Below are 57090 nucleotides of genomic sequence, written 5' to 3' on the forward strand. Positions count from 1 at the left end.
CGTCATCCCCGCAGCCATTGGATGGCCGCCGAAATGAGGAAGAATATCTCTGCATTCAGAAAGGCTCTCAAATAAATTAAATCCTCTGATGCTTCGGGCCGAACCTTTAGCGATTCCCTTTTCTTCATCAATACCAAGAACAATGGCCGGTCGGTAGAAACGGTCCACAAGCTTTGAAGCCACAATCCCGACGACTCCCGGGTTCCATCCGGCTTTGGCCACGACAATTGCAGTTTGATCGAGCCCTTGCTGTTCAACCATTTCAATCGCTTCATCCGTCATTTTGCTGACCATTTTTTGGCGCTCTTTGTTCAGCTGGTCAATTTCTGCGGCAAGCTCTTCCGCTTCAAACGAATCCTCTGACATAAGCAAATGAACAGCGGGATCCGCCTGTTCGATTCTTCCGACGGCATTCAGCCTTGGTGCGAGCTGAAATCCGACTGTTTCTTCGTTCGCTTCTCCGATGTCTCCGCCTGACAGCTTAATCAGCTCTTTTAAGCCGAGCCGATTTGTCCGTCGAAGCCTTTCAAGTCCTAGTGTTGCTATTAATCTGTTTTCGTCATGCAGCGGGACTAGATCGGCAATGGTGCCGATAGCCGCCAGGTCAAGCAGTTCATCAGGAAGTTCACCCAATAAAGCGTGGGCAAGCTTAAACGCGACTCCAACCCCGGCAAGCTCTTTAAACGGGTAAGTGCAGCCAGGCTGCTTCGGGTGGACGATCGCACGGACATCCGGAAGCTCCGGTCCCGGTTCATGATGATCGGTAATGATGACATCCAGTCCGAGTTCCTTTGCCACCTTCGCTTCATGCACAGCGGCAATTCCTGTATCAACCGTAATGATCAAAGAGAAGCCCCGTTCTTTAATCGAACGAAACGCCTGTTCATTAGGTCCATATCCTTCTTTAAAACGGTCAGGTATATAAAAATCAACTTGAGCCGACAGTTTTTGCAGCGTGTGAAGCATCACTGACGTACTTGTAACCCCATCGGCGTCATAATCGCCATATATCATAATCTTTTCTTGTTGTGAAATCGCCTGTTTTATTCGATCTGCCGCTTCTTTCATGCCTTTCATTTCAAAAGGATCATAAAAATCGGCATCCTTTGTATGTAAAAACAGCCTAGCGCTTTCTGCCGTATCAAAGCCTCTTTTTACAAGCAGGGACGCAACAAGAGGTGTTATATGCAATTGTTCTGTGAGTGATTTGACCTTATCCTGATCTGGTCGCTGGATTTCCCATCGCATTTTTGACGCTAACATAAATTCACCCCTCAACCACCCTATTATACTAGAGCAGGCTGAGGGGTTTCAAATAATATTCGAAAACTAGTCTTTTTTCTCAATCATGGCTGATGCATCCTGTGTGTCAGTCTGATCAGCAAGATGAGTATCCTCTTGTTTATGTATTGCTGTTCTATTTTCTTTCCGCAAGGTTTTTATTTCCCGCTTCAATTTCATTACCTGAAAAATGCCGACAGAAAATACGATCAGTGCTCCCATTAAAACTGAGCCCAAAATAACAAGAATGAGCGGCCATTCTGATCTTCCAAACAGGTAATCAACTTCTACGGATCGAACATTAATGACTGCGAAAATAGCGACAATTAAGGTGAAAATAAGTGCGAAAATAATGGTCCATTGTTTATTCATTCTCTTTTCCCCCAAACTTCTTATTGAGGTAACTTTCCCAATCAAGACTGGTTTTAAACATGGCTTAACACTAGGTTAAGCTCCCTTTGCTGTTAATTTTTCCCGGATCAGCCTCTTCAGTCCGGTTCCCTCACCGGAAATCACAAGTGTATCGCCTTCGTCAATGACTGTTTCAGAGCTCGGATTCAGTTGTTTATCCTGATTCTTTTTAACAATTGCAATGACCGTCACATGATATTCCTGACCCACATTCAAATCACCAATCGTCTGATGAATGGCAGGCGCTCCCGCCTCTGCTTTACACCACTCTATAATCAAATCATCAAGGGCTGACTCGACCTGTTCTAATGCTTTCGGTTTATATGCCATTCCGCCAAGAATTGCAGACATTTGCCTTGCTTCAGCGTCATCAAACTGCACGGAGGCAACACATTCCTCATGGTCGTTTTCGTCAAAATAGTAAAGCTCTCTCCGTCCGTCATGATGAATGATAATTGAAATTTTATCACGGTTTCTAGTAATCATTTCAACTTTTTGTCCTATGCCCGGCAGCTCTGATTCGCGAACCCTCATATATAAACCCTCCTACATATCTGAAAACCAGCCATAAACACTTTTAACACCATATATATGTTTAAATGTAAGCGTATGTCATTATAGCAAATGTCTATTTTAAGTTCAATGAAACTTCAAAAAACAGGCTGCCCTGCAGAGGACAGCCTGATATTTTTTATTGCGCCGAATCTTTTTTCAGTTCTCTTCCTTTCCATGCAAGCCAAATTTGTGCGGCAATGTATAGAGAAGAATAAACGCCTGTTAACAGCCCGACCAATAAAGCAATTGAGAAGTTAGTAATAGAAGATGCTCCAAAGATCAGCAATGTCACAACAACAATCACAACGGTTAATACAGTGTTAATTGAACGTGTAAAGGTTTGCTGCAGGCTCAGGTTTACAATATGGTTCAGATCGGCAAAGGTTTTCGGCTTACGCTTTTTCATATGCTCGCGGACCCTGTCAAATGTAACGATTGTATCGTTAATGGAATACCCGATTATCGTCAAGATGGCCGCGATGAATGTAACATCTACCTCAAGCCTTGTAATACTGAAGAACGTGACGATAAAGAATGCGTCATATAGCAATGAGGCGATGGCAGCAATCGCCATTTTGTATTCGAATCGGATTGAAACGTAAATAATGATGCCAATAGAAGCTATAGCAACTGCGTACAGCGCATTTCTTGCCAGCTCCTTACCGACTGTCGGTGAAACTGTGCTGACATTTGGCTCTGATCCGTATTTGTCTTTAAAATACGTTTTTACTTTTGCTATGGTTTCTTTATCTGGCACCCCGACAAAACGGGCAACACCGATATTGCTCTTTTCGCCTGACAGAACTACAGTATCAGGGTCCATACCCAGAGATTCAAAATCCTTCTCAACTTGCTCTGTCGTCAGCTTATGGTCGCTTTGTACTTCAATCCGTGCACCGCTTGCAAAGTCAATGCCAAGATTCAGCCTGAACACAAGCAGGATAATAATCCCGGCAACCGTGACCGCACTGGAGAAAATAAAGAAGTATTTGCGTTTGCTCGTGAAATCCCATTTTTGGAATGGCGTATGCGGCTCTGTATTTTCATCCGTATCCTGAATATCCATGATATGTTTCTTATTGACACCAAACCAGCCTTTTTTCCGATCAAGCCACCTGCTTTCCACAAGGAGAGCGAGGAGAAATCTCGATAAGAAAACGGCAGTGATAAAGCTTGTCAAAATCGATAGGATCAGCATTGTCGCAAACCCTTTAACAGAGCTTGTCCCAAAGATAAAGAGCACAACCGCTGCAATAATGGTTGTAATATTCGCGTCAAAAATCGTCGCAAATGACCGTCTGTTTCCTGAACGGAAGGCAGAGCGGACTGACTTTCCTAGCTTGAGCTCTTCTTTAATCCGCTCATAGGTAATAATGTTGGCGTCAACAGCCATCCCGACACCTAAAATGAGAGCGGCAATTCCCGGAAGCGTGAGTACGGCATTCATCCAGTCAAAGATCTGGAGTGTAATGTAGATATAAACAGACAGCGTAATCACCGCGATTAATCCCGGCAGACGGTAATAGAAAAGCATAAATAAGAAAATAATTGCGATACCGACAATACCGGCAAACACCGTATCATGGAGAGCCTGCTGGCCGAATTGTGCGCCTACTGATGTCGAATATTTTTCAGTCAGTTTCACAGGAAGTGCGCCTGCGTTTAAAATGCTGGCTAAATCTTTTGCTTCTTGAACCGTAAATTGCCCTTCAATTGTAACGTCAGTTGTGTTTAATTCCTGACTTACATTTGGGGCGGATACATATTTAGGGTGCTCTTTTTGAACCTCTTTTTTAAAGGAGTCCCCTTTTTCGTAATCCATCCAAATAACAAGCTGGTTGTTTGGCGCCATTTTCATGACCTTATTGGTCACTTCGCCGAATTTATCAGCATCTTTCAGTTTAATGCTGACAATCGGTTCATTTGTTTTGGCGTCATACGTTTGTTTAGCTCCGTTTTCGACGAGGTCAGAGCCATTCAGCAATTCTTTGTCATTCGTATCTCTGAAAGAAAGCTGCGCTTCAGTCGCCAAAATTTCACGCGCTCTGTTTTGGTTTGTCACGCCAGCGAGCTGAACGCGAATCCGGTTATTCCCTTCAATTTGGATGTTCGGTTCGCTGACACCGAGAACATTGGCCCGGCGGTTCAGTGCCTCTACTGTGCTGACCAGAACGTCTTTTGTGATTTTGTCACCTTTTTTTACAGGCTGTACATCATACAGCACCTCAAATCCGCCTTGCAAATCCAATCCTAACGTAATATTGTTAGCGGCAGGCTTCGTAAAGTAGCCCAAGCCCGTGCCAATCAATAGAACGAAAAGGAAAAACGCAATCAAGCGTCCTTTTTTCATTATGTATATCCTCCCTTAAACCTGTGCGAATCAACCTGCTATCTCAGCAGTTCTTCCAATGCTTCCTGGCCCTCTTCACTGCCCAGCCAATTAGACGTTTTAAATGACTCAACGGTTGCATAGTTCATAAATTCGCCAATTTTCACTGATAAAATATCACTCGCCAGTTCATAAATGCTCAGTTCCGTTTTCTTTTTCCACTTCTTATCTGTTAAGTATGACCACAAACTTTCGAGTTCAACATCATCATACCCGAGAATCTTAAACTCTTCCAGTTTGCTGTAAAGAAACGGCCTGACGTGGTCTTTATATAGATCGGCTGGATGCTTCTCCACGAATTCCACGCTCCTTTTTTATTGTTTTTCAAGAAGACTTGTCATGCTTGGACGACATATACGCATATCTTTATTGTATATGATTCCAGGTAGTTTGAGAAGGCAGGGGGTAAAAATGGCGAAACAGACGTTTTTAAAGGGCACTCTTATCCTTATCGCAGCAGGAATGGTTACAAGAATGCTCGGGTTTGTCAACCGGGTGGTTATCGCCCGTTTTATCGGTGAAGAAGGAGTCGGGCTTTACATGATGGCAGCGCCTACCTTCTTCTTGGCCACTACATTAACTCAATTCGGTCTGCCGGTCGCGATCAGCAAGCTAGTCGCTGAAGCCAGTGCGCGGGGAGATCATCAAAAAACGAAAAATATTTTAGTCATGTCTCTGACCATTACGGGAGTGCTCAGCCTCATCTTTACACCGCTGTTTCTGTTTTTCGCCCCGGTTATGGCTGAAACGATGCTGACAGATAAGCGAACACTGTATCCGCTCTTGGCCATTACGCCGGTTGTGCCGATTATTGCTATATCGAGTGTGCTGAGGGGATACTTTCAAGGAAAACAGAATATGAACCCGCTTGCTATGTCACAAGTCCTTGAACAGGTTGTCCGCATTTCACTCGTGGCTGTCTGCACGACGATTTTTCTCCCTTACGGAATTGAATATGCAGCAGCGGGGGCAATGCTATCCTCAGTGGCAGGGGAACTGGCATCACTTCTTTATTTATTCGTTTGCTTTAAGTATAAAAAGACAATTAAAATCAGAAAACATTTTTTCCAGTCAATTAAAAACGGAAAACAAACCTTTACCCAATTAATGAGCGTGTCCCTTCCAACAACCGGGAGCCGCTTTATCGGAAACCTCTCTTGGTTTTTCGAGCCAATCGTCGTCGCTCAAAGCCTTGCCATCGCCGGTGTGGCAACAGTTGCCGCAACAAAGCAATACGGGGAACTGACCGGCTTTGCCATGACGCTGCTGACTCTGCCCAGCTTTATTACATATTCTTTGTCGACCGCGCTCGTTCCTGCGATCAGTGAAGGAATGGAGCAGAAAAAATTGCAGGTGGTGGAATACCGCTTGGAACAGGCGATGCGTCTCTGTCTGCTCAGCGGAGGCATTTCAGTTGTTATTTTATTTGTATTTGCGGATGAGCTGATGAGAGTGATGTACGGTTCTTCAGGCGCAGCTGTATTTATAAAAGTGATGGCCCCGTTTTTTCTGCTTTATTATTTTCAAGGCCCGCTTCAAGCTGTTCTGCAGGCGCTTAATTTGGCAGGAGCTGCGATGATGAACAGCTTAATCGGAGCGCTAGTCAAAACAGGCCTTATTTTTGTCCTTGCCACAAGGCCTTCTCTTGGCATTATGGGCGCGGCATTAGCCATTGTGACAGGCATGGTGCTCGTCACGCTATTGCACGCAGCAACCGTAAGCAAAGTGCTGCCGATCAGCATCAAAATCAAGGAGTACGCGCTCAGCTTCGCTGTTATTGTAATTTGCGGATTCATCAGCTCCGCCATCAAACATTATATAAGCTTTGGAGCATCTGAGGCTGTCAATCTAGCCGGATGGATTGCGGTGAGCGCCGCTATTTATATAATCCTCCTACTCGTTTTCCGTTTAATTAAAAAAGATGAGCTTCGCCGCATTCCCATTATCGGACGTCTAATCGTCCGATAACGGTTACGGGCGGTACCCATCTTTTTCATCAATAAATAATTCTCCGTCTGTAAACGAGCAAAAAGAAATATCTGAAGGGTTTGTGTATCCGTGTTTTTGCAAACTTTCGAGCAGCCATTTTTTATCTTTACTGATTCTGGACAGGTTTTCTGTTTGAATGAAGCCGTCTATAATGAGCGGCATTTCGAGCTGCCGATGCTCTCCGCTATTTTCTTTCTTTACAATAGTCAGTTTGCCCGACGGCTCTAAAATGGCAAATGATACGTCAGCTACTCTGTCGACGCTATTTTCTCTGAGTTGAACCATTAAATCATCAAAATTATATCGCTGTGATTTCATGGCTTCTTCGTCAATTTTTCCATATTTGATAATTATAGTCGGCTTACCGTCAAGAAGCTGGCGGACTTTTCGGTTTTTTAAAGAAAAGTATGCCAAAGTCACTTGAATGATCATTAATACAAGCATTGGCAAAATGGTATGAAATAGATGATCGTCTACGTTTTCTATGGCTAAAACGGCAATTTCAGCCATCATGATAAAGACAACGAGATCTAAAATACTAAGCTCTCCGATCTCCCGTTTGCCCATGAAACGAAAAATGACCAATATCACAAAATACAATACGACTGTGCGAAACGCAATAGTGAGAAGCTCTTCCATCATGCACCTCCAACTCATTATAGGTTGCAACAAAATGATCAATTTATGTAAGAAAAACCGATTGCATTTCACAAAGCTTTTACGTCTAATTCAAGGGATAAGGGAATACATTTTTACAAAGACGAGCCATCAGCATGTCTGACGGCTTTGTGCAAAAAGAACAGAAGCCTTTTAATACAGGCAGAGAGGAGACAATCATGGAGGAAACGAAACAAGTTGGAAAAGGCATTCTTTACGGCTTAATCGCCATATTTTCAGCCATGCTCCTGACAAGTTTGGCGGTTTCACTTTTATTGACCGCAACCTCGCTGGAAGAATCATCATTTAACTGGCTGATCACAGCTATCTCATTTCTCTCTTTATTTATCGGCGGGTTCATTTCAGGCGGGAAAGGCAAGGAAAGAGGCTGGATGATTGGCGCATTGACCGCCTTAAGTTTTTCTCTGATTATCTTATTGTTTCAGTATTTAGGATTCGGAAAGACATTTACAGCAGAACAGCTGATCTTCCATCTGGGATTTTTAGGGGTGTGCATGCTGGGCGGGATTTTCGGCGTGAACATGAGGGGAAACAGGTCTTCCACATAAAAAAGAGCGGGCTCACTTGCCCGCTCTTTTTTGTTTGCTATGTATAGCTCCTGCTGTTATTCAGCAGCAGAAACTTCTCTGATCGCGCGGCGGTCGAACGTAAGACGTGTGTTATCACCAGTCTTAATTACGACTTTGCTTTCGTCGATAGAGTCAACAGTACCGTGCAATCCCCCGATTGTCACTACTGAATCGCCTTTTTTCAGTTCCTCTTGCATTTGGCGTACAGCCTTTTGCTGCTTTTGCTGAGGACGAATCAGCAAGAAGTAAAGGACCGCAAACATTAAAATAATAGGAACCAATGTACCTAAAGTGCCAGTCATCATTTTCACCCCTTTCTGTAAGCCTGTTATGTTTATTTAGAAGCTTTTCGCATTTGGCTTGTTATAGCCGTAACGCTCAAAGAACTCTTCTCTGAAATCACCCAGACGATCCTCGCGAATAGCCTGTCTTACCTGCTCCATTAAGTGTAACAGAAAATGAAGGTTATGGTAAGTTGTTAATCGAAGGCCGAATGTTTCATTACAGCGAATCAAGTGCCTAATGTACGCGCGAGTGTAGTTTTTACATGTATAGCAATCACACTCTTCATCAATCGGACGGAAGTCTCTTTCAAATTTCGCATTTTTCATATTGAGTCGTCCTTCAGCAGTAAACACTGTGCCGTTTCTTGCAATCCGTGTAGGCAGCACACAGTCAAACATATCGACCCCGCGGATCGCTCCGTCGATCAGTGCATCCGGAGAACCTACTCCCATCAGATATCTCGGTTTATCCTTCGGCAAGAGCGGTGTTGTAAATTCGAGTACACGGTTCATGACATCCTTCGGTTCACCTACAGATAATCCGCCTATAGCATATCCCGGAAAATCAAGCGAAATCAAGTCCTTCGCACTTTGTGTCCGCAGATCTTCATATTCTCCGCCTTGTACAATACCAAACAGCCCTTGTTCATCCTGACGATTGTGGGCATTCAGGCAGCGTTCCGCCCAGCGGCTTGTCCGCTCAACTGACCTCTTCATGTAGTCGTACTCCGCCGGGTATGGCGGGCATTCATCAAACGCCATCATAATATCAGAGCCGAGTGCGTTTTGGATCTCCATCGCTTTTTCCGGAGATAAAAACAGCTTGTCTCCATTTAGATGATTGCGGAAATGGACACCCTCTTCCTCTATATTACGAAACTTGCTTAAAGAAAAGACCTGAAAACCGCCTGAATCGGTTAAAATTGCGCGGTCCCAGTTCATAAATTTATGGAGCCCGCCCGCTTCTTTGACAATGTCTTGGCCCGGACGAAGCCATAGATGATAAGTGTTGCTCAAAATGATGCCTGCATCCATTGCTTTCAGCTCTTCAGGCGACATTGTTTTGACTGTCGCCAGTGTGCCGACCGGCATAAAAACCGGCGTTTCAAAGGAGCCGTGAGGCGTATGCACTTTGCCCAGCCGCGCTCCTGTTTGTTTGCATTCTTTTATAAATTCATAGCGTATTGGTTGTTCAGCCACTTTTGATGAGGCCTCCTGTTCTCAAATTATATAATCAGCATCGCGTCTCCGAAGCTGAAGAAACGGTATTCCTCTTCCACTGCATGGTTATAGGCACGCAGAATGTTTTCTCTTCCAGCAAGCGCGCTGACCAGCATAATCAATGACGATTTCGGCAAATGGAAGTTTGTAATCATTCCGTCAATGGCTTTAAATTCATAGCCCGGATAAATAAAAATAGATGTCCAGCCGCTTGATGCTTTAAATTGCCCGTCATGTTCCCCGGCAATCGTCTCAAGCGTGCGTGTCGAGGTCGTGCCGACAGAAATGATCCGACCGCCATTTTCTCTTACTTTGTTTAAGGCTGCAGCCGTTTCTTCTGACATTTGATAAAACTCTGCATGCATATTATGCTCTTCCACTTCATCGGCACTCACAGGGCGAAACGTTCCAAGGCCTACGTGTAGTGTGATGAACTCAATTTGCACGCCTTTGTCTTTCAGCTGCTGTAAGATTTCTTCCGTGAAGTGAAGGCCAGCTGTAGGCGCAGCAGCAGAGCCGATTTCTTTTGAATACACTGTCTGGTAGCGCTCTTTGTCATCAAGCTGTTCTTTGATATATGGAGGGAGCGGCATCTCTCCAAGGGATTCAAGCACCTCGTAGAAAATACCGTCATATTGAAATTCCATCTTTCTGCCGCCGTGCTCAAGCTCTTCCGTGCAGATTGCCTTCAATCTTCCGTCTCCAAATGTGACAACAGTTCCTTTTTTCACCCGTTTCGCCGGTTTGGCAAGTGTTTCCCATTTATCACCGGTTTCCTGTTTCAACAAAAGAAGTTCCACTTTCGCGCCGGTATCCTCTTTTGTGCCGAATAACCGCGCAGGCAGTACCCGGGTATTGTTCAGGACTAGACAATCGCCTTCGTTAAAGAAGCTGATAATGTGTTTAAACGAGCTGTCAGTAAGCTCTCCTGTATGTTTATCGAGCACCATCAGCCTTGAAGCATCACGCTGCTCCAACGGTACTTGTGCAATTAAACGTTCTGGTAGTTCAAAATCAAATAAATCGACTTTCATGATGATTTCACCTTTATTCTAGTCTTTTGTTATTTCATTCTGCCAAAAAGATTAAGCAAAATTGATAATACCACACTTATAATAATACAAGTGACAACCGGGAAGAAAAACGTGACATTTCCTTTTTTTACAAAAATATCTCCCGGCATCTTGCCGACAAAATGCAAAACTGCTCCGATAATAAGCAAAACAGCACCAAGAATCATAATGATCTTAGGAAATTCAGTCATATCGGGGAGCCTCCATTTGGAAATGATGATAAACGGCCGGTGTCACGATCCTTCCACGCGGCGTTCTTTGTATAAATCCAATTTGCAGCAGATATGGTTCATATACGTCTTCAATCGTATGCGATTCCTCGCCGATGGTAGCTGAAATCGTATCAAGGCCTACTGGGCCGCCGTTGAATTTTTCGATCATGCCCATCAGCAGCTTATGATCAATATGATCCAAACCGAGGCGGTCAACCTGAAGCCGCTCCAGCGCATTCTGAGAAATGTCTTCCGTAATCCTGCTGTCACCCAGCACTTGGGCGAAATCGCGCACCCTTCTCAGCAGGCGGTTCGCCACGCGGGGCGTCCCTCTCGATCTTCTTGCAATTTCAAGAGCCGACGGTTTATCAATCTCAACCTCGAATACATCAGCGGTTCTTGTGACAATATCCGCCAGTTCTTCTTGTGTATAGTACTCAAGGCGAGACATTACGCCGAATCTGTCTCTTAAAGGAGCCGTCAAAAGCCCCACCCTCGTCGTGGCTCCCACCAGCGTAAAAGGCGGAAGGTCGAGGCGAACCGAGCGGGCAGATGGGCCTTTGCCAATCACAATGTCCAGGCAAAAGTCTTCCATTGCAGGATAAAGCACCTCTTCGATCGATCTGTGCAGCCTATGTATTTCATCAATAAATAATACATCTCCCGGTTCCAGCGCCGTTAATATAGCAGCCAAATCACCAGGCCTTTCAATCGCAGGCCCTGATGTCGTCCGCAATTCCACTCCCATTTCATTAGCAACAATCGAAGCAAGCGTTGTTTTTCCGAGTCCGGGCGGCCCGTACAGAAGAACATGATCCAGCGTCTCCTGTCTCATTTTCGCCGCATCTATAAACACGCGCAAATTTTCTTTTACCTTATGCTGCCCGATATACTGTGCCAGATTTTGCGGCCTCAGGCTTTGCTCTATCACTGATTCATGGTTGTCTGCTTCACTTGAGACGAGCCGTTCATCCATGAACATCACCTTACTTTAATAGTTTTTGTAATGCTTTTTTCACATATTGGTCTGTTGTCAGCCCAATTTCTTCTTTAAGGTGAGGAAGCACCTTTTTGATTTCTTTTTCAGCATATCCGAGAACCCTGAGGGCTTCAAGTGCTTCTTCAAGAGCCGTTTCCGCTGTTTGCTTTTCAAGCCTTTCTTCATGATTAAACAGATTTTCAATCATTTCAGGCACAACATCTGCCAGCTTTCCTTTTAAATCTAGAATAATCTGGCGTGCGGTTTTCTTTCCTACTCCAGGAAACTTGACCAAAAAAGCTTCATCTTCATTTTCAATTGCTTGGATGACCGCTCCGGGATCACCCGAGCCCAAGATGGCAAGTGCTCCTTTCGGGCCAATTCCGGTCACGTTTAACAGCTTTGTAAAGAGCGCCTTCTCCTCTCTTGTTGAAAAACCATAAAGCGAAAAAGCATCCTCTCTGATATGATGGTATGTAAAAATCGTTTCTTGGCTTCTCTCCTTATATATAAACGGATTCGGCGTGAAAATCTGATAGCCGATGCCGCCGTTCTCTATGACAATATATTGGGGAGATACATAATCAATCGTCCCTTTAACAAATTCAATCACGCAAATTCACCTCTTTGACTGTTCTTCATTGTACCATAAAAACAGCCAAAGTCTTATAGAAAAGTTAACATATGTTCGCTTCTCTCTCATTCTTTCACGAAAAAAAAGACATGAATACATGTCTTCAATCAGCGGACGCTACCCGCTGTATGTCTTCATATGTTCGATGACATCCTCAAACTCCGCTTTTGTCCGAAATGGAATGCCTTTCAGCAGATTTTTTTGCATATGGCTTTCCAGCCTTTCTAAATCAATTTGAAAAAAAGACTGAATTGGTTCGGAAGCTGGCTCAGGCCGCCCATGAAAAGTGGAAATCACTCCATTATCCGATACACCGATATACCCGTTGACCTTGCTGAGCGGAGAAATATCGTCCATTTGCTTCCGGAAGAGCACATATCCCTTTTTTTGTTCCACTAGCGTCCATCCGGCATAAGCTGCCCAAAAATCATCCATAGAAAACACTTTTTCATGCTTATGCTCAATGCTGACATCGCCGTCCAAATACACCTTTTCAAGCTGCACATGCACCTGCAGCGGCTCATAGTGCTCCACTTCCGCGCCAAGTGCGCGGGAAGGAGCTCCTATTAAAAATACTGCCGCTGAGCAAAGAATGCCCAGCAAAAGATACGCCGTGCTGAATCGTTTCACCCTCTACACCTCTTTGCACACGTTTAAGATTAGTTTGACCAAAGAGGCTACTGCTTAACCGTTTTATCAAAATTTGTCTGCACATTTTCCCTGACAAACCGTTCCTCCGTATACACATCTGTGCTTTGCTCAGAAATTGTCAAGAATCGCGTCAGAAAGGCACTGAAAAAATACAATGCCGCAAAGATCCAAATCACGCCGCCTGCACCGAGCGGCCCAATGAAAAGACTCACGATGCCCGGCGCGATAAACGCACATAAACCAGATCCCAAATTCAACACTGACATGGCAGCACCTTTATTATCAGGTGCAAGCGTCGGCAAAAGCGCGCTTAATGGGACGTACCCTGCTAAAGCCGCGCCGTAGCAGCAGGCGATAATCATGAGCACCCAATACTGATGCCCGATCAGCTGAGGCGTGTAATACAGCGCCAGCGTAAAAATACCGCATCCGACACCGCCAAACCACATGACCGTATTGCGCCAGCCTAGTTTATCTCCGACTGCACCGAAAATGATATTAAACACAATATTCACAAAAAACAGCGTCCCCCATATTTGCAGCCATTCCGAAACCGAATACCCGTATCGTGCTAAATAAGTAGGAAGAAAGATGGCAAATCCAAATTGTCCTATCGCATTAATCGTCTTGACCACTCCGCCGATGCCTACCTTAGGGTTTTCAAACATAATCGTAAATGCCTTCGACAATTCTTTCCATTTCGGCTGATCTTGTTTTTGTATCGGAGTAATTTTATCTTTGTTAAAAAATAAGGCAAGAATTCCGCCTGCCGCCACAAACAGTAAAGCGCTCCAAAGCGTATTGATTTCTCCAAAGGCCGGAACTGCATAGCTGGAATAGAACGGGCCGAGCACGTTAAGGCCGCACGTAAACATAAACCAAAACCAGCCGACGGCTTTGCCGAGAATATTTTGAGAGGTGCTGTATGACACCCATACGAGAAAAGAGTATGCAAACAGCGGATATCCCAAGCCTCTAAGAGCATAGCTGCCCAAGAGAGCCGGATAATACATATGAGGAATCGCCCAGCCGATAAAAGCGGCCGAACCGAGGATAAATGCAAGCAATCCGACAGTCATCGTTTTTCTCGGCCCCCAAGTTTGGACAAACGTTCCTGAAAGCCAAGCTGAGATGGTGACAGCAATGCCGTACATGGTAAATAACGATGCGGATTGCTGCATACTGAGACCATGATCAACGAGAAAAGGAGACAGCCAGCCTTGTTCGAGGCCGTCTCCAACCATAAAGATGACAACGCCAATATAACCCCAAACCATGTGAGAAGGAATTCCGATTTTGTTCAAAACATTTCCTTTAGCATGTACTGTATTCATTTTCTCCACCGCCTACTTAAAGTATCAATGGAGTATATACCCAAGCTTGCTGAATTGTAATCCTGTTAGATTAAAAAGCGATTTTTTCAGTGTGCTCAATGCTGACAGGCATGCCAAAAGCAAGCGATTGCTGTGCTGCTCTGGCGATCCTTCCGGCCTGTAAACCGTCATTGCCGGTGCAGGGAGTCTCCTGGTTTGTGCCGATCGCTTCTGCAAAACGGAGAATCTCCTCCTCATATGAATCCTTATAGCGTTCAAGGAAAAAGAAATGCGGTTTATCCTTCATCACAAAATCAGCTGTTGACACCTCAACCGTTGTCGGCCTGCTATTGTCTGCCGCTGCAGAGCCTTTCGTCCCGAAAACCTCAACCCGCTGGTCATATCCGTACACAGCTTGGCGGCTGTTATCAATCACAGCCATGGCACCGTTTTCAAAAGTCAGTGTAATAACAGCTGTATCAATATCACCCAGTTCCGCAAAAGAAGGATTCACCAAAGCCGCCCCTTTGGCATACACTTCCGTCACTTCGCTCCCCAAAATATATCTGGCCATATCAAAATCATGGATCGACATATCCATAAACAACCCGCCTGACGTACGGACATAATCTATATTCGGGGGTTCTGGGTCCCGGGACGTGATTTTTAATAAATGAGGTGTACCAATTTCACCATTTTCAACAATCGTTTTGATTTTCTTAAAATGAGGATCAAAGCGGCGGTTAAATCCGACTTGAAGTGTTACCCCGTGTTTCCGGACAGCCGCAAGCGCTTCACTCGTTTCGTCCAGAGAGAAACTAACGGGCTTCTCACAAAATATATGCTTTTTCGCCTCGGCTGCTTCTTTGATCATCTGTGCATGTACGGCTGTAGGAGAGCAAATAAAAATAGCATCAATATCAGGATCATGTAATAAATCACGATAATCAGAGGTTATGTATTCAATCTGATGACTGTCGGCCCAGCTTTTTATACGGCTTGCCTGAATGTCAGAGACTGCTTTTATTTTCATGTGAGGAATCCGGCTTATATTTTGAACATGAAGTTTGCCGATGCGGCCTGCACCGATAATCCCTGTCACAATCTGTTTTGTCATGGCTTCTTCCCCCTTGATCATTCACGAAAGCGCTTTATTTAAAATTAATACTATCCCATTTGTAAGCGCTTTTCAAGAATGGAAATTAAACGTTCTATGTCTCTTTTATCACAATTCATGCTTATAAGTAGCCTTCTTCTTCAAGACCAGATACACTAGAATTAGGCTCTTTTTCCTGAACAGTTTATGATTTTCCTATAAACAGCTGCATAAAATAGAGCAAAGAAGGTGAATGAAATGCTGACAAAAGCAGAGGCACTGGCCCATTCCGTCATATACCGCAAGAACAGCAGATTTGATAAAGTCAAAGAGAAATCCGAGGAATTAACACTAATCGGCAAGGGAAGAAGCGCCTATGTGTTTGCCTTAACAGAAGGCCGTCGAAAAATGGCGCTGAAAGTATTTTTTCCGGAATATCAAGCGACAGCAGTCAAAGAAGCAGCGATCTATGAAAAATTAGCCGGGTCCGCATTCTATCCTGACATTTACGAAACTGGCGATTCATTTATTCTCATGGAATATATTAAAGGTGAAACCTTTTATAACTGTCTGAAGAAAGGCATTGCAATCAGTGATGACATGATTCAGCAGGTTGAAGAAGCACTTTCTGACGCCCGGGCTGCCGGCCTGAACCCGTCAGATATCCATTTACGGAATCTGATTCTGACAGAAACCGGAGCAGTGCGGGTGATTGATGTTGCGAGATTTGAACAGACAAAAACGTGCACGCAGTGGAATGATTTAAAATCAGCGTATCATGCACTCTACAAAAAACCGATATTCCCCAAAAAGATTCCGGGTTTTTGGCTGGAGATCATCGCATTTTTATATAAGAAAGATTGGTTTCAAAAGCATTTCGCACAGCGGAAAAGAAAATATTCTTAAATCAAAAAGGCAGCCGCACAAGCGGCTGCCTTTTTCATGTATTTTTTACTTTCTGACGGCAGAAATCAGTTTCATTTGTTCAGGCGACAGCTTAATTCGATAGCCTCTCACAGTTAAGTAGACCGCTTCTGGGTCCTTCTCGCCGGAATGACAATACGTTTTTTCCATTTCTGTCTCCCCTCACCCTTTATTGGCTTTATTTCATCTTATCATTGCTTTATTAAGGTAATTTTAAAGAAATGTAAAGATCATATGAATTCCGATATATAGTAAAATGAGAGAAAAAAAGGGAGAGAGTCACATTAAGACACGCAGCAACATCCCGCTTATTATGTTTGCCCTGCTGGTCTTCTTCGGCGGCGCCATCTATTGGATGTTATTTTCACTAAAAAACGTTCCGAAAGGCAATCTCGTCCAATCGGTTGAATCGCCGGACGGCAGCTATACGTTAAACACTTATGTATCCGAAAACACCTTGAGCTTAGATGCAGCCAGAGGTGAACTTGTAAATGAAAAAACACTTGTCAAGAGAACAATCTACTGGAATTACCCGGACAGCCGCCCAGCAGTGACGTGGATCAATCACAATACAGTGAAAATCGGCAATCAGACTTTACATCTTGATACTGATGAAACGTATGATTGGCGAAAAGATGATCATTGGATCCGTGAAGAACCGCCGCAGGCGTCAGTGAGGTGATGAAACATGAATAAGATGAACGGAACAAATGATGAAAAGCATTTCAATCATTTTGTGATTGCTTTATCCTTTATATACGGTTTGACTGAACTAGGCTATTTGTTGCTGAAGGATTTTATAACAATTGCCATAAGTTTGCCTCTGTAGAAAAACGCAGCGTAGTCGATACGCCGCGTTTTTTCTTTTTTCCTTCCTCTTCTTATTGATAATTACAGGTCATATAATGTGACAAATCGATTGTAGAAATAGTTCGATTAGACCAAAATCCTTTTTATACATGTATTCGAATTTGAAGTGAGGGGGAAGCTTGATGGCAGATTTTGTTGCTAGTTTGAATGCGGTCTTATGGAGTACGCCCGTCATTTATATTTTATTGGGAATTGGATTCGCCTTTTCAATTATGACCCGTTTTTTACAAGTCCGACATTTAAAAGAAATGATTGTTCAGATGTTCAAAGGCAAGAGCTCTGAAGCCGGTGTTTCATCTTTCCAAGCGTTATCGATTGCGCTGTCCGGCCGTGTGGGCACAGGAAACATCGCGGGAGTGGCGACAGCAATTGCATTCGGCGGACCCGGTGCAGTGTTCTGGATGTGGGCGATTGCCTTTATCGGGGCGGCGAGTGCCTTTGTAGAATCAACGCTTGCTCAAATTTACAAAGTGAAACAAGACGGTCAATATCGGGGCGGCCCTGCTTATTATATAGAAAAAGGCTTAGGCATTAAGTGGTTTGCCGTCTTATTTGCCGCTGCTGCCCTTATTGCAATGGCCTTTCTAATGCCGGGCGTACAGTCCAACTCCATTGCGGCTGGGATCCAAAATGCATTCGGCATCTCTCCTTTCGTCACAGGGTGTGGTCTGGTTTTATTATTAGGGTTCATTATTTTTGGCGGCGTCAAACGAATTGCCAATGCGGCGCAAATGATTGTTCCATTTATGGCCATTGGATATATCCTGCTGTCTTTGATTATTATTGTCATGAATGTGTCTGAATTGCCTGCTGTGATCTCATTAATATTCAAAAGCGCCTTTGCATTGGATTCCGCTTTTGGCGGCTTGATCGGCATGGCGATTTCCTGGGGCGTTAAACGTGGCATTTACTCAAACGAAGCCGGCCAGGGAACAGGCCCGCATCCGGCAGCTGCTGCAGAGGTTTCTCATCCGGTCAAGCAGGGACTGGTTCAGGCATTTTCTGTTTATATTGACACCTTGTTTGTATGTTCCGCTACAGCTTTCATGATCTTGTTTACCGGCATGTACAATACCACGGCTGCAGATGGTTCCTTTATCGTTCACCAGCTTAAAGGCGTAGAAGCAGGACCTGGTTTCACACAAGCGGCAATTGACAGTGTTCTTCCCGGATTCGGTGCAGGCTTTGTTGCCATCGCTTTATTCTTCTTCGCTTTTACAACAATTATGGCGTATTACTACATCGCAGAAACAAATATCGCCTATTTAGCACGAGGCAGAGAAAGCAAATGGGCAATGCTTGGCTTAAAACTGATTATTTTAGCCGCCACATTCTATGGTACTGTGAAAACAGCTTCACTTGCTTGGGCATTAGGGGATGCAGGGCTTGGCATTATGGTATGGCTGAACGTCATTGCCATTGTGCTGCTTGCCAAACCGGCGCTTCTTGCTTTAAAGGATTATGAGCGCCAAAAGAAGCAGGGCTTAGACCCGGTCTTTGATCCAAAAGCGCTGGGTATCAAAAACGCTGATTTCTGGGAGAAAGAATACACTCATGATAGTGAACGTGTCTCCTGAACATACTAAAACCGGCCCGATATGACATCGTGCCGGTTTTTTATGAGCGATAGTTTGTATACACTTCTTGAACATCATCGTCATCTTCAAGGATGTCTATTAATGTTTCCAGCTTCTCAACAGCCTGATCATCGGCATCTGCATAGGTATTGGGAAGCATGGTCACCTCCGCCGAAGAAATTGGATATTTCGATTCGAGGGCTGTTTTCACCTCTTCAAAATGCTCAGGCTCTGTGAAAACCTCATATAGGTCTTCTTCAATTCGCAGCTCTTCTCCTCCTGCTTCAAGCACATCAAGCATGAGCTCATCTTCTTCTATTTGCCGTTCAGTACGGTCTATCGTAATGAACCCCTTTCGTTCAAATAAAAAGGCTACACATCCGCTTTCTCCCAGACTTCCGCCATTTTTATTAAAGGCTGTCCGCACATTTGACGCCGTTCGGTTTTTATTATCTGTTACGCATTCAACCATGACGGCAATCCCTGAAGGGCCGTAGCCTTCATAGGTGATTTCTTCATAGCTGCTTCCGTCTTGGCCTCCCGCAGCTTTTTTAATGGCCCGATCTATATTTTCATTCGGCATATTGGCGCCTTTTGCTTTTTCGATGACAAGACGCAATGCTGAATTTGCTTCTGGATCCGCTCCGCCTTCTTTCGCTGCCACATAGATTTCTTTTGCCAGCTTCATAAATATTTTCCCGCGCTTTGCATCCTGTGCATTTTTTCTTTTTTGAATGTTTTTCCACTTGGAATGGCCTGCCATGTTTTCACCTTCTTTTACATTTTCTATGTATACTTTAATGGGAATTGTTCGCTGATGCAAAGAAAAAGGCTGCCGAATATCACTTCCGGCAGCCCTTCCTTCCTAGCGGTTGTTCATTTTATGAAGTTTTCTGAACAGCCCTTTATCTGTTGATACTTGAACGTCACGGCCATTTGCATAGTTGCGCGCTGCTTTTACGACATTATCTCTGTCAGACTTTGTGAACTCTCTGTGGCTTTTGACTGCGATAACTACTCGGTCATCCGATACCATAACTTGTGTGTCATTGATGTTTTTCACTTGTTTCACACGGTTGGCAATTTTTGCAGCCAGTCTTCTGTTTTCTTGGTTGTCATACCCGTTGTTCGCTGCATTCCGATTCATGTTTCGGTTATTCGTGTTGTTATATGTTCCGTCAGTTGCCAAAGGAACACGATCGTCAGCAGTAACACGGTCACGGTTATTTACATTCGTGGTGTTTCGGTTACCGTCGTTCTGATCCTCCATTAATTCAGAAACAGGACCATCGTGGTCGATTCCGTCTCCCTGTCTATCGGCGTCATTTTCATTTGTATAATATCCGATTGGACGGGTATTGCCGTTATTGCGCGTATCATTCATAGCATTATCGTTTGCTCCGCATGCTGTTAAGCCGGCTGTCATTAGAATCAAGCTAGCGATCGTCATTTTTTTACCCAATGGAAAAACCCCCCGTGGACGAATTGAGCATGTTTGCTCGCTTTTATCATGTGCGTATGGGGGGCATGTTAAGCGTGTCAGTTCTCTCCATTTGGCAGTGATCTGCTTGAAAACAAAAAAAGGAACGATTTACATCGTTCCGAACGATCACTCATTTTCTTCTTCCGGCCGGCCAAACATTTGGTTTACAGAAGGCTGATTCGTCATTGGCATAGAAACTCCTGCCGAATATGGGTTTGGATTTGGGTTAGCTGTGCCATATGGCATATTAGGGCTTCCATAAGCCCCCATTCCCGAATGGCCAGGCGCAGAGAAATATGGCTGATGATCACCGTCACAGCCGCAGTCGTCATGATCTTTGTATGGCATGTAACCATGAGCCGCAGCAGGCTGGTATGCTCCCATTACTTGGGGAGTGCCGTAATAAGGGCCATACGGCATATGTCCATACGGAGATCCATAAGCCGGAGATGCGTATTGCGGCGCACCGTATGAACCGTAATGTCCGTGATGGGTGTTTTCATGATGCTGGTTTTCATAACCCGGGTCATACTGAGGCGATACAAAGCCTGGCTGGTATCCATGCATCGGATGCATTGGAAAAGCCTGTGCCGGATAGTACGGATAGCATAATCCTGATCCTGGAAGAATTGGCGAAACAGGCACCGGACACGGTACGAAATGAGCCGGATAATGATAATAAGGCTGAACAGCCGGCATCGGCATATTCGGAACTGTGTGATGAACGTTTTCCTCTTCTACACCGCCTACCTCTGGCGCCTTTGGCATATTAGGCATATTCGGATAATTAGCATTTTCCATATTACTCATAGCCTCCTGTTGTGGAAATTGGTCTTGCATATGATACATATGATCCATATTTCCGTCATGATGTTTTTTTGGCTCCTCCGGTTTAGGAGGCGACCAAGGCTGGAAAAGCTGTTTCATATCATAATAATCGTTCACATCAGCTTCAGGGTACACATTTTCCTGCAAATTAGGCATCGGCGGGACATACGGCATGGACTTCTTTTCTTTCGGCTTTGTGTCTTCTACATCGACAACGGATTTAGGCTTCTCTTTCGCATATGGATGTTCTTGCTTCACACTCCCGGCCGCAGGACTTTTGCCCGCTTTTGGCTCTTTTCTGACCGGGACTCCTTCTGACGGCACTTTTATTTTCATTCCAGGCATGATTAAGTCTGGATTGCTAAGCTGTGTATTGAGTTTTTTCACTTCCTCAACATCGACTCCGTACTTTTCAGCTATTTTCCAGAGCGAATCGCCTTTTTGAACGATATGGATTTTCAACGTTTTCCCCTCCTATGCAAAACGTGAACAGTTCAGCTGTGATTACAATATGTTTCTTCACAACATATGCCTGAACAAAAGAAGTTATGAGTAAAGGAAGGGAAAATATTTCTGATCTACGTGATCGAAAGCATTCGATTCAGGGCAAGGAGTGCATCTTCCTGAATGGCTTTTGGCACCTTGATGACGCCTGAAGGTTCTCCTTTTTCAATTTGTTCCAGCGACCACAACAAATGCGGCAAATCAATTCGGTTCATTGTCAGGCAAGGGCACATGTCAGGGTTGAGTGATTCGATTTGTTTATCTGGATGCTCGTGAATGATCCGCTGAACAAGATTCATTTCTGTCCCGATTGCCCACTTGCTTCCCGCCGGAGCCTGGTTGATTGTGTCGATAATATATTTCGTTGATCCGTTATCATCGCTTAGTGTCACGACTTCGTGTGAACATTCCGGGTGCACAATGATCTGAATGTCGGGGTCTCGCTCTCTCATATCATGGATATTTTTAGTGGTGAATTTCTCGTGAACAGAGCAATGCCCTTTCCACAAAATCACTTTCACATTCGTATGCCCGGATTCAGCTACTAATTCATCTTTCATCGGATCCCACACAGCCATATCTTCAAGCGCAATGCCCAGATCATAAGCCGTATTTCTCCCTAAATGCTGATCAGGCAAAAATAAAATTCTTTTTTTCTGTGTAAACGCCCATTCAAGCACTTTTTTCGCATTCGAAGAAGTTACAGTTGCTCCGCCATGCTTTCCGACGAATGCCTTGATCTCCGCAGTGGAGTTCACATAAGTTAAAGGTATGATCGTATCTCCAAATATATGCTGAAGCTTCTTCCATGCCCTATTGGTCTGCTGCATGTCAGCCATGTCAGCCATAGAACATCCAGCTCTCATATCTGGCAGGACGACCGTTTGCTGCTCGCTTGTCAGCATATCGGCGGTTTCTGCCATAAAGTGAACGCCGCAAAATACGATATAATCCGCTTCTTTGTTTTTTTCCGCTACTCGGGCCAATTGCAGGGAGTCGCCTGTTTGGTCAGCAAATTGTATCACTTCATCCTTTTGATAATGATGGCCTGGTATAAAGAGCCTGCTGCCGAACTTTTTCTTAATGGCGGCAACGCGCGTTTCCATATCCTTTCTCGATAGTTCTTTATAACTTTCGGGCATCATATCATTCGATTGTTTGATCACATCAAGAATTGACATAACAGCATTCCTCCACAGATTCATTTGATAACGTAACATCCATGCTGATATCTAAACTTTTGACGGAATGAGTCAGAAATCCTAATGAAATATAATTCACACCCGTCCCTTTAAAAGCAGGCAAAGATTCTAACGTAATCCCGCCAGAGGCTTCAGTTTTTATATTAGCCGGTGTGAGCTTTGCAAAATGACGGACCGTATCAGGCGGACAGTTGTCAAACATAATAACATCCGCTCCAGCTGCAATTGCTTCCCGCAGCTGTTCCTCCGTTTCAATTTCCACCTCGATATTTACCATGTGCCCTGCGGCCTGACGGGCTTTTTTGCACGCCTCTAAAATAGAGCCGCATGCTGCGATATGATTATCTTTAATCATGATGCCGTCATACAAACCGAATCGATGATTATACCCGCCGCCGGCTCTGACAGCATATTTCTCCAGCATTCTGAGCCCCGGTGTTGTTTTTCTCGTGTCACAAATTTTAATCTGTTCATCATCCAGACACCGAACAGCCTCTCTTGTCATTGTCGCAATTCCTGACAGCCTCTGAATAAGATTTAATACGACCCGCTCTCCTGAAAGGAGCGCAGCTGCGGGACCGTGTAACTCGGCAATCACTTCACCTTTATGCAACATGTCCCCATCTTTTTTGTGTAAAATGATTTGAACATTTTCGTCCAATAACGAAAAGCCTTCTTTTATGATCGCTGCTCCTGCAAAAATACCCTCTGACTTTGCAACAATCTCCGCTTCACAGCTCTGTTCTCCAAAAATAGACTGCGATGTAAGATCCCCTGTCCCAATATCCTCAAGAAAAAAGTGATTCAGTAATTTTTTCAGCTGTAAATGATTCATTGTTCCAAATCCCCTCGTTTTTTCTGATCTTCGTTCCTTTTTTTGTATGGACAATTTGTCTTCCTTGCCAGCTCACCTCAGCATGAGGAAAATCGGTGCGGAAGTGAGCCCCTCTGCTTTCCTCCCGCAAAAGCGCAGAAAACGTCATCAGCTTTGCAGTTTGCCATAGATGAGAAAGTTCCATCTGCCGAATTGTGATATCCTTCACATTTACTTCCTGAAAAGGCAGCGTATGAAGCCAGATGCTAAGCTCAATCAAACTGCTTTGTTCCCGCAGAATAGACATGTGGCTTGTCATTTTGCTTTGCAGTTCATGCACCTCTATATCCGGCACCTCGTAGAAGACACTGGTTTCTAGCCCTGATTGATATTGCCTGTTATAAGCCGGTTTTTGGATAATATGCTCTGCTGCCCTTTTTCCAAATACCAGCGCTTCCAATAAAGAATTGCTTGCAAGCCGGTTTGCTCCATGTAAACCGGAGCATGCTGTCTCGCCAATCGCATAAAGCCCCGGCACTGTCGTTTCTCCCCAGCGATTAACTGAAACACCTCCCATTAAGAAATGCATTCCCGGAGCAACAGGAATTTTTCCGCTGTGGATATCAACCCCTGCTTTTTCACAAATAGCGGTGATGGTAGGGAAACGCGTTTCAAAATCAGAAATCGCACTGAAGTCTATATAAACGCGATTTCCTTTTGCCATTTCTTCGTGAATAACCCGTGAGACAATATCTCTTGGAGCCAGGTCACCTAAAGGATGCCGTTCAGCCATAATCCTGCGGCCGTTTTCGTCTACTAAACATCCGCCTTCCCCTCTGACAGCTTCTGAAACAAGTCCGTAGGAAACACCATTTTTCACAAGCAGTGTCGGGTGAAACTGAGTAAACTCCAAATCCGTTAATTCCGCCCCGGCCCGGTAAGCCAGAGAAAGACCGTCACCTGTGACAGTGAGATCATTCGTATGGTGAAGAAACAGGTTTCCACAGCCGCCGGCAGCCAGCACAACTTCGTCTGCGTGCCTTACCTTGAGCCGCCCTTTGCTGTCTTTTGTCATGACGCCGATACATCGTCCGTCCTCTATAAGCAAATCTGCTGCCGTTTCATTCTCGATTAACTTGATTTTGCTGTTGATCCGTTTGAGCAAATAATCGATAAGCAACCTGCCTGTTGCGTCTCCGCCTGCATGAAATATGCGGTTGTATGAGTGGGCCCCTTCTCTTCCAAGACAAACACCGCCTCGTTCATTGCGGTCGAATGGAAATCCACGCTCCAATAGGCTTTGAACCATCATTTTTCCATCATGTAATACGTCTGCTGCAATAGCTAGATTATTATGGCCGCACCCTGCGTATAACGTATCCTCCAGATGGGCTTCAATCGAGTCATCTTTTGCATAGGCCGCAGCAATCCCGCCTTGTGCATAGACAGAATTGCTGTTTTTGACGCTTTTTTTTGTGATAACAGTCACTTCGTATGAGGGCGGGAAAGCTGCAGCTAAGGAAAGTGCCGCCGCCCCTGAACCGATGACTGCAATCGTCTTTTTAGACATATGCCATCCTCCTGTTGTTTACACCTGTCTTGACACCTATATTTACACAAGGATAAAATAAACTCAAGAGTTTTTTATGGAGAACGGATGGGGGAAGACCGGATGATTTATTTAGATTATGCAGCGACAACGCCTATTTGTGAGGAAGCCCTTACTGTATATCAGAAGCTTAGTATGGATATGTACGGAAATGCCAGCAGCCTGCATGATGCAGGAGGAAAAGCAAAGCACATACTGGAGTACTGCCGTGAAAAAATCGCCAACATCATTGGCGGAGAAGCAAGCGGCATCTATTTTACAAGCGGCGGCACTGAATCCAATTTTCTGGCCATTCAATCATTGCTAAACGGCCTGCCAAAAACGAAAAGACATTTTATTACGACTGCCATGGAGCATCAGTCCATTCATAATTGCGCTGCTTTTTTGGAACAGCAGGGATATGATGTAACAGTCATTGAACCGAATGAATACGGGCTTATTACCGAGGAAATATTACTAGCCCATATCCGGCCGGAAACAGGCCTTGTATCTATTCAGCATGCAAATTCTGAAACCGGGATCATTCAGCCCATTCACCGCCTGTCTTCATACCTGCACAATAAGGGCATTCTTCTTCATTGCGACGCTGTTCAAACGTTTGGAAAGATCCCGATCAATACAAAAAATCTGGGAGTAGATGCACTCTCAATGTCCAGCCATAAAATCCACGGTCCAAAAGGAGTAGGGGCGGTCTATATCCGTCCGGATGTCCCTTGGAAACCCGTTTATCCTCTGACTACTCACGAATACGGATTCAGAGCCGGCACCGTAAATGTTCCCGGGATCGGTGCCTTCACTGCCGCTGCAGAATTGATCGTAAGCGAAATGGAAAAACAGATATCCCGCAATGAGGCATTAAGAACATACTTTCTAGACCAAATCCGTATTCGGTCTCTCCCTGTAACCCTTGCGGCAGACACTTCGCAAGCAGAATGTCTTCCGCATATTATAGGGTGTTTTTTTCACTCATTTGAAGGACAATATGTTATGTTAGAATGTAATCGGAGTAATATTTGCATTTCAACCGGCAGCGCTTGTTCTGCAGGTTACCACGGTCCGTCTGAAACAATGAAAGCATTAAGAAAAACCGAACAAGAAGCTCTGCAATTTATCCGCATCTCTTTTGGCAGGCATACAACAGCTGAACAGCTGGAACAGTTATTACATACGTTTACAGTGCTTTGGGAACAAAAGAAAGGAGAATTTGATATTGACCGAAGAATTAAAGCTAATGGGCGCCAACAGGCGTGACCAGCTTCTTCTGTGGCTGAAGGAATCTAAATCACCGCTGACAGGAGGAGAACTCGCAAAAAAAGCGAACGTTTCAAGACAGGTTATTGTACAGGATATATCGCTCTTGAAAGCGAAAAATGTACCGATTATCGCCACAAGCCAAGGATATGTATACATGGATGCAGCCGCTCAGCAGCACCAGCAGGCAGAAAGAATCATAGCATGTCTGCACGGTCCTGAACGGACAGAAGAGGAACTGCAGCTCATCGTCGACGAAGGCGTTACAGTAAAAGACGTAAAAATCGAGCATCCCGTGTATGGAGATTTAACTGCAGCCATCCAAGTAGGCACCCGGAAGGAAGTTAGCCATTTCATTAAAAAAATCAATTCTACGAATGCTGCCTACTTATCACAGCTGACCGACGGCGTGCACCTGCATACACTGACAGCACCTGATGAACATCGCATCGATCAAGCTTGTCAAGCCCTCGAAGAAGCCGGCATTTTAATTAAAGACTAAAAAAAAGCCCTCTAGAGGGCTTTTTTATAATTGGTAAGACTGGTATGCACCCAGGAGCTTCACTTTGCAGCCGAGCGCTTCAAGCTCCTGCATGGCCCCTGGAATCAATACATCATCAAACGCTTTTTCAATATCAATAATAAAGAAATAATGGCCTAATCCGGTTTTAGTCGGACGTGACTCAATTTTTGACAAGTTTAAATTTCTCCAAGAAAATGCAGACAGCACTCTATGCAGCGCCCCGGACTGATCATCCTGCGGCAGCATGACCATTAAGGTCGTTTTGGGCCTAGAACTCAATTTTGAATTCACTTCAAAAGATATGTTTTCATCAGGAGACAGGATAACAAATCTTGTATGATTGTCCCTATAATCCTGTATATCCCGTTTCACGATTTTTAATTCGTATGTAGAAGCTGCCATATCATTGGCAATGACCCCGATATTCAGCTCGGGATGATCACTGACAAACTTTGCTGCCGCCCCGGTAGAATTGGCGTATTCATATGGAACGGAAGGAAAATGTCGATGAAGAAATTTATGGCATTGCGCAATCGCGTGTGAATGTGAGTAAATTTTGTCGAGCTCTTTCCATGCATTCTCTCTAGAGGGATGGACGAGCAAGTGCTGATGAATCGGCAACGTCATTTCACCCACGATTGGCAAGGGCTGTTCATGTATTAAATAGTCTATTGTTAGATTAACAGATCCTTCTAATGCATTTTCCAAAGGAACAAAAGCAAAATCAACTTCGCCTGCAACGGCTGCATCTATACACTCCGGAATGGTGCGGTAAGCAACATGTTCGGCGCCGTTTTGAAAACAAGAACTGACTGCTAGATGTGTAAATGTAGCTGCTGGACCTAAATAACCGACTTTCATGACGATTTTCTCTCCCTTATGCACCTGAACCTAATATTTCAACCTTTTCTACAAAATCAAACTTCCTGAGCTTATTCATTAATGTATGAATGTCTTCTTCCATTGCCGACGTACTGATAGACAGTGTCACATTTGCTCTGCCTTGAAGCGGAATGGTCTGGTGAATGGAAAGAACGTTGCTTCCAGAATCAGCTACCGCCTGAAGAAGCTGAGATAACGCACCTGACCTATCCTCCAAATGAAAGAAAAGTGTGATAATTTGTTCTTTTACCATGGTGTAGAATGGAAAAACAGCATCCCTGTATTTATAAAACGCACTTCTGCTTAAATCGACCTTTTGAACGGCATCTGCTACTGAATCTGCTTTTTTTCGATCAAGCAGCTTTTTGACTTCTAATGTTTTTCTCATTGCATCGGGCAATACATCTTCACGGACAAGATAAAATGTCTCCTCTTTCATTTGCATCCCCCCTTTAAAATAGAGAGCCTGGCACCAGGCTCTCTTTTCAGCCAACATTCATTAATCAATAAATTCAAATTCAAATTCCAGAAGCCTGATTATATCTCCATCCTTGGCTCCGCGTTCTCTGAGTGCTTCATCAACACCCATTCCGCGCATCTGTCTTGCAAACCGTTTAACCGATTCATCACGTGAGAAATCAGTCATCTTGAATAACCGCTCAAGGCTGTCTCCTGAAAGCACAAATACACCGTCTGGATCGCGTGTAATGTTAAATGGCACTTCTTCATTTTCCATCGTGTACATGACACGGTTTTGTGTAAGCTCTTCCTCGTCATACAGCGGGAATTCCGGTGTGTTCTCAAGCTGATTGGCAACCTCAAACAGAAGCTCACGCAGACCTTCTCTTGTCACCGCACTGATCGGGAATACCGGATAATCATCCGTCAGCTTTTCTTTAAAGGCTTCGAGATTTTCCGCAGCCTCCGGCATGTCCATTTTATTTGCAACGATAATTTGCGGACGCTCAGTGAGACGCAGATTGTACTCGCTCAGCTCCTGGTTAATCGTAAGATAATCATCATATGGATCACGGCCTTCTAAGCCTGACATGTCAATGACATGAACAATAACCCTCGTCCGTTCAATATGGCGCAAAAACTGGTGGCCCAGTCCGACGCCTTGGTGTGCGCCTTCAATCAGCCCCGGCAAATCAGCCATGACAAAGCTGCGTCCGTCATCCGTTTCAACCATGCCGAGATTCGGGACAAGCGTTGTAAAGTGATAGTCCGCAATTTTCGGTTTTGCAGATGAGACAACAGACAGCAAAGTAGATTTTCCCACACTCGGGAACCCGACAAGTCCGACATCTGCAAGCACTTTTAATTCAAGAACAATGTAGCGTTCTTTTCCCGGCTCGCCGTTTTCTGAAAGCTGAGGCGCGGGATTAGCCGGTGTAGCAAAGCGGCTATTTCCTCTTCCGCCTCTTCCGCCTCTTGCGATGACAGCCCGCTGTCCGTGCTCTGTTAAATCAGCAATGACCTGTTTTGTATCATCGTCTGTCACAACGGTGCCCGGCGGAACTTTAATGACCATATCATCAGCATTTCGCCCGTGCTGGTTTTTGGACATGCCATGCTCGCCGCGAATCGCTTTAAAGTGTTTTTTGTATCTAAAATCCATCAGGGTGCGGAGACCTTCATCTACTTCAAAAACGACGTCTCCTCCCTTTCCTCCGTCACCGCCGGCAGGGCCGCCTTTCGGCACATATTTTTCACGGCGAAACGCAACCATACCGTTGCCGCCGTCGCCGCCTTTTACATATACTTTGACCTGATCTACAAACATAATGTCCTCCGTTCTAAACCGTTAAAAACTCCGCTAGTCCAACCCAATTTCAATCAGACATTCGTGACTCGTGATTTCAAAACGCATGATATCAACGTCCTCATATCCATTCTGCCGAATATCATCAAAAGCAGATGGATCGGCAAAGGCGCCGTGAAAATCAAGGTACAGAATCAGCTGTCTGTCAGGATGATCCGTTTGAAGCGAAACCGTTAAATGATTTTCACTCTCTCTGCTGACTGCTTGATCAAACAGATGAAACAGCTTTCTCATCAGTTTCGCCAGCTTTTGATCATAAGCCGACAAATCCTTAATTTCTCCGAGAACTTCATATTCAAGCGTCATATAATGGGTTTTCCAATTAAACGTAAGAAAATCAAACGCCAAATGCGGTGTTTTCAGGTTTGAGAGCTTTGATTCGTGCTTTGCGTCTATAACCATTTCTTCAATCATTTCAAAGACACGGTCATACTTCTGTAAGCTTAAGTTTCCTTTAATCAGCTGCAGCTTATTCATCCAATCATGCCGGGAATGGCCAAGCAGATGAATCAGTTCGTTTGTTAATGCCGTGTCGCTTATATTTTCTTCTTGATTTTTTGAAACATCCTTCATTTTCGCACTCCCAATCATTTAATTTCTTATTTAGGAGTCTGTATAAGTGTGTATTATGAATTATAACAGAGAAGGCTTTGTTAGAAAAACAATTGTTTTTCCCAGAAATATCATGTTCCTTTTTTCTGGCTTTGGTTGATTTGCAGCCAGGCAGAACATTTTATGTATTACTGCTTGGGGAACATATCCAGTGGGTTTGAGATGTTTATTCTCATTCTTGGCGGGGTCTGCTCGCACATACTCTGCATTTCATTCTAGGTGTTTACTCCGCATATTGCAAAAAAAACTCCAGTCATCATCGACCGGAGTTTTTTGAATCATTATTGAGCTACAGGATATACGCTCACTTTTTTGCGGTCACGGCCGAAACGTTCGAATTTAACAGTTCCGTCGATTTTCGCAAATAGAGTGTCATCTCCGCCGCGGCCCACGTTTTCACCTGGGTAAATTTTTGTTCCGCGTTGACGGTAAAGGATAGAACCGCCTGTTACGAATTGACCGTCAGCACGTTTAGCACCTAAACGTTTAGCCTCAGAGTCACGTCCGTTCTTTGTAGAACCTACTCCTTTTTTAGAAGCGAAAAACTGAAGATCTAATCTAAGCATGTAGCTCACCTCCTATATTATGTTTGTGGTCACACGCAAGTTGTCTTTGTAATCCCGTTCGATTGTCTCCAGCGAAACAATCATGCCTTCAATCAGCAGCTGAGCTTTTTGGCGTGCCTCTGGATCAAGAGATTCAGGGAATTCAAAATAAAAATAACCCCCGTCCTCCCCTATATCAAGAAGCGGCTCGAAGCCCGCGAGCACAATGACCGCGTTAACGGCCCCAAACACAACGGCTGTCACTCCGGCACAAACAAGATCTTGTCCATGTTCAGCAAAATTCGCATGGCCCGTCATTTCAAAAGACAATATGCCTTTATCATGAGACCTTCTGATTGTTGCCTGAATCATGCTTACGCGTTGATTTTTTCGATCGTCACTTTAGTGTAAGGCTGACGATGACCTTGTTTTTTATGAACGTTTTTCTTTGGTTTGTATCTGAAAACAGTGATTTTTTTCGCGCGGCCTTGTTTTTCAACTTTAGCCGTTACTGTTGCGCCTTCAACTGTAGGGTTGCCGACTTTCACGTTGTCTCCGCCAACAAACAAAACGTCTTCAAAAGTAACTGTTTCACCTGCTTCAGCAGCAAGTTTTTCGATGTAAACAGTTTGGCCTTCTTCAACTTTGATTTGTTTACCGCCTGTTTTAATGATTGCGTACATTCTCTGCACCTCCTATTAGACTAAGACTCGCCAGATACCAGGGGGCTGTAAAAGCTCTTAACACCTGTACTGAGCGGTTGTAGCAATGGTGCTACATCCATAACATTAAAAAATATACCAAAATACAAGGCGTTTGTCAATCAGTTTTAGTAGGGCAGAAGCAGTTCCTCCATGGAAGAATTCGTCCGCTTATCGGCAAAGTAAGCGTGCAGCACTTCATTCTCGTCAAGCTGGCTGAGCTTTTGGCCTGATTTTTCTATAATAATCGGATGCTTACAGCCACGTTTGAACTCGGCCATCACATGATAGACTTTATCCTCCGCCTTTACTGTCAGCGGCAGAAGTTTCTCAAGCTCCCTGTTTTTTCCGTAATACCTTTCGAGGAGAAATCTCACATGGATATAGTGCCTTTGCCGATATTCCTCAAACAAGGAAACAGCCAGAAAGACAAACAAAACCCATGCGCTGATTTGCAGAGGAATCACGAATAAAACCCAGCACCCGAGCAGCAGGCAGAAGCAGAGCGACGTTTTTAGATTAAGCCGGTGAGCCTTTTGAAAAGGCAGCTGTTTGGAAAACAACAAAAATAACAGTTTTCCTCCATCCAGCGGCCAGATCGGCAGTAGATTGACAAATAAGATAGAAAGATTATAAAAGGTGAAGAGTTCAAAGGTATGCTGATGAATCACTGAGACTTCTGCAAGCATCCAGGCGGCAAACTGAAGCCAGATGTGCTGAAGAGGGCCGGCAATAATGACCGCAAACTCTTCCTTTAACGGCCGATTCCCGTGCTCTTCCACTTCGACCGTTCCCCCAAACGGCAGCAAAAAAACACGCTTGATTCTCCAAGAAAAAAACACAGCCAGAGCAGCATGCCCCAGCTCATGAATCAATACAATCAGGAGCAGACAAAATAATGCTTTCATATGGCCTGTGAGCAAGCCCAGCGCCGCGATAATCCAAAGAAAAGGATGCACATGGATCTTTAAGATAAGGTCGAGCCATTTATTCAAATGAAATCACCTGAATCGGATCAATAAATTTATCGCCGTCTTTCATGGCAAAATAATAGACCCCTTTATTATGATCATCAAGCTTAATCGAACCGAGCTTTTTGCCTTTATCCACAAAATCATATAAAGCAACATCCACATCTTTGAGCTCGCCATAGATACTATAGGTGTTGTCAGCATGCTGCACCTTAACCGTCAGTCCCGTCTGGCTGTCTTTGCTGACTTCAACCACATAGCCTTCTTTTACACTATCAATCTTATCGCTGCTTGTTTCGACTTTAATTCCTTCCCCATTGTCCTGAAAATCCTGCTGTACTTTCCCGGATGCAGGCGCGATCAGATCTTTGCCTACTTCAATCTGCTGTTCCTTATTTTTGTGTTCAGGAGCCAGGAAAGCAAGCGGATTTCCGAATTTGGTTTCGAACCAATGGCTTGCTGAGGCAAATTGAAATTCAGTTTCAAAGGTTTTGGCTACAGCGGGTTTAATCTGACTGACGGGTCCAATGTTTGTTTTATAGGCTATAGCTGAAACGAGAACAAGGCAGGCCGACAGAAGACATTTCAGGATAATTGAATCTGTTTTCACCAATGGGTGTTTTCCGTTGAATGTTGGCATGTTATCTTCATAAACCGGAAGTGTTCCATGTTTTTCCTGATCCGTTACCATCACCCAGGACGGGGGTTTCTGCTTTTCAGAAACTGTCTGAGTAGAGAAACGTTTTGAGCCGGAAAGCTGCTTTCTTCTTTTCTCTAATCGTTTTCTGATTTCATCTGCTCTGTGACTCATTGCCATCATCCTTTGCATTCGTTGGGTTTGTACATCATATGTCTTGTCCATGGCAAATATTCGGTTTAGTCAAGAACAAAGCAGGCAAAAACAAAAAAAACCTGACACAGCATATGCTTTGTCAGATTCTTCTCTTTGATTCTATCACATTAAGATCTTACTCCGAAAAATGACTTAATCTTAGCCATCATTCCTTTGTTTTGCTCTTCAAGCACCTGTAAAGGAACAGATTCACCTAAGATGCGGCGGGCAATATTGCGATATGCAATGGAAGCGCGGTTTTTAGGGTCCATCGCAATCGGTTCGCCATGATTGGAAGCTTTAATGACTTCATCATCATCAGCCACGATTCCGAGCAAATCGATCGACAGATGCTGTACGATTTCGTCGATATCCATCGTGTCACCGTTTTTCATCAGGTGATTTCTGATTCTGTTAACAACGAGCCGCGGCGGTTCAATATTTTCCTCTTGCTCCAGCAGTCCTATAATACGGTCAGCATCACGAACAGCTGAGATTTCAGGCGTAGTGACCACAATCGCTTTATCAGCTCCGGAAACTGCATTTTTGTACCCTTGCTCGATTCCGGCAGGACAGTCTATGATGACATAGTCAAATTCCTGTTTGAGCTCTTGGACCATGTTTTTAATTTGTTCAGGAGCAACAGCTGTCTTATCGCTCGTTTGAGCAGCGGGCATTAAATAGAGCAGATCATCGAAACGTTTGTCTTTTACGAGCGCCTGATGCATTTTGCATCTGCCCTCTACAACGTCTACCAGATCGTAAATAATTCTATTTTCAAGACCCATTACAACATCAAGGTTGCGCAGTCCTATATCAGTATCTACTAAGCATACGCGCTTCCCTAAAATGGCTAAGGCGGTACCGAGGTTCGCAGATGTTGTTGTCTTACCTACTCCGCCTTTTCCCGAAGTTATTACGATAGCCTCACCCAATTCACATTCCTCCCTCAAGCCTTGTTAGATCAGGTCTTAAATGAGCCAAATGTTGAAGGCGTTCAATGACCATATTTCCGTCTGTATCTAAATAAGCACATTCCATTTCGTTCCCTTTTTGAATGTGGTCTGGGGAGCGATTTAACACATGATTGATTCTTAATTGTGTCGGAAGCATTTCAGAGGCGGCGATGACCGCTTGATTATTTCCATTAAATCCAGCATGCGCGATTCCCTTCAGTGAGCCCAGAACAAAAATGTTCCCTCCGGCCTTGACTGTTCCGCCGGGATTCACGTCACCGATCAGGAGCAAGTCACCTTTTACCTGCAGCACTTGGCCTGAACGGACAATTTTTGAAACAGAAATAATTTCGGCTTCCTCTCTTATCTGCTGTGCTTCTTTTTTAGTAATGACTTCACTGTCAATAGAATGAACAAACAAATCTTTCTTTGACGCAATCAATTCGGTTAGCTGTTCCTCTTGCTCCTTATATAAAAGGCGATTTCCCAGCTTAACATGAACACTGATTTTCTGGCCTTTTCCATCGGTATATTGTTCAATTGACAGCATATTCTGAAGACCATCGAGAAGCTCATCAAAAGAACACGCATCATCCAGATGCAATGTTAGTCCATTCTTTGTTCCTTTTATTGTTACATATTGCTGCTTTTTGGTCTTCACAATATTCACCTCAACAACATACTCATTTCGTCAAAAAAAGATAAAATCCTTTTTACTCATCTCTCAATTCTTTCTTTAGACTCATAAAAAACAATCTAAATGGCAGAACAAGAATAAGAGCTGCTGCAATATTTAATAAAATTGTCGGTATAAACCGGTCAAGCACAAATCCGTTAAACGTCATAATGTCTTTATGAATCAAAGACTGAATGCCGAATACGTAAAATTCGAGCAGACAGACAGCCAGAACTGCTATCAATATCACTACAAATGCGTTTGTATGCAACACTTTAAACGCTTTTGAAGCCAAATAGCATAGCCCTGCAAAACCAAACATGTAAACGCCTAATAGACTTGTATAGTTCATGTCATATAGAAAACCAAAAATAAATCCGTAAATCATCGCGTGTTTTTGGTTGATAAAAGCCGACATGAATATCAATACAAGCATCAAAAAACGCGGGGCGAGCACTTGGTCATCTGTAACGAAAGGAAAATGCACCAAATCTGTAAAAATGCTTTCCGCAGAAAAAACAAGCATCATAACGAAAGGGAGAAGGAAACGTTTCACGATCCTTCCTCCTCTGTATCGACAGTCGGCACGTCACGGTTTACAACGATCACATTATTTAAATCTGTAAGGTCAGCCGCAGGTTTTACATAAGCAACCTTCGTTAGTCCATAGGAATCTGACTCGATATCAGTCACTTCACCGATTGTCAGCCCTTCTGGGAAAACACCGCCTGTCCCTGATGTTTCAATAAGATCGCCTTTTTTCACGTCTTGTTTATCCTTACGCTCAATAATTGTCATCTTAAGACGTTTTTTCTCTTTGTCATATCCTTCGATCAAGCCGTAGCCTTTGCTGCCTTTTTTTCCGGAAATTTTTGTCGCGACTCTGTTATTGCGGTCAGTATCGCTTAAAAGCTGAACAGCAGACGTAAAATTGTTAAGTCCGGAGCTTTTGATCTTGCCGATTAATGCGCCTTTTTCGTTTGTAACGGCCATATCTTTCGCTACGTTTTGCTGAGTCCCCTTGTTAATGGTGACCTGTTTGGCCCAATTATCAGGGCTTCTGGCGATGACCGTTGCTAAAATCGGCTTGTAATCTTTAATCGATTTGACATGGCCAAGCTCGTCACGCAAGGATTTGTTTTCTTCTTCAAGCTCTTGAAGCTTGGCTTCATATTGTGTCTGTCCGTCAAGTTTTTCTCTTAGACGCTCGTTTTCTTTGTATGTGTTTTTTAAATCATTGATGTTCTCAAATATTCCTGCAAAAAATTCGGCAGGCGTATGAAAAATATTTTGAAATACTCCCGTCGTATCGCCGATCACTTTCTCAGGCCAGGTGGTATTGCGGCCGCCCTTCAGCGAAAATCCAATCATAGCCACCAATATGATAATACACAGAAGTAATAGCATTAACCGCTTATTCGGCATCGTGTTACACCTCTTCTATTGAACTCCCGATTATCTAGTTTTCCCTTTGAAAAGATGGATGTGCTCCAGTGCTTTCCCTGTTCCGATCGCTACACAATCAAGCGGATCTTCGGCGATAAGGACCGGCATTTTTGTTTCTTCGCTGATGACTTTGTCCAAATTGCGCAAAAGCGCTCCGCCGCCGGTTAACACTATACCTCTGTCCATGATATCTGCTGCAAGCTCAGGCGGTGTTTTTTCGAGTGTGCTCTTCACTGCTTCGACAATTGTAGATACAGTGTCGCGCAGAGCGTTAGAAATCTCTTTTCCTGTAATTTCAATTGTTTTCGGCAAACCTGTGAGCAAATCGCGGCCGCGGATTTCCATGTTGTCGGATTCTTCAGGAGCTTCTGCAGATCCGATTTCCATTTTAATCGCTTCAGCCGTACGGTCACCGATCATCAGATTGTACGTTTTTCTGATGTAGTTGATAATCGCGTCATCCATCTCATCACCGGCTACACGGATTGACTGAGACGTTACGATGCCTCCGAGGGAAATAATCGCAACTTCTGTCGTACCGCCCCCGATATCAACAACCATGCTTCCAGTCGGTTCCCAAACTGGCAGATTGGCTCCGATTGCTGCGGCAAAAGGCTCTTCAATTGGATACGCGTCACGCGCTCCCGCCTGTCTTGTCGCATCGATAACAGCGCGTTCTTCAACAGCTGTAATGCCTGATGGGACACATACCATTACATATGGTTTTCTGGCAAACATGCCTTTATTTTTTATGGCCTGATTGATGTAATATTTCATCATCGTCGCCGTTGTTTCATAATCAGCGATAACGCCGTCTTTCATCGGGCGAAGAGCCACCACGTTGCCCGGTGTCCGTCCAATCATATTTTTCGCATCATTTCCGACAGCGACAATCGATTTCGTATCCGTCTGCAAAGCGACAACTGACGGCTCTCTCACAACAATTCCTTTTCCTTTTACAAAAACAAGCGTATTCGCAGTTCCAAGATCTATACCAAGGTCTCTAGCACCAATTCCAAACATATGTATGTATCTTCCTTTCTTAAAGCAAAAATACCCTAAAGGGAAAAACTCATAAACTCTATTATAGCTTAATTCGACGAAAAAAAAAGTGTTACAAATATCCTTTTTCCTTTAAACTCACAAATTTTTTATCCCCGATCACCAAATGGTCAAGCAGCTCGATGCCAATCAGGTTTCCGCATTCAAACAGCCGTCTTGTCACTTCAATATCTTCCCTGCTCGGCGTCGGATCTCCAGAAGGATGATTATGAACACAGATAAAGGAAGCGGCAGATCGTTTAAACGCTTCTTTAAACACCTCTCGCGGGTGGACAATAGATGAATTCAGGCTTCCGATAAATACGGTGCGTTTATGGATGACTTGATTTTTTGTATTTAAGTATAAACAGACAAAATGCTCCTGGGTTAAAAAGCGCATATCCTCCATGACAAGATTAGCGCCGTCTTCCGGGGAGCGAATAACGAAATGTTCTTCGTTGGCTAATTTATGAATCCGGCTTCCAAGCTCAACTGCTGCCAGTATTTGAATCGCTTTTACCATACCGATTCCCGGGATGCTTGACAGCTCTTCAACCGATGCTTCCTTGAGCAGGCGCAGCCCGTCAAATGAGCGCAGCAGCCGGTTTGACAGGTCCAAAACAGATTCGTGTTTAGTCCCTGTCCGCAATAATATAGCCAAAAGTTCATGATTCGCTAAGTTCTCGGCTCCGACTTTCAGGAGCCGTTCCCTTGGCTTTTCTTTCATTGGGAAATCTTTGAGTTTTAATGGCAGATCGCGTATGACCAAGCACTCCTTTTCTTTCCCTTCCCGTTTATAGAACCGTCATGCCCTTATATCAAAATGGCGAAGAGCTCTCATTGTTTTTGATATAGGAAGGCCCATGACTGAATAATAATCTCCGTCTATTTTCTTTACAAAAAGCGCGCCTCTTCCTTGGATGCCGTATGCACCTGCTTTATCCATCGGCTCTTTTGTTTCAATATATGTCCAAATCTCTTCTTCACTGAGGGACCAAAACGCAACTTCTGTCTTATCATAAAAAGTCTCGCTGTGATTTTCAGCTTGAATGCTGACCGCGGTTATTACTGAGTGACTTCGGCCTGAAAGCCTCCGCAGCATAGAAGCAGCTTCTTCTTGATCCTGCGGTTTGCCAAGGCATTCGCCGTCAAGGCATACCATTGTATCAGCACCGATAACGATTGCATGCGGGTGGAGATCAGCTACAGCCTTAGCTTTTTGTTTTGCCAACCATTGGACGTTTTCTTCTGGTGAAAAGTTTCGATTTAATTTTTCTTCTACTTCACTGACAATAATGGAGTAGGGCAGCTGGAGAAGATCGAGGAGTTCTTTCCTGCGCGGAGATTGTGATGCAAGTATTAGCGGTTTTGTCATGTTCGTCATCCTTTCAGGGTTTGCTTAAGAAAAAAAGATACTCGTTTATCCTACCAAATCACGAGGCTTGTCACAATTTCAGAAAAATAACTTTTTCATGACAAAATAAAAAAAGCCTGTCACTAAAGGACGAAGGCTCAGGGCACTATCTCTTATTTTACGACGGCTAACAGCTCCTGCTGAGCCTTCCACCCGGCTTCAGCACTTGGATCCTCTAATTCCTTTAAAGCCTGCAAAATCGCTTTTTTCTCTCCTGTTTCTGACGCTTTTGTTTCACCAAGCGACTTTTCTATTTTCTCTACACTCGCTTTTGTAATGTCTTCGCCGAGAATCGCCTTTGCTGCAAGCTCCGCTGTTTCCTTAAAAGAATCTGTCATATCTGACTCTATTGATAAGGAAAGCTCCTTGCCTCCCCAGGCTTCAAAATCACTGTCGATTAAAACCTGTCCTAACTGCTGTGAGACATCCTTATCACTGGCTAAGCCCGCGATGACATACGTATACCCGTCATCCTTTGACAGTGACACGGCGGAATATCCTTTTTCGGTCAATTGTTCTGTTAACGTTTCGGCGCCCTTTTCATTTGAAAATTTTCCGGCTTGCACAGCGTATGTTTTGTATGTACCTTCAGTTTGTGCTGCTTGTTTTTCTGCGTCTGAGGTTTGTTTATCAGCAGAAGTATCCCCTGCTTTTGCCGTTTGGCTGCCTAGAGAATCCTCTAAAGAGGCCGGTGCTGACGCTTCTTTATTCCCCGATATGTTTAACGCGAATAACCCTAATCCAGTGCCAATGACAGCCGCGAAGGCAATCGTCGCAGCCACTCTTTTTACTGGTTTGGCAGTCCCGGTCTTTCCTTTTGCATAAGACTTTGTTTTTTTCTTTTGATAAGGAGGAACAACTTTAGGGTCCTCTTTAAACACCTTGTCCCCCTCGGAATCCCAATTGAATTCATCTTCATCAGGGTGTTCCTGGGATGCCGCAACCTCTTGTTCTGCCTGTCTTTTTTCCTCCCAATTTGAAAATGTCATGCTTTTATCTGCCTCTGTATCTGGTGTCTCTTGTTCGTAAACCGTCTCTTCTTTTCCATTAATCGTCACCTTGAGGGCTTTTTCTGCGGCTTTACTGTTTTTTTTATTCTTTCTTTTTTTCAATTCCGCTTCCTCCCTTCATTTTCTTGACCGTTCTTGTCGGCTTTTCATGCTACACACTTTAGCACAGGCAAAGAAAAAAAGAACAAGACTTTTGTCGCCTTGTCCAAAAAACGTTCGTCAAATTTTTCAGCAGTCAGCCCAATGCCATTTTGATATAAAAAGAAATGATAGAGTCACCGTATAAATAGGCTAAAATGCTCCCTGCGGCTATAGCGGGGGCGAAGGGAAGCGGCTGCCTTTTAGCGAGTCTACCAGTCAGAACAGCTGCCGCTCCATATAATGCACCTATCAAAACTGAAAAGAAAAAGGCAGCTGCCAGCATTTTCACACCAAGCACAAAGCCAATCACCGCAAATAATTTAATATCTCCTCCCCCTACTCCCCCATGGGTGATTGCGGCAATTACAGCCAGAAACAAAAATCCGGCTGCCGCACCTAACAGGCCTGCATACCAGGAATCAAGCGGAGAAATCAATCTCGCGGCCGCCAAAAAGGGAAGAAAGAAAATCAATATTCGATTTGGAATCAGCATAAAATGAATATCTGTCACTGCAACAATAATGAGAAGAGAGATAAACACCACAGCGGGAAACAGTTCCAGCGATGTGCCAAAGCGTATTCCTGCGGCAGCAAATAAACACGCTGTCACAAGCTCTGCTGCGGGATACATAAAAGAAATCCTATGCCCGCAGCTTTTACATTTACCTTTTTGAAATAGGAATGACAGGATGGGAATTAATTCTGCAGGAGTTAATGTCCGCCGGCAAAACGGGCATGATGAACGGGGCGCAATAATAGATAGATGTAAGGGGATACGGCACCCGGCCGTATAGTAAAAAGAACCAAGGATAAGCCCGAAGATAAAAAGAATGGATAGCATAGACAACACACCTTTACTCACTGAGTTCTGGTATGGATTGTAGCAAAATGAGCATCCTGAGCTCCAATTGGGAATATTCAATTTTACACATAAAAAAACGGCAGAATCTTTTTTTTGATTCTGCCGGAGCCGGATGCTTTTATTTCAACCTTTTTCGAATGTCAGAAATAAAGTAAAGAGATCCGGTAATCAGCACAATTTCATTTGAGCCCTTTTTGCTTTCTATGAATTTGATCACATCGTCTGGATCTTCACTCCAGCTTTTATTGCTGATTTCACTTGCACCATAGAGATCTTTTGCAAGAGAAGCACGCGGGAAATCAAAAGAAGCAAAATGAATCGCATGAGCAATGGTTTCCAGTCTTTTAATCATGTTCTGATACGGTTTGTCCTTTAACGCGCTAAACACCACAGAAATGCGTGAATTGGCGAAACGCTGCTTCATCGTTTCCGCCAGCTTTTCAACACCTTCTTCGTTATGCGCACCGTCTAAATATACCGGAGGATGCTCCTGAACAAGTTCTAACCGTCCCGGCCAAGCAGCCTTCACAAGCCCGCTCCTTAACGCTTCGTCACTGATATGGGCGATATTCTCCTTATTGAGCCACTCCGCAGCCAAAATGGACAAAGCAGCATTTTGTCTTTGATAGGTGCCAATCAGAGATGTCCGAATATCTTCATAGCATTTCTCTTCCGTTTTGAATGAAAACTGTTCTCCTGCAGGCAGAGCCTCTTCATTGAAAATAACACATGCATCATGCAATGACTGGAACGGCGCAGCATGCCGTTCGGCTTCATGGCGGATGACCTGTAAAGCTTCCGGCTGGGTAACTGCTGTAACGATTGGAATACCTTCTTTAATAATACCGGCCTTTTCTCCTGCAATTTCTTCAATGGTGTTTCCCAAAATGTTCATATGATCGTGTCCGATGCTTGTAATCACAGTTAAGAGCGGTTCAACCACATTAGTAGAATCGAATCTACCGCCCAAACCTGTTTCAAAAATAACAAAATCGACCTTATGAAATTCTGCAAAATATAAAAATGCACAGGCCGTCATAATTTCAAATTCTGTCGGCTGTCCGTATTCCGTTTGATCAAGGGCTTCAACGTGCGGTTTCATTTGATTGACGAGTGCTGTCCATTCCTCATCTGAAATCGGTATCCCGTTTACGCTGATCCGTTCATTAAACGTAATAATATAAGGCGATGTAAATGTTCCAACCGTATATCCGGCTTCCTGCAGCATAGAACGGATAAAAGCGACAGTTGATCCTTTACCGTTTGTTCCTGCGACGTGGAACGCTCGGATTTTTTTTTCAGGATGTCCTAACCGCGCCATCAGCTGTTTCATTCGGCCAAGTCCGGGCTTCACCCCGAATTTCAGCCTCCCGTGAATCCAGCTGCGCGCATCTTGATATGCAGTAAACAATGATAATCCCCTCTTTTATAAGACAAGGCGGTTTCTCTAGAAACCGCCCCGGCTTTTCATTAACCCTTCAGCTCAGCCATTCGTTTTTGAACAGCGTCACGCTTCGCCACATAATCTTTTTCTTTTTCACGTTCTTCATCAATTACGTGTGCAGGCGCTTTTTTCATAAATCCTTCATTTCCAAGTTTCTTTTGGACACGCTCAACTTCTTTTGTCAGTTTATCAAATTCTTTTTGCAGACGGGCAATTTCTTCATCAATATTGATTAAGCCTTCAAGCGGAAGAATAACCTCTGCTCCTGAGACAACGGCCGTCATCGCCTTATCAACAGCCTCAATATCGGTGCCGATTTTAAGCACGCTCGGATTCGTAAAGCGTTCAACATATGAACGGTTCGCTTCGAGGCGGGCTGCTATTTCGTCTGTGCTTGTTTTAATGTACAGTTCAACCTGCTTGCTCATTGGCGTATTGACTTCACTGCGGATATTGCGCACAGAACGGATTAGCTCAACAAGAAGCTTCATGTCAGCTGCCGCTTCAGTATCGGTATGCTCCGGCACTACTACAGGCCATTGACTTACTGTAATCGATTCCCCTTGGTGAGGAAGGTGCTGCCAAATTTCCTCCGTTAAGAATGGCATAAACGGATGGAGCAGACGCATCGTTTGATCAAGTACGTAAGCAAGGATGGAACGGGTAGTTTTCTTAGCCGCTTCGTCTTCCCCATAAAGCGGAAGCTTCGCCATTTCAATATACCAATCACAGAAATCGTCCCAAATAAAGTTATATAAATGGCGTCCTACTTCACCAAATTCATATCGGTCAGCAAGCTGGGTCACGTGCTCGATCGTTTCATTTAATCGCGTTAAAATCCACTTGTCAGCGACTGATTTTTCGCCTGACAGATCAAGCTCATCGTACGTCATGCCATCCATATTCATTAATGCAAAACGGGAGGCGTTCCAAATTTTATTGGCAAAATTCCAGGTCGATTCCACTTTTTCATAGCTGAAGCGCAGATCCTGGCCAGGAGAGCTTCCAGTCGCAAGGAAATAACGCAGAGAATCGGCTCCGTACTTGTCAATCACATCCATCGGGTCGACACCGTTGCCAAGAGATTTACTCATTTTCCGGCCTTGCTCGTCACGGATTAAGCCGTGGATTAAAACATCTTTGAACGGGCGCTCGCCTGTAAATTCAATGCCTTGGAAAATCATGCGTGATACCCAGAAGAAAATGATATCGTACCCTGTCACGAGAACATCTGTCGGATAGTAGCGTTTAAAGTCTTCAGCCGTTACATCAGGCCAGCCCATTGTGGAGAAAGGCCATAGCGCAGAACTGAACCATGTATCCAGTACGTCTGTATCCTGTTCCCAATTTTCGCTGTCTTCCGGCGCTTCAAGCCCGACATATAGCTCGCCTGTTTCTTTATGATACCAGGCAGGAATACGATGGCCCCACCACAATTGACGGGAGATACACCAGTCGCGGATATTTTCCATCCAGTGTAAATACGTTTTTTCGAAACGGTCAGGCACAAAGTTGACCTTTTCTTCTTTCTTTTGCAGCTCAATCGCTGCATCAGCAAGCGGCTGCATGCGCACAAACCATTGTGTAGAAAGATAAGGCTCCACAACAGCCCCGCTTCGTTCACTATGGCCGACAGAGTGCATATGATCCTCGATCTTGAAGAGAACTCCCGCCTCCTGTAAATCTTTCACGAGCTTTTTGCGGCATTCAAAACGATCCATACCTTGATATTGGAGCGCATTTTCATTCATCGTGCCATCTTCATTCATGACAAGGATGCGTTCTAAATTGTGGCGGTTGCCAAGCTCGAAGTCGTTCGGATCATGAGCAGGCGTAATTTTCACGGCACCTGAACCAAATTCCATATCAACATAGTCATCACCGACAATCGGAATTTCACGATTTACAATCGGCAGGATCACCGTTTTTCCGATAAGGTGTTTATAGCGCTCGTCTTCAGGGTGAACGGCAACAGCTGTATCACCGAGCATTGTTTCAGGACGTGTCGTCGCAATTTCAATTGAGCCTGAACCGTCAGCAAGCGGATAGCTCATATGATAGAATGCGCCTTGAACATCCTTGTAAATCACCTCAATGTCGGATAGGGCTGTTTTTGTCGCTGGGTCCCAGTTAATAATATATTCGCCTCTGTAGATCAGGCCTTTTTCATAAAGCTTAACGAATACTTCCCTTACCGCTTTGCTCAAGCCTTCATCCAGCGTAAAACGTTCACGGGAATAATCTAGGCCAAGACCTAATTTCGCCCACTGGCTGCGAATAAAGTCAGCATATTCTTCCTTCCACTTCCACGTTTCTTCGAGGAATTTTTCACGGCCTAAATCGTAGCGGGATTTGCCTTCTTCACGAAGTTTCGCCTCTACTTTAGCCTGTGTCGCGATGCCGGCGTGGTCCATGCCAGGAAGCCACAGCACATCATAGCCCTGCATGCGTTTCATTCTTGTTACAATGTCTTGCAGCGTTGTGTCCCATGCGTGGCCAAGGTGAAGTCTTCCTGTTACGTTTGGCGGCGGAATGACAACAGAGTATGGCTCTTTTGTCTGGTCACTGCCCGCTTCAAAAAATTTGCCTTTTAGCCAAAAATCATATCGGTCTTTTTCAACCGCTGCCGGATCATATTTCGTCGGCATTGTTTGTTCATTCGTTTCCATCATAACCCTCCAGCATGTTTAAAAATGGCTGAGAACGAAAAAAGAGCTCTTCATCCCTGTAAAAGGACGAAAAGCTCTTTCGCGGTACCACCTTTTTTCATGAACTCTATCAGTTCATGCACTTATAACGGATAACGGGTGTTTCCCGAATTTCTCTACTCTTCTTTCAAGAAATTATGCTCCCGGGCGACCTTCCAATCAGACAACATAAGAAGCCTTTCAGCAAACGGCTTCTCTCTCTGCATGCGCCTTTTTTGTACTCTTCCCGTTCTAAGCAGGTGTATTTATCAGCTCATTGTATACATTATTTATGTTCTTTATTATAGTAAAAGTGTTTTTGATTCGTCAATCATCTTTTCCAAAAACACCGCTTTCTATACAGATGGGCAGGCACCTATTGCCCAAGTTTACATATGATGCTTGTAAATGCGTAGAGGAGGATGCACCGTGAAGAAACGTTTCAGCTCTTATTCGCTGCCGCCATGGGTAAGGCAAATTCGGCTTGTATCCGCACAAGTGATTATTCCCATTACGATTTTTCAAGGAATCAGAACCATTTTCTTTCCGACAACCTTTGATGTTTTGCTGCTCGCAATCCTAATCTTTTTAGCTTGCGCCCTTCATTTAGAATGGATATAAACAAACAAGTCCGCGCCATTAAGACGTGGACTCGTTTTCAGCCTGAAATTTTTTCTCTTGTTCAATCTGATGAATTTTCATCACAAACGGCTCTATGTTTTTCATTTGCCAATAAGCCTTTAATAATTGTGTACATTCCTCTTTTTCATGCTGTCTTTTCCCAGTTTGATAACCGTTCAGCACCTTGTACATGGCTGCTGGATATGCCATATAGCTGAGAAAAAGACTGACTTCCGCTTCACGCAAAGGGAATGATTTCGTATATCCATAAAACCATTCGACGCATTCCGGACAAGCTTTCGGAAAGCCTCTGAACATTTTTGTATAAAAGCCGAGCAGGTCGTTTTGCGGCGGACCGACAGATGCTCTTTCGAAGTTTGTAAAATATCCGGTCCCGGCATCATTATACAGAAAATGGTGTATAGACAGGCTGCCGTGGTTCATTACAACCCTTGAAACGTCCTTTTCCTTTGCCGACTCATACCAGTCCTCCAGCCGTTCCAGCGCAAAATTCACCGCCGAAATGGTTTCTGAAAAATAGGTTATGGCCTGGAGTTCAAAAGGAGAAAGGTACCATTCCTTCTCCGCTCTATCCACAAACTGCTCATAGAAAATTTTATCTTGTTCCCACTTTTTTTTCATTTGCCCGTAATAACGTTCAATCTCATCACGTCTAACCTTTAGTTCCTGCTCGGTTCTCTCGTGAAGACGGGCTGTTTCTCTAAATAAATAAGCATGTTTCTGATCCCGTTCTTCCTCTTGGTCAAATTGGAGCCAAGGCATTAAATAGTAGGTATCTCCGTATTGTATGCCTGCTGAGAAAAACTCACCGCTATTTGTTCTGTAAACGGGAACGAATGAACGAAAGCCTTTTTCCTCAATCGCCACCATATGATCTGTAAAATGCTTGCCGCGACCCTCTTTCAATTTTTTCAGGGCAAATACACCGTAGTCTGTATACACTTTCCAAACAAGAGGACTGACAGGCTCAATAAATTGAGCAGTCAGTCCGTATTCCCGAAGAACCGATTGGGTATCTTCCATTTCATTCACCACATTTTCCGATCGCTTACGGTTTACGCATGGCTATTTTTATATTGAGGAATATAGAGAATCTGTCCTGCTTTTAATTCATCATCCAAGGCTAAAGAATTCATCCTGATCAGCTGCTGGGATGTAATTTCATACCGTTCGCATAAACGCTCGATCGTATCTTCCTGCTGCACAATACAAATTTTCATTCTCGAAAACTCATCCGCTTCTTTTGTAAAGAGTTTTGTTAAATAAAGAGAATTATCACTTTCCTTTGTTTGAGGTTCCTTCGTTTCAGGAGCAGGAGCAACCCTAGGAACAGCATCCGTTTCCTTCCTTTCAGTCTCAGAAGATTCAGGCAGCTGGAAGGATTGAAAAGGTGTTTCTTCCTTAGGCTCTTCAGCTGATGGTGTTTTTCTCACTTCAATTTCGAAGCTCTCTTCCTCTTGTTCTTCCTCCTCCAGCAGCTTAGGCGCTGAATAAAAAGAATCCTCCTCTTCTTGTTCAGGCAGGAAGGTACGGTATGCCGGTTCAGGCAATTCTTCTTGAGATGCCTCCTCCGAGCTTGTTTTTTGATTGAAATGGAAATGTAAATCGGCATTGTCATTCTCCATATATACAGCTGAAGCTGTTTCTCTGCTATCTTCTATGGAGAGAGCGGCCTCTGATACACTCTCCAAAGCTTCATCCGGTTCCGCCTCTTCTTGGCAAAGCGCAGGATCAGCCTGATCCGATTGAGCTGCTTCTTCATTTTGAGCCTCTTGGCGCAGCGCATATTCATGATTAGGAGACACTGTTGTTTCCGCTTTTTCCTCTGCAATCACAGTCTCTGAATGAAGCTCAGCTTCCAAAGCAGGCGATTCTTCTGCTCCAACGTGTTCACGAAGCTCAGTCTCCGCTGGAGAGTCTGCTTCTTCACGAACATCCGCTATTGCAGCTGCCGGCTCTGCCGTTTCTTTTTTTGCTTTAACGATCTCTTGAATCTCTATTTCTGAAGGATCAGGTTCTGGCTCAGATTCTTCTGTTTCCGATTCAGCACGAACCTCCGTTTCCGGCACAGCAAGCTCTTCTGACTCTTCTTCCTCTTTCACATCTTCTCTGGCCTCTGGTTCTGAAGCAACCGATTCAGGCGGCTCAGATTCTGCTTTTTCTGTCTCCAGTTCTTCACGGAGCCCCGCTTTCGAGATAAAAAGTTCTGGCGGTTCGGCTGGCGGTTCATGCTGAAGAACTGCTTCCTCTGCCGATGATGCACCCGGTTCTTCTACTACACTATGTGCCGGCGGCTCTGAAAGCTCTTCCTCCCTGAATGCCGCAGGAGCTTCATATAAAGGTATCTCCGGCTCTTTGTCTTGCGTATCATCCAAAAGCCCTTCAATCGCTAAATCAGCTTGAATTGTTAAAATGCGCGAATCCGTCAATTGATAGTCAAATGCGTCAATAAAGACGAAGACATCCTGTAAATGGCTCACTTTATTTTTCGGAATGGTAATATCCACAGGAAAACAGTGAGTCAGTTCCGCACTTCCATCCTCTCTCTTTCTGACTTGTTCAACAAACCGCTTATCTGTATAAATCTCTTCGGTATGTTTGTTTTGATCTATGTTGTACTCACCTGTAAGTTCAAGCGATCCTATGATTGATACATAATCATTTACTTCCTGAACCCTAATATCAGGATCTAATGAAATAGAAAGCAGTTCAGAAACTTCCTGTCCTTTTTGGAAACAGATCGATTCTTCTACAGAAAATTGCAATCGATGATTTTGCGGCAAGTTCATATCCTCCTTTCATCTAATCCTTAAAATTAGATGTCACTAAAGGTGTATGTATGAACTGGAGAAAATATGAGTGGGAGAGCACGAAAAAACCGGCACAAGCAGTCCTTGATACCGGTTTTCACTCTTATCTGCGGCTGATCTCAGCAAATACTTTCTCAGCTGCCTGGATTGTGTTTTCAATATCTTCATCAGTATGGGCCGTTGAGAGGAAAAGACCTTCGAATTGTGATGGCGGAAGGAATACCCCTTCATTTGCCATCCCTTTATAATAGCTTGCGAACAGCTTCAAATCAGATGATTTCGCTGTTTCATAATTAATGACTGGTTCGTTTGTAAAGAAGAAACCGATCATCGAACCTGCACGGTTAAAGGTATGCGGAATGCCATGAGCCTCGGCGGCTTTTGAAATTCCTTCTTCCAGCCTGTCGCCTTTTTTAATGAAATTCTTGTAGGATTCAGGTGTCAGCTGTTTCAATGTCTCTAAGCCAGCCGTCATCGCAAGCGGGTTGCCTGACAATGTACCAGCTTGATAGATCGGACCGCTTGGAGCGATCTGCTCCATGATTTCTGCCTTTCCGCCATAAGCGCCGACAGGAAGTCCGCCCCCGATTACTTTTCCTAAACAAGTCAGATCAGGCGTTACGCCGAAGTAGCCTTGAGCGCAGTTATAATCGACCCGGAAGCCAGTCATCACTTCATCAAAAATCAGCAGGGAGCCGTACTGCTCAGTGATATCACGCAGACCCTGCAGGAAGCCTTCTTGCGGCGGAACAACACCCATATTTCCGGCAACTGGCTCTACAATGACTCCCGCAATGTCTTCACCGAATTGCTGGAAAGCAAGCTTTACACTTTCTAAATCATTGTACGGAACGGTGATGGTGTTTTTCGCAATGCCTTCAGGCACCCCCGGGCTGTCAGGCAGACCGAGAGTGGCAACACCTGAACCAGCTTTAATCAAGAGAGAATCGCCGTGTCCGTGGTAGCAGCCCTCAAATTTTAAAATCTTGTTGCGGCCTGTATAGCCCCTTGCCAAACGGAGGGCACTCATTGTAGCCTCTGTTCCGGAGCTTACCATTCGGACGATTTCTACAGATGGCACACGATCAATGACGAGCTTAGCCAGTTCATTTTCTACTTCAGTCGGAGCACCGAAGCTTGTCCCGTATTCAGCCACTTTTTTGAGGCTTTCTACGACGCGGTCATTTGTATGCCCTAAAATTAAAGGCCCCCATGACAAGACGTAGTCAATATATTCATTCCCGTCAATATCAAAGATTTTCGAGCCTTTTCCGCGTTCCATAAAAATCGGGTCCATGTCTACCGATTTAAATGCGCGAACGGGGCTGTTCACACCGCCCGGCATGAGTTTTTGCGCTTCTTTAAAAGCCGTTTTTGATTTTTCATAGCTTCTCATCTGCCTCAACTCCTGTCAACTGAATAAAATTACTCCGCAAGCCATTTCGCTGCGTCTTTCGCATGATACGTAATAATCAGGTCGGCACCCGCGCGCTTCATGCTTGTCAAAATTTCCAACACAATTTCTTTTTCTTTGATCCAGCCGTTCTGCGCTGCAGCCTTCACCATTGAATACTCTCCGCTTACATTATAAGCGACGAGCGGCAAAGTAAACTCATTTTTTACGTCACGCATGATATCCATATAAGAAAGCGAAGGTTTGACAATCAAAAAGTCCGCGCCTTCCTCGACATCTGATTGTGCTTCGCGGAGTGCCTCCATACGGTTGGCAGGGTCCATCTGATATGTTTTGCGGTCTCCGAATTGCGGTGTGCTGTTTGCTGCATCACGGAACGGACCGTAAAACTCGCTAGAATATTTCACAGCGTAAGACATGATGGGAATATTGACGAATCCTTCTTTATCAAGTGCTTCTCTGATCACTGTAACAAATCCGTCCATCATGTTTGATGGCGCAATGATATCCGCACCTGCTTTCGCTTGGCTGACAGCTGTCTGCGCCAAAAGCTCCAGCGATTCATCATTGAGGATGACCCCGTCTTTGACAAGTCCGCAATGGCCGTGGTCTGTATATTCGCACAGGCACGTGTCAGCGACAACAACCATTTCAGGGAAGTGTTCTTTAATTTCTGTGATGGCTTTTTGGACAATTCCGTGATCATGGTACGCTTGTGTTCCGCAATCATCTTTTTCTTCCGGGATGCCGAACACGATAACAGATTGAATGCCCAGTTTGACCAGCTCCGCTACTTCATCCTTCAATAAATCTAATGATACATGGTAAACATCAGGCATTGACGGAACAGCTTTTTTGCCTTCCAGCCCTTCAACGACAAAAATCGGATAAATAAAATCTGATGGATGCAAACGTGTTTCCTTTACCATTTCCCTCATTGCTTTTGATGTCCGCAGGCGGCGGTGTCTATTAAATGATTGACTCATATTCTCTCTTCCTCTCTTGACATGCTGCACATTAACTCAAGCATGCCATCTATTGTAAATGTATCAGGCGTATGCGATGTGATGCCGTACGTCAGAAGGGCATCATTTGTTAAAGGCCCAATGCTGATACACGCCGTCCCATTCGCCTTCCACTTTTTTAATTCTTCTCCCAAGACATGCATAAACGTATGTACGGTTGATGAACTCGTAAATGTTACATAGTCAAAGGAATATTGACCCGCAGCGTCTTTCAGTGCCTCAATGCCTTCTTCATCCGGAATCGTTTCGTAGAGAACCCATTCCTTTACTTCAAAACCGAGCGGGACAAGCTCTTGTTTTATCACATCACGTGACAAATTCCCTTTCATCACGGTAATGGGCTCCCCCGGTTCAGCATGCTGCTTAAGAGCGTCAGCCAATTGTTCAGCAATATACTCCTGTGGCATCACATCAACCGATACGTTATGCGTTTTTAAACGGCGGGCGGTTTTTTCACCGACGGCTGCAATTTTTTTATGCGCAGGGAGAATAAGCTGATTTTCCTTCAGATAAGAAAAAAAGAAGTCTGCCCCGTTCACACTTGTAAAAACAAGCCAGCCTGGCGCGGCAAGATCCTCTCTTACCTGTTCCGCAACATCATTCGGCAAAGCGCGGCGAAACGTAATCAAAGAGGTTAAAACCGCTTTACCGCCAAGCGCCTCCACTTTTTGCTGAAATGATGTTGCCTGTGCCTTATTCCGGGTGACAAGCACTGTTTTTCCTTTCAACGGAAAATCATTTTCCATCCTCATCAAGCTCCCGTTTTACACGATCAATTAAATCTTTTGCTCCTTTGTCAGCCATAAGAGCGGCACAGCGCTTTCCTACTTCCTCCGGATCGTTTCCGGTGACGGTTTCTTTAAAAATGATTTTGCCGTCAGGTGAAGCGACAAGACCTGTCATTTCAATTTCATCCTGTCCATTTAACACGGAGTAGCCTGCGATCGGAACCTGGCAGCCGCCCTCCATCGCGTTTAAAAAAGCACGTTCCGCTAAGACAGTCCGTTTTGTATATTCATCTGTAAACTGAGAAAACAACGCCAACAGCTCTTCATCCGATTCTCGGCACTCAATCGCCAGGGCTCCCTGCCCCACAGCAGGCAAACAGCGCTCAGGCTCAAGGAATTCGGTTACGACATCTTGTTTCCACCCCATTCTGGAAAGGCCGGCAGCCGCTAAAATAATCGCGTCATAATCCTCTGTTTCCAGCTTTTGAAGTCTTGTATCTATATTACCTCTAATCCATTTAATTGTAAGGTCAGGGCGCTCAATCAAAAGCTGCGCGCTTCTTCTTAAACTGCTTGTGCCAATGACAGCACCTTTCTTCATTTCTGAAAGCTTTACGCGATTCTTTGAAATAAGGGCATCACGCGGGTCCTCCCGTTCAGGAATACAGCCGATCACAAGGCCTTCAGGCAAAACAGCAGGCATGTCCTTCATGCTGTGCACTGCCATATCAATCTCTTCGTTTAAAAGCGCCTGTTCAATTTCTTTGACAAAAAGCCCTTTTCCACCCACTTTTGAGAGTGTAACATCGACAATCCGGTCGCCCTTTGTCACGATCTCTTTAATTTCAAAAGCAAACGAAGGATTGATTTCCTTCAGTTTTTGAATAACCCATTTTGTTTGAGTCATAGCGAGTTTGCTCCGTCTGGAACCTACTTTAATCGTTCTCATCATTTCTTTCCTCCCGAATCTGCTTGGGACATCGTTTAACTGAACCAATGGAATTGCGACAGGCTTCCAAGCAGGAAATAATTGATCATCAGCACCAGAAAACAAGCCGTATTCCACAGTGCAGCGACCTTTCCTTGCAGCTCCTTAATCAGCCTGATATAAAGATAATAGCTGTACAGCAGCAGGACGACAAACGAACCAAGCACTTTGGCGTCAAACCAATACAGCGTTTCTAGTGAGACATACGCCCAAATGACGCCGAGAATCAAACTCAGCAGCAGCATCGGAACCCCAATGACATTTAAAACATACGCCATATAATCAAGCTTAGATAAATCTTCTATTCTCAACAGCCATTTTCCCCACTTTTTCTTTTTCAGCAGATGATATTGAAACATATATAGCACAGAAAAAACGAAAGAAAGGGAAAAAGCGCCATATGAAAGAATCGCCATTGTAATATGAATCACCAAAAGCTCAGATACAAGCTGCCCGGAAAAAGCAGCTGACTGCTGCTCTGTCGGTGAAAATGTGTGAATGGCGATCATAGAAAATCCTATAACATTTGTAAAAAACACGATAAAGTCAACACGTAAAAGCTTTGTCAGTACAAGTGACAGCGTGACAAGCACCCAGGCATAAAAATAAAGCGCCTCCGTCACATTTAATACCGGAAACCGCCCCGTCACCCACATAAAATAGGCCAAATACACGGTTTGCAGAGTCCAGACAATAGAAAGCAACCAGAAGGCCATTTTTCCAGCCTTCCGGTTGTGTTGAAGAAAATCTATAAAATAAAAGAGTACACTTAACGCGTAAATGACGATTGTCCCCTCATTAAGTCTTGCCATTGCAGTATCAATCATTCAGCTTTCACTCACTTACAAGTGGGCTAAAGCCCGCTTTTGATTCAGCCTTCTTAAAAGAGTGGACCTTCTGGCTGCTTTCAACGGTTTTCATCATTTGACGGCCCGCAGCTTCTTCAATATCAAAAATCTGCATAAACAACGCGAGCTTTTCTTCAGAATCAGCATCTGCCGCAAGCTCTTTCACCTTTAAAATCGGATCACGAAGCATTTGGTTAATAATACTTTTGGTGTGTTTGTTCAACAGTTTTTTCTCTCTTGTGCTTAAGTGAGGCAGCTTACGCTCAATGCTGTCCATCGTTTCTGACTGGATGGCAAGCGCCTTTTCGCGCAATGCAGAAATAACCGGCACAACACCAAGTGTATTCATCCATTGTTTAAATTCCACAATGGTTTCTTCAATTAACAGTTCAACTTTTTCAGCTGTTTCTCTCCGCTCTTTCATGTTCGCTTCTACAATGCCTTCCAGATCGTCGATATCATAAAGAAAAACACCTTCAAGATCATTCAGCGCCGGATCAAGATCTCTAGGCACGGCAATGTCGACCATAAACAGCGGACGTCCCTTGCGAAGCTTATTCGCGTTTTCCATCATCTCTTTGGACACGACAAATTCACTTGCACCGGTTGAACTGATTAAAATATCAGCCTCCGCAAGCGCGCTTTCAAGCTGATTCAAGCTTCTCGCTTCACCTGAGAAACGGTCTGCAAGCTCCTTCGCTTTCAAGTATGTTCGGTTAATGACAGTGACCTTGCCGATTCCCTGTCCGTGCAGGTTTTCCGCAGCAAGCTCGCCCATTTTTCCCGCACCGAGAATCAATATGTGCTTGCTTGAAAGATTTCCGAAGATTTTTTTGGCAAGTTCAACTGCAGCATAGCTTACTGACACCGCATTTGAGCCAATGTCTGTTTCGGCGTGAGTTCGTTTGCCCACTGTAACCGCCTGCTTAAACAGCTCATTAAAAATAGTCCCGATCGTTTTTTCTTGCTGAGCTGTTTTAAAGCTGTCGCGTACCTGTCCGAGAATCTGCGTTTCGCCAATCACCATAGAATCAAGTCCGCAGGCTACACGGAATAAATGCTCAACAGCAGCATCGCTCTCATAAAACGTTAAGAACGGTGACAACTCTTCTTTGCTTAATTGAAACCAATCAGCTAAAAACTTTTTTATATAATAACGGCCGGTATGGAGCTGGTCGACTACCGCATAAATTTCAGTGCGGTTGCAGGTTGATACAATGATGTTTTCAAGAATGCTTTTCTCTTCTTTCAGCTGCACCATTGCTTCTGCCAGCTCATTCGGCTGAAAACTTACTTTTTCACGTATCTCAATAGGGGCGGATTTATAATCTACTCCCACAACAAGTATATGCATCGCTCTAATTACACCCCCAACACCCAATCTTAATTTATAATCATTCTAACATAGAACTCATTATTTATAATAATTATAACATAGTTTCTTTCACAAAATGTGAACAGATTTTAAAATTCTTATGCTATATTAGAAAAAGCTTCAGGGAAAAGAAGCATTCCTATTGACAATACCAAAAACAGCAGAAATTTACTACACATCAGCTCTAAAAAACAAGAAGGTGATATGCATGAAACAAAAATCAATTTTATTCCCTTGTCTGCTGCTTGCCGCTTCTGTATATGCATGGCTAGAAAGCGGCCAAGCCGAACTGTTTTCAGGGCAGGATCAATGGCCTGTTCTCCTCATGCTGTTAGGCGCAGCCTTTGTATATCAAGGAAAAAAAGAAGCCGTCACACCCCATTTTTTTATCGGTTTGCTTCTCTTCGGGATCGGTTTACACTTTTTTGCCAAGCCGAAATGGGTATGGTGGCCGCATGATTTTGAAATGCTCCTCTTTATGATCGGCTTCTCACTTCTCGTTTCAACCGTTCAAAAAAAAGAATATGTATATGAAGCTGTGTCGATGATTTGTTTTTCCCTGTTTTTGTACTTTTTCAAACAAATTATGGCATGGCTTGAGTCTGCGCATATTCCAACAGCGCTTCTGAAGGAGTATTGGCCGTTTGTCTTTATTGGAATCAGTTTATTGTTATTATTGATAAAACGAAAAAAATCTATACGATAAATAAAACCGGTAGAGGATCCTCTACCGGTTTATCATTTTTTTGATCGCTCCCCAAGCTTCGTCTTTTCCCTTTTTCGTTTCTGAAGAAAAGAGGATCAGCTCGTCTTCCGGATCAATATTTAATGTTTGTCGGACAACCTTCGCGTGTTTGTCCCATTTACCTTTCGGGATCTTATCCGCCTTTGTAGCGATAACAATAACAGGAATGCCGTAATACTTTAAAAATTCATACATCTGTACATCATCATTAGATGGCGCATGCCGCAAATCAACGATCTGCACCACAGCTTTTAATTCCTCGCGTGTCGTGATATAGGTTTCAATCATTCTGCCCCATGCTTCACGCTCAGACTTTGACACTTTGGCAAAACCGTAGCCCGGCACATCCACAAAATGCAGCTCATCATTGATAATGTAGAAATTAAGCGTTTGTGTTTTTCCCGGCTTTGATGACGTTCTCGCAAGATTTTTGCGATTGATTAATGAATTGATAAAAGACGATTTTCCTACGTTCGATCTTCCGGCCAATGCGATTTCCGGAAGCCCCCCTTCAGGGTACTGTTCCGGTTTTACTGCACTGATCACGATTTCTGACTTTGTGACTTTCATTTCTTCTCTCCTACTAAGGCATGTTCCAAAACCTCGTCTAAGTGGGACGCCAATATAAATGTCAGCCCCTCCCTGACGCTTTCCGGAATATCCTCTATATCTTTTTCATTATCTTTAGGCGCAATAATGGTCGTTAATCCCGCTCTATGTGCGCCAAGCGCTTTTTCCTTTAAGCCGCCGATCGGCAGCACGCGCCCGCGAAGCGTGATTTCCCCAGTCATGCCGACTTCACGCGAAACCGCCCGTCCCGTTAAAGCAGAAACAAGCGCTGTTGCCATCGTAATACCGGCTGACGGACCATCTTTTGGCACCGCACCCTCTGGTACATGTATATGAATATCATACTTCTCATGAAAGTCAGGTTCAATGCCAAGTTCTTCTGTTTTGGATCGCACATAGCTGAATGCAGCCTGAGCAGACTCTCTCATAACATCTCCGAGCTTTCCTGTCAGGATTAATTTCCCTTTTCCCGGTGAAAGCGATACTTCAATCGAAAGCGTATCTCCGCCAACGGTTGTATACGCAAGCCCTGTCACTACACCAACTTGATCCTCTGTTTCAGCTTGTCCATATCTGAAAATGCGTTTTCCGATAAAATCTTGAAGGTTCTTCTCAGTAACCGTAATTCGTTTTCGCTCTTCAGCAACAATGGCTTTTGCAGCTTTACGGCAAATTGCGGCAAGCTGGCGTTCAAGGCTTCTTACACCCGCTTCTCTCGTATAGTAACGAATAATATCAAGAATCGCCTGATCACGCAGCTGAAGATTGCTTTTCTTCAGCCCGTGTTCTTTGATTTGCTTTGGAAGCAAGTGATCCTTTACAATTTCAAGTTTTTCTATTTCTGTGTAGCCTGCGATATTAATAATTTCCATTCTGTCTCTGAGCGGGCCCGGGATTGTGGCCAAATTGTTCGCCGTTGCGATAAACAGCACTTTGGATAAATCAAAGGTTTCTTCAATATAGTGATCACTGAAGCTGCT

63 protein-coding genes and 2 other annotated features (2 of these 65 running past the window's edge) are annotated in these 57090 nt (G+C 44.2%); of the genes, 11 read left to right on the forward strand and 52 right to left on the reverse strand.

Annotated features, from left to right (window positions below; all coding sequences use genetic code 11):
* From recJ to comN, 5 genes are all read right to left on the reverse strand, one after another.
* Positions 1–1263, reverse strand: partial view of a single-stranded-DNA-specific exonuclease RecJ gene (gene recJ / locus MKX38_RS13560; RefSeq protein WP_003246110.1) — the 5' portion only. It extends 1098 nt beyond the left edge of the window; only the first 1263 of its 2361 coding nucleotides appear in the window; its start codon is at positions 1261–1263; its stop codon lies off the left edge, out of view.
* 66 nt (positions 1264–1329) lie between these two features.
* The gene (locus MKX38_RS13565; RefSeq protein WP_003229740.1) at positions 1330–1653 is read right to left on the reverse strand and encodes a lipopolysaccharide assembly LapA domain-containing protein; all 324 of its coding nucleotides are present in this window, start codon (positions 1651–1653) and stop codon (positions 1330–1332) included.
* Between the two features lie 75 nt (positions 1654–1728).
* Positions 1729–2226: a cation:proton antiporter regulatory subunit gene (locus tag MKX38_RS13570; protein WP_003229739.1), complete on the reverse strand. Its 498-nt coding sequence runs from the start codon at positions 2224–2226 to the stop codon at positions 1729–1731.
* 157 nt (positions 2227–2383) lie between these two features.
* On the reverse strand, positions 2384–4597 hold the full coding sequence (gene secDF / locus MKX38_RS13575; RefSeq protein ID WP_326227521.1) for a protein translocase subunit SecDF: 2214 nt from the start codon (positions 4595–4597) through the stop codon (positions 2384–2386).
* 38 nt (positions 4598–4635) lie between these two features.
* Positions 4636–4932, reverse strand: coding sequence for a post-transcriptional regulator ComN (gene comN / locus MKX38_RS13580; protein WP_004398498.1), 297 nt, complete (start codon positions 4930–4932; stop codon positions 4636–4638).
* A gap of 115 nt (positions 4933–5047) precedes the next feature.
* On the opposite strand from comN, the gene spoVB reads away from it, so the two are divergent.
* The gene (gene spoVB / locus MKX38_RS13585; protein ID WP_116316476.1) at positions 5048–6604 is read left to right on the forward strand and encodes a stage V sporulation protein B; all 1557 of its coding nucleotides are present in this window, start codon (positions 5048–5050) and stop codon (positions 6602–6604) included.
* Positions 6605–6607: 3 nt separating this feature from the next.
* Here spoVB and MKX38_RS13590 read toward each other — a convergent pair whose 3' ends face one another.
* Positions 6608–7264, reverse strand: coding sequence for a DUF421 domain-containing protein (locus tag MKX38_RS13590; protein ID WP_339189437.1), 657 nt, complete (start codon positions 7262–7264; stop codon positions 6608–6610).
* Positions 7265–7461: 197 nt separating this feature from the next.
* Here MKX38_RS13590 and MKX38_RS13595 point away from each other — a divergent pair, with 197 nt between their 5' ends.
* A complete protein-coding gene (locus tag MKX38_RS13595; RefSeq protein WP_004398667.1) occupies positions 7462–7851 on the forward strand; it encodes a TIGR04086 family membrane protein in 390 nt (129 codons plus the stop codon).
* A gap of 56 nt (positions 7852–7907) precedes the next feature.
* On the opposite strand, the gene yajC is transcribed toward MKX38_RS13595, so the two are convergent.
* From yajC to iolG, 9 genes are all read right to left on the reverse strand, one after another.
* Positions 7908–8174, reverse strand: coding sequence for a preprotein translocase subunit YajC (gene yajC, locus MKX38_RS13600; RefSeq protein WP_004398708.1), 267 nt, complete (start codon positions 8172–8174; stop codon positions 7908–7910).
* 36 nt (positions 8175–8210) lie between these two features.
* Positions 8211–9356: a tRNA guanosine(34) transglycosylase Tgt gene (gene tgt / locus MKX38_RS13605; protein ID WP_003229725.1), complete on the reverse strand. Its 1146-nt coding sequence runs from the start codon at positions 9354–9356 to the stop codon at positions 8211–8213.
* 26 nt (positions 9357–9382) lie between these two features.
* Positions 9383–10411, reverse strand: a complete 1029-nt coding sequence (queA, locus tag MKX38_RS13610) for a tRNA preQ1(34) S-adenosylmethionine ribosyltransferase-isomerase QueA (protein ID WP_003229723.1) — start codon at positions 10409–10411, stop codon at positions 9383–9385.
* A gap of 29 nt (positions 10412–10440) precedes the next feature.
* Positions 10441–10641 (reverse strand): DUF2905 domain-containing protein, encoded by a 201-nt coding sequence (locus tag MKX38_RS13615; protein WP_003222669.1) that lies wholly within the window; start codon positions 10639–10641, stop codon positions 10441–10443.
* Positions 10634–11638, reverse strand: a complete 1005-nt coding sequence (ruvB, locus tag MKX38_RS13620; protein WP_003229718.1) for a Holliday junction branch migration DNA helicase RuvB — start codon at positions 11636–11638, stop codon at positions 10634–10636. Before ruvB ends, MKX38_RS13615 begins: the two co-directional genes overlap by 8 nt.
* Before the next feature lie 10 nt (positions 11639–11648).
* Positions 11649–12254, reverse strand: a complete 606-nt coding sequence (gene ruvA / locus MKX38_RS13625) for a Holliday junction branch migration protein RuvA (protein WP_003229717.1) — start codon at positions 12252–12254, stop codon at positions 11649–11651.
* 138 nt (positions 12255–12392) lie between these two features.
* Positions 12393–12905 carry a sporulation cell-cell signaling protein BofC gene (gene bofC, locus MKX38_RS13630; protein WP_003229715.1) on the reverse strand — a complete coding sequence of 171 codons (513 nt, stop codon included), beginning with the start codon at positions 12903–12905 and terminating at the stop codon, positions 12393–12395.
* Between the two features lie 47 nt (positions 12906–12952).
* Positions 12953–14260 (reverse strand): MFS transporter, encoded by a 1308-nt coding sequence (locus tag MKX38_RS13635; protein ID WP_339187412.1) that lies wholly within the window; start codon positions 14258–14260, stop codon positions 12953–12955.
* Between the two features lie 70 nt (positions 14261–14330).
* Complete coding sequence (gene iolG / locus MKX38_RS13640) at positions 14331–15356, reverse strand: inositol 2-dehydrogenase (RefSeq protein WP_029318179.1); 1026 nt, start codon at positions 15354–15356, stop codon at positions 14331–14333.
* Positions 15357–15593: 237 nt separating this feature from the next.
* Between iolG and MKX38_RS13645 the strand changes: the two genes are divergently transcribed.
* Positions 15594–16241 (forward strand): phosphotransferase, encoded by a 648-nt coding sequence (locus MKX38_RS13645; RefSeq protein WP_116316475.1) that lies wholly within the window; start codon positions 15594–15596, stop codon positions 16239–16241.
* Positions 16242–16286: 45 nt separating this feature from the next.
* Here the strand turns inward: MKX38_RS13645 and MKX38_RS13650 are convergent, their stop codons facing one another.
* Entirely contained in the window at positions 16287–16409 is a 123-nt protein-coding gene (locus MKX38_RS13650; protein WP_003229707.1) for a hypothetical protein, read from the reverse strand.
* A 205-nt stretch (positions 16410–16614) separates the two neighbouring features.
* Here MKX38_RS13650 and MKX38_RS13655 point away from each other — a divergent pair, with 205 nt between their 5' ends.
* From MKX38_RS13655 to MKX38_RS13665, 3 genes are all read left to right on the forward strand, one after another.
* Positions 16615–16941: a DUF5412 family protein gene (locus tag MKX38_RS13655; RefSeq protein ID WP_175950709.1), complete on the forward strand. Its 327-nt coding sequence runs from the start codon at positions 16615–16617 to the stop codon at positions 16939–16941.
* 6 nt (positions 16942–16947) lie between these two features.
* Entirely contained in the window at positions 16948–17088 is a 141-nt protein-coding gene (locus MKX38_RS13660; protein ID WP_004398683.1) for a hypothetical protein, read from the forward strand.
* A gap of 163 nt (positions 17089–17251) precedes the next feature.
* A complete protein-coding gene (locus MKX38_RS13665) occupies positions 17252–18706 on the forward strand; it encodes an alanine/glycine:cation symporter family protein (protein ID WP_144483206.1) in 1455 nt (484 codons plus the stop codon).
* A 40-nt stretch (positions 18707–18746) separates the two neighbouring features.
* Here the strand turns inward: MKX38_RS13665 and MKX38_RS13670 are convergent, their stop codons facing one another.
* From MKX38_RS13670 to nadB, 6 genes are all read right to left on the reverse strand, one after another.
* Positions 18747–19469, reverse strand: a complete 723-nt coding sequence (locus MKX38_RS13670) for a YebC/PmpR family DNA-binding transcriptional regulator (protein WP_041339264.1) — start codon at positions 19467–19469, stop codon at positions 18747–18749.
* A gap of 102 nt (positions 19470–19571) precedes the next feature.
* Positions 19572–20168 (reverse strand): spore germination protein SgpA, encoded by a 597-nt coding sequence (gene sgpA / locus MKX38_RS13675; RefSeq protein WP_015714450.1) that lies wholly within the window; start codon positions 20166–20168, stop codon positions 19572–19574.
* A gap of 147 nt (positions 20169–20315) precedes the next feature.
* Complete coding sequence (gene safA / locus MKX38_RS13680; protein ID WP_015251553.1) at positions 20316–21479, reverse strand: spore coat assembly protein SafA; 1164 nt, start codon at positions 21477–21479, stop codon at positions 20316–20318.
* Between the two features lie 116 nt (positions 21480–21595).
* Positions 21596–22702 carry a quinolinate synthase NadA gene (nadA, locus tag MKX38_RS13685; protein ID WP_339187417.1) on the reverse strand — a complete coding sequence of 369 codons (1107 nt, stop codon included), beginning with the start codon at positions 22700–22702 and terminating at the stop codon, positions 21596–21598.
* Positions 22689–23558 (reverse strand): carboxylating nicotinate-nucleotide diphosphorylase, encoded by an 870-nt coding sequence (gene nadC, locus MKX38_RS13690; RefSeq protein ID WP_033882942.1) that lies wholly within the window; start codon positions 23556–23558, stop codon positions 22689–22691. The genes nadA and nadC overlap by 14 nt, the downstream gene beginning before the upstream one ends.
* A complete protein-coding gene (nadB, locus tag MKX38_RS13695) occupies positions 23512–25107 on the reverse strand; it encodes an L-aspartate oxidase (protein WP_181217303.1) in 1596 nt (531 codons plus the stop codon). The genes nadC and nadB overlap by 47 nt, the downstream gene beginning before the upstream one ends.
* A 102-nt stretch (positions 25108–25209) precedes the next feature.
* Between nadB and nifS the strand changes: the two genes are divergently transcribed.
* Both nifS and MKX38_RS13705 read left to right on the forward strand, forming a co-directional pair.
* Entirely contained in the window at positions 25210–26397 is a 1188-nt protein-coding gene (gene nifS / locus MKX38_RS13700) for a cysteine desulfurase NifS (protein ID WP_029727121.1), read from the forward strand.
* Entirely contained in the window at positions 26357–26899 is a 543-nt protein-coding gene (locus MKX38_RS13705) for a transcription repressor NadR (protein ID WP_004398582.1), read from the forward strand. Before nifS ends, MKX38_RS13705 begins: the two co-directional genes overlap by 41 nt.
* A gap of 24 nt (positions 26900–26923) precedes the next feature.
* On the opposite strand, the gene pheA is transcribed toward MKX38_RS13705, so the two are convergent.
* The 4 genes from pheA to spo0B are packed head-to-tail and all read right to left on the reverse strand — an operon-like array spanning position 26924 to position 30200.
* Entirely contained in the window at positions 26924–27781 is an 858-nt protein-coding gene (gene pheA / locus MKX38_RS13710) for a prephenate dehydratase (RefSeq protein WP_014477545.1), read from the reverse strand.
* A 16-nt stretch (positions 27782–27797) separates the two neighbouring features.
* The gene (gene thrR / locus MKX38_RS13715) at positions 27798–28241 is read right to left on the reverse strand and encodes a transcriptional regulator ThrR (protein WP_003222630.1); all 444 of its coding nucleotides are present in this window, start codon (positions 28239–28241) and stop codon (positions 27798–27800) included.
* Positions 28242–28301: 60 nt separating this feature from the next.
* On the reverse strand, positions 28302–29588 hold the full coding sequence (gene obgE, locus MKX38_RS13720; protein WP_003246161.1) for a GTPase ObgE: 1287 nt from the start codon (positions 29586–29588) through the stop codon (positions 28302–28304).
* 33 nt (positions 29589–29621) lie between these two features.
* Positions 29622–30200, reverse strand: coding sequence for a sporulation initiation phosphotransferase Sop0B (gene spo0B, locus MKX38_RS13725; RefSeq protein ID WP_004399131.1), 579 nt, complete (start codon positions 30198–30200; stop codon positions 29622–29624).
* Between the two features lie 77 nt (positions 30201–30277).
* Here spo0B and MKX38_RS13730 point away from each other — a divergent pair, with 77 nt between their 5' ends.
* Positions 30278–30400 (forward strand): hypothetical protein, encoded by a 123-nt coding sequence (locus tag MKX38_RS13730; protein WP_003229671.1) that lies wholly within the window; start codon positions 30278–30280, stop codon positions 30398–30400.
* 120 nt (positions 30401–30520) lie between these two features.
* Here MKX38_RS13730 and rpmA read toward each other — a convergent pair whose 3' ends face one another.
* The 16 genes from rpmA to valS all read right to left on the reverse strand — a co-directional run bounded on the left by rpmA (position 30521) and on the right by valS (position 44947).
* Positions 30521–30805 (reverse strand): 50S ribosomal protein L27, encoded by a 285-nt coding sequence (rpmA, locus tag MKX38_RS13735; RefSeq protein ID WP_003222623.1) that lies wholly within the window; start codon positions 30803–30805, stop codon positions 30521–30523.
* A gap of 12 nt (positions 30806–30817) precedes the next feature.
* Positions 30818–31156, reverse strand: coding sequence for a ribosomal-processing cysteine protease Prp (locus MKX38_RS13740; RefSeq protein WP_003229669.1), 339 nt, complete (start codon positions 31154–31156; stop codon positions 30818–30820).
* Positions 31157–31158: 2 nt separating this feature from the next.
* Positions 31159–31467 (reverse strand): 50S ribosomal protein L21, encoded by a 309-nt coding sequence (gene rplU, locus MKX38_RS13745; protein WP_003229668.1) that lies wholly within the window; start codon positions 31465–31467, stop codon positions 31159–31161.
* A 13-nt stretch (positions 31468–31480) separates the two neighbouring features.
* Positions 31481–31556 (reverse strand) — a sequence feature (ribosomal protein L21 leader region).
* 57 nt (positions 31557–31613) lie between these two features.
* Positions 31614–32480 carry a stage IV sporulation intramembrane metalloprotease SpoIVFB gene (spoIVFB, locus tag MKX38_RS13750; protein ID WP_014480452.1) on the reverse strand — a complete coding sequence of 289 codons (867 nt, stop codon included), beginning with the start codon at positions 32478–32480 and terminating at the stop codon, positions 31614–31616.
* Positions 32473–33267 carry a stage IV sporulation protein SpoIVFA gene (gene spoIVFA, locus MKX38_RS13755; protein ID WP_004398684.1) on the reverse strand — a complete coding sequence of 265 codons (795 nt, stop codon included), beginning with the start codon at positions 33265–33267 and terminating at the stop codon, positions 32473–32475. The genes spoIVFB and spoIVFA overlap by 8 nt, the downstream gene beginning before the upstream one ends.
* A 149-nt stretch (positions 33268–33416) precedes the next feature.
* Positions 33417–34223: a septum site-determining protein MinD gene (gene minD / locus MKX38_RS13760; protein WP_004398624.1), complete on the reverse strand. Its 807-nt coding sequence runs from the start codon at positions 34221–34223 to the stop codon at positions 33417–33419.
* Between the two features lies 1 nt (position 34224).
* Positions 34225–34905 (reverse strand): septum site-determining protein MinC, encoded by a 681-nt coding sequence (gene minC, locus MKX38_RS13765; RefSeq protein ID WP_017696329.1) that lies wholly within the window; start codon positions 34903–34905, stop codon positions 34225–34227.
* A gap of 52 nt (positions 34906–34957) precedes the next feature.
* Complete coding sequence (gene mreD, locus MKX38_RS13770; protein WP_004398811.1) at positions 34958–35476, reverse strand: rod shape-determining protein MreD; 519 nt, start codon at positions 35474–35476, stop codon at positions 34958–34960.
* Positions 35473–36345: a rod shape-determining protein MreC gene (gene mreC / locus MKX38_RS13775; protein WP_009967915.1), complete on the reverse strand. Its 873-nt coding sequence runs from the start codon at positions 36343–36345 to the stop codon at positions 35473–35475. The genes mreD and mreC overlap by 4 nt, the downstream gene beginning before the upstream one ends.
* A 30-nt stretch (positions 36346–36375) precedes the next feature.
* Positions 36376–37389: a cell shape-determining protein MreB gene (gene mreB / locus MKX38_RS13780; protein ID WP_003229650.1), complete on the reverse strand. Its 1014-nt coding sequence runs from the start codon at positions 37387–37389 to the stop codon at positions 36376–36378.
* A gap of 91 nt (positions 37390–37480) precedes the next feature.
* On the reverse strand, positions 37481–38176 hold the full coding sequence (radC, locus tag MKX38_RS13785; protein ID WP_015251546.1) for a DNA repair protein RadC: 696 nt from the start codon (positions 38174–38176) through the stop codon (positions 37481–37483).
* A gap of 36 nt (positions 38177–38212) precedes the next feature.
* Positions 38213–38782: a Maf family nucleotide pyrophosphatase gene (locus MKX38_RS13790; RefSeq protein ID WP_004398496.1), complete on the reverse strand. Its 570-nt coding sequence runs from the start codon at positions 38780–38782 to the stop codon at positions 38213–38215.
* 152 nt (positions 38783–38934) lie between these two features.
* Entirely contained in the window at positions 38935–39933 is a 999-nt protein-coding gene (gene spoIIB / locus MKX38_RS13795) for a stage II sporulation protein SpoIIB (protein WP_003229644.1), read from the reverse strand.
* Positions 39934–40066: 133 nt separating this feature from the next.
* On the reverse strand, positions 40067–40813 hold the full coding sequence (locus MKX38_RS13800) for an A24 family peptidase (RefSeq protein ID WP_072592551.1): 747 nt from the start codon (positions 40811–40813) through the stop codon (positions 40067–40069).
* Positions 40814–40952: 139 nt separating this feature from the next.
* Entirely contained in the window at positions 40953–42245 is a 1293-nt protein-coding gene (locus tag MKX38_RS13805; RefSeq protein WP_339187426.1) for a folylpolyglutamate synthase/dihydrofolate synthase family protein, read from the reverse strand.
* Between the two features lie 59 nt (positions 42246–42304).
* Positions 42305–44947, reverse strand: coding sequence for a valine--tRNA ligase (gene valS / locus MKX38_RS13810; RefSeq protein ID WP_017697542.1), 2643 nt, complete (start codon positions 44945–44947; stop codon positions 42305–42307).
* Between the two features lie 59 nt (positions 44948–45006).
* Positions 45007–45229: a binding site (T-box leader), on the reverse strand.
* A 165-nt stretch (positions 45230–45394) separates the two neighbouring features.
* On the opposite strand from valS, the gene MKX38_RS13815 reads away from it, so the two are divergent.
* Positions 45395–45586 carry a hypothetical protein gene (locus MKX38_RS13815; protein ID WP_003222590.1) on the forward strand — a complete coding sequence of 64 codons (192 nt, stop codon included), beginning with the start codon at positions 45395–45397 and terminating at the stop codon, positions 45584–45586.
* A gap of 18 nt (positions 45587–45604) precedes the next feature.
* Here MKX38_RS13815 and cotN read toward each other — a convergent pair whose 3' ends face one another.
* The 8 genes from cotN to hemA all read right to left on the reverse strand — a co-directional run bounded on the left by cotN (position 45605) and on the right by hemA (position 54774).
* Complete coding sequence (gene cotN / locus MKX38_RS13820) at positions 45605–46630, reverse strand: spore coat protein CotN (RefSeq protein WP_088467306.1); 1026 nt, start codon at positions 46628–46630, stop codon at positions 45605–45607.
* A gap of 32 nt (positions 46631–46662) precedes the next feature.
* Positions 46663–48390 carry a spore coat morphogenetic protein SpoVID gene (gene spoVID / locus MKX38_RS13825; protein ID WP_339187429.1) on the reverse strand — a complete coding sequence of 576 codons (1728 nt, stop codon included), beginning with the start codon at positions 48388–48390 and terminating at the stop codon, positions 46663–46665.
* A 130-nt stretch (positions 48391–48520) separates the two neighbouring features.
* Complete coding sequence (gene hemL, locus MKX38_RS13830) at positions 48521–49813, reverse strand: glutamate-1-semialdehyde 2,1-aminomutase (RefSeq protein WP_029946082.1); 1293 nt, start codon at positions 49811–49813, stop codon at positions 48521–48523.
* A 29-nt stretch (positions 49814–49842) separates the two neighbouring features.
* Complete coding sequence (gene hemB / locus MKX38_RS13835; protein ID WP_015483525.1) at positions 49843–50817, reverse strand: porphobilinogen synthase; 975 nt, start codon at positions 50815–50817, stop codon at positions 49843–49845.
* Entirely contained in the window at positions 50814–51602 is a 789-nt protein-coding gene (gene hemD / locus MKX38_RS13840) for a uroporphyrinogen-III synthase (protein ID WP_014477560.1), read from the reverse strand. Before hemD ends, hemB begins: the two co-directional genes overlap by 4 nt.
* Complete coding sequence (hemC, locus tag MKX38_RS13845) at positions 51592–52536, reverse strand: hydroxymethylbilane synthase (RefSeq protein WP_010886587.1); 945 nt, start codon at positions 52534–52536, stop codon at positions 51592–51594. The genes hemD and hemC overlap by 11 nt, the downstream gene beginning before the upstream one ends.
* A gap of 32 nt (positions 52537–52568) precedes the next feature.
* Positions 52569–53399 (reverse strand): cytochrome c biogenesis protein, encoded by an 831-nt coding sequence (locus tag MKX38_RS13850; RefSeq protein WP_003222575.1) that lies wholly within the window; start codon positions 53397–53399, stop codon positions 52569–52571.
* 7 nt (positions 53400–53406) lie between these two features.
* Positions 53407–54774, reverse strand: a complete 1368-nt coding sequence (gene hemA / locus MKX38_RS13855; protein WP_004399038.1) for a glutamyl-tRNA reductase — start codon at positions 54772–54774, stop codon at positions 53407–53409.
* A 229-nt stretch (positions 54775–55003) separates the two neighbouring features.
* On the opposite strand from hemA, the gene MKX38_RS13860 reads away from it, so the two are divergent.
* Positions 55004–55501 carry a hypothetical protein gene (locus MKX38_RS13860; RefSeq protein ID WP_339187432.1) on the forward strand — a complete coding sequence of 166 codons (498 nt, stop codon included), beginning with the start codon at positions 55004–55006 and terminating at the stop codon, positions 55499–55501.
* 21 nt (positions 55502–55522) lie between these two features.
* Here MKX38_RS13860 and yihA read toward each other — a convergent pair whose 3' ends face one another.
* Both yihA and lon read right to left on the reverse strand, forming a co-directional pair.
* Positions 55523–56110 carry a ribosome biogenesis GTP-binding protein YihA/YsxC gene (yihA, locus tag MKX38_RS13865; RefSeq protein WP_003229621.1) on the reverse strand — a complete coding sequence of 196 codons (588 nt, stop codon included), beginning with the start codon at positions 56108–56110 and terminating at the stop codon, positions 55523–55525.
* Positions 56107–57090 carry the 3' end of an endopeptidase La gene (gene lon / locus MKX38_RS13870; RefSeq protein WP_003229618.1) on the reverse strand. It continues 1341 nt past the right edge of the window, so only the last 984 of its 2325 coding nucleotides appear in the window; the start codon falls outside the window, past its right edge; it ends in the stop codon at positions 56107–56109. The genes yihA and lon overlap by 4 nt, the downstream gene beginning before the upstream one ends.

Origin of the sequence: Bacillus sp. FSL M8-0025 (genome assembly GCF_037975475.1) — a bacterium.
GTDB classification, from domain to species: Bacteria; Bacillota; Bacilli; order Bacillales; family Bacillaceae; genus Bacillus; species Bacillus subtilis.

Coding starts and splice junctions, on each gene's coding strand:
- MKX38_RS13655 (WP_175950709.1), top strand. CDS start 16,615: ATGTTATTTTCACTAAAAAACGTTCCGAAAGGCAATCTCGTCCAATCG.
- iolG (WP_029318179.1), bottom strand. CDS start 15,356: ATGACAAAACAGATTGTGACAGGGATTATCGGTGCAGGCCGCATCGGC.
- secDF (WP_326227521.1), bottom strand. CDS start 4,597: ATGAAAAAAGGACGCTTGATTGCGTTTTTCCTTTTCGTTCTATTGATT.
- MKX38_RS13800 (WP_072592551.1), bottom strand. CDS start 40,813: ATGCTATCCATTCTTTTTATCTTCGGGCTTATCCTTGGTTCTTTTTAC.
- valS (WP_017697542.1), bottom strand. CDS start 44,947: ATGGAAACGAATGAACAAACAATGCCGACGAAATATGATCCGGCAGCG.
- nadB (WP_181217303.1), bottom strand. CDS start 25,107: ATGTCTAAAAAGACGATTGCAGTCATCGGTTCAGGGGCGGCGGCACTT.
- ruvB (WP_003229718.1), bottom strand. CDS start 11,638: ATGGATGAACGGCTCGTCTCAAGTGAAGCAGACAACCATGAATCAGTG.
- MKX38_RS13565 (WP_003229740.1), bottom strand. CDS start 1,653: ATGAATAAACAATGGACCATTATTTTCGCACTTATTTTCACCTTAATT.
- spo0B (WP_004399131.1), bottom strand. CDS start 30,200: ATGAAGGATGTTTCAAAAAATCAAGAAGAAAATATAAGCGACACGGCA.
- MKX38_RS13740 (WP_003229669.1), bottom strand. CDS start 31,156: ATGATTCAGGCAACAATCAGAAGGTCTCATGATAAAGGCATATTGTCT.
- spoIVFA (WP_004398684.1), bottom strand. CDS start 33,267: ATGAGTCACAGAGCAGATGAAATCAGAAAACGATTAGAGAAAAGAAGA.
- spoVB (WP_116316476.1), top strand. CDS start 5,048: ATGGCGAAACAGACGTTTTTAAAGGGCACTCTTATCCTTATCGCAGCA.
- nifS (WP_029727121.1), top strand. CDS start 25,210: ATGATTTATTTAGATTATGCAGCGACAACGCCTATTTGTGAGGAAGCC.
- mreB (WP_003229650.1), bottom strand. CDS start 37,389: ATGTTTGGAATTGGTGCTAGAGACCTTGGTATAGATCTTGGAACTGCG.
- hemB (WP_015483525.1), bottom strand. CDS start 50,817: ATGAGTCAATCATTTAATAGACACCGCCGCCTGCGGACATCAAAAGCA.
- MKX38_RS13850 (WP_003222575.1), bottom strand. CDS start 53,399: ATGATTGATACTGCAATGGCAAGACTTAATGAGGGGACAATCGTCATT.
- rplU (WP_003229668.1), bottom strand. CDS start 31,467: ATGTACGCAATCATTAAAACAGGCGGTAAACAAATCAAAGTTGAAGAA.
- MKX38_RS13860 (WP_339187432.1), top strand. CDS start 55,004: ATGAAACAAAAATCAATTTTATTCCCTTGTCTGCTGCTTGCCGCTTCT.
- obgE (WP_003246161.1), bottom strand. CDS start 29,588: ATGTTTGTAGATCAGGTCAAAGTATATGTAAAAGGCGGCGACGGCGGC.
- MKX38_RS13590 (WP_339189437.1), bottom strand. CDS start 7,264: ATGGAAGAGCTTCTCACTATTGCGTTTCGCACAGTCGTATTGTATTTT.
- hemA (WP_004399038.1), bottom strand. CDS start 54,774: ATGCATATACTTGTTGTGGGAGTAGATTATAAATCCGCCCCTATTGAG.
- hemC (WP_010886587.1), bottom strand. CDS start 52,536: ATGATGAGAACGATTAAAGTAGGTTCCAGACGGAGCAAACTCGCTATG.
- yihA (WP_003229621.1), bottom strand. CDS start 56,110: ATGAAAGTCACAAAGTCAGAAATCGTGATCAGTGCAGTAAAACCGGAA.
- MKX38_RS13790 (WP_004398496.1), bottom strand. CDS start 38,782: ATGACAAAACCGCTAATACTTGCATCACAATCTCCGCGCAGGAAAGAA.
- mreC (WP_009967915.1), bottom strand. CDS start 36,345: ATGCCGAATAAGCGGTTAATGCTATTACTTCTGTGTATTATCATATTG.
- MKX38_RS13645 (WP_116316475.1), top strand. CDS start 15,594: ATGCTGACAAAAGCAGAGGCACTGGCCCATTCCGTCATATACCGCAAG.
- MKX38_RS13665 (WP_144483206.1), top strand. CDS start 17,252: ATGGCAGATTTTGTTGCTAGTTTGAATGCGGTCTTATGGAGTACGCCC.
- queA (WP_003229723.1), bottom strand. CDS start 10,411: ATGAAAGTCGATTTATTTGATTTTGAACTACCAGAACGTTTAATTGCA.
- thrR (WP_003222630.1), bottom strand. CDS start 28,241: ATGAAAGAGGAGACATTTTATCTTGTCCGTGAAGATGTATTGCCCGAT.
- nadA (WP_339187417.1), bottom strand. CDS start 22,702: ATGTCAATTCTTGATGTGATCAAACAATCGAATGATATGATGCCCGAA.
- MKX38_RS13635 (WP_339187412.1), bottom strand. CDS start 14,260: ATGAATACAGTACATGCTAAAGGAAATGTTTTGAACAAAATCGGAATT.
- nadC (WP_033882942.1), bottom strand. CDS start 23,558: ATGAATCATTTACAGCTGAAAAAATTACTGAATCACTTTTTTCTTGAG.
- hemL (WP_029946082.1), bottom strand. CDS start 49,813: ATGAGAAGCTATGAAAAATCAAAAACGGCTTTTAAAGAAGCGCAAAAA.
- MKX38_RS13595 (WP_004398667.1), top strand. CDS start 7,462: ATGGAGGAAACGAAACAAGTTGGAAAAGGCATTCTTTACGGCTTAATC.
- pheA (WP_014477545.1), bottom strand. CDS start 27,781: ATGAAAGTCGGTTATTTAGGTCCAGCAGCTACATTTACACATCTAGCA.
- yajC (WP_004398708.1), bottom strand. CDS start 8,174: ATGACTGGCACTTTAGGTACATTGGTTCCTATTATTTTAATGTTTGCG.
- MKX38_RS13660 (WP_004398683.1), top strand. CDS start 16,948: ATGAATAAGATGAACGGAACAAATGATGAAAAGCATTTCAATCATTTT.
- MKX38_RS13650 (WP_003229707.1), bottom strand. CDS start 16,409: ATGGAAAAAACGTATTGTCATTCCGGCGAGAAGGACCCAGAAGCGGTC.
- MKX38_RS13570 (WP_003229739.1), bottom strand. CDS start 2,226: ATGAGGGTTCGCGAATCAGAGCTGCCGGGCATAGGACAAAAAGTTGAA.
- MKX38_RS13615 (WP_003222669.1), bottom strand. CDS start 10,641: ATGACTGAATTTCCTAAGATCATTATGATTCTTGGTGCTGTTTTGCTT.
- rpmA (WP_003222623.1), bottom strand. CDS start 30,805: ATGCTTAGATTAGATCTTCAGTTTTTCGCTTCTAAAAAAGGAGTAGGT.
- cotN (WP_088467306.1), bottom strand. CDS start 46,630: ATGGAAGATACCCAATCGGTTCTTCGGGAATACGGACTGACTGCTCAA.
- hemD (WP_014477560.1), bottom strand. CDS start 51,602: ATGGAAAATGATTTTCCGTTGAAAGGAAAAACAGTGCTTGTCACCCGG.
- MKX38_RS13670 (WP_041339264.1), bottom strand. CDS start 19,469: ATGGCAGGCCATTCCAAGTGGAAAAACATTCAAAAAAGAAAAAATGCA.